Raw genomic sequence first — 56,920 nt, 5'->3', positions numbered from 1 at the left:
GGGCATCGTGCCCGCAGCGCCCTTCAACCTGTCACCGGTGCCGCCGCTGGGTGTGCCCCAGGTTGTGTCATTGGCGTTCTTTGGTGGCCTTTGGGGCATGTTGTTGTGGCTGATCCTCGGGCGCCTGGCAGGGGTGAAGTTCTGGCTGGGGCATGTCATTGTAGGGGCTGTAGGTCCCACCGCAGTCGCCATGCTGGTTGTATTCCCCCTGAAAGGGCTAGATGTCTCGGCCCAGACCTGGGTGGGCGGCTTGCTCCTCAACGGTTTCTGGGGCCTGGGTGTTGCCGTATTCATGCGTCTGATGGGCGAGAAAGCAGTTGCCGGGCTCCGCTGAAATACCATTGATTCGTTATCAATTTCTGTTGTCATCACTGTTTACTAAGGAAGAGCAATGACCAAATCCGCAGAAACAGCCCATGATCTGGTGGTGTTCGGTGCCACCAGTTTCGTCGGCCAGATTCTTACCCGTTACTTGCTCGAAACCTATGGCGTGGGCAAATCGGTAAAATGGGCGATTGCCGGGCGCTCCGAGAGTAAGCTCAACGCGCTCAAGAGCGAACTTGGCGAAAAGGCCAGCGCTGTTCCGGTGATTCTGGCTGATGCGTCCGATGAAGACGCTCTGAAGGCCATGTGCGAGCAGACCCGGGTAATCATTTCCACCGTCGGCCCCTATGCCCTTTATGGTGAGCCGCTGGTCCAGGCCTGCGTGCGCAGCGGCACCGACTACTGCGATCTGACCGGTGAAGTTCAGTGGATTGCCAAGATGGTGCAGCGCTACGAGGAGGAAGCGAAAGCGTCCGGTGCGCGCATTGTTCACTGCTGTGGATTTGACTCGATTCCGTCTGATATGGGCGTCTGGTTCCTGCAGAACCAGGCAGAGCAGACCTTCGGCGAACCATGCCGGGATGTCCGCATGCGGGTAAAAACCGCCAAAGGCGAATTCTCAGGCGGCACCGTTGCCTCCCTGATGAACGCAGTGAAGGAAGCCTCGGCCGATCCAAAACTGCGAAAACAAATGGCCAATCCGTTCTCCATCTGCCCGCCGGAGCATCGCTCCAAGACCCGTCAGCCCAGCCTTAAAGGCGCGGAGTTCGACAAGACCTTCAACGCCTGGCTTGCGCCTTTCGTAATGGCAGCGATCAACACCCGGGTGGTACACCGTTCCAACGCTATGCAGAACGCGCGCTATGGCAAGGAGTTCACCTACGACGAGGCCATGATGACCGGTCGTGGTACCAAGGGACGTCTGGCAGCCTATGCCGTCACCGGTGGCCTGGGGGCATTCTTGATGGCCTCGGCCATCAAACCGACCCGCTGGCTGGTGGAAAAGTTTGTGCCGCAGCCCGGTGAGGGACCGAGCCCGGAAGCCCAGAAAGCCGGATTCTATGATCTTCGTTTCGTTGGTCGAACAGAGGATGGCAAAACCATCATCACCAAGGTGACTGGCGATCGGGATCCGGGCTATGGCTCCACTGGCAAAATGTTGGGCGAGGCAGGCATGTGCCTGGCGTTCGATATTCCGGCGGAGCAGCCGGGCGGGTTCTGGACGCCGGCCTCTTTGCTGGATGGCAAGCTGATGGACCGGCTCACCAGCAAGGCGGGCCTGACCTTCGAGGTGCTCGAAACCCGCTAACCGCTCAGGTAAATCACACGGTCGGTGCCCGGCAGGGCTTCCGACCCGTGTGCCAGGCTGATCACGGTTTTTCCTTCCAGAAGTGTTTCCATCCGTTTTGACACCCGCCCCCGGGTTTCGGCATCCAGGCCGGTAAACGGCTCATCCAGTATGACCAGCGGGGCTGGGTTCAACAGCACCCTCGCGAGGGCCACACGCCGGGCTTCACCGCCGGAGAGTCGGCTGCCGGCACTGCCCAGCCAGGTATCGAGCTGATCCGGTTCTGTGGCGAAGCGCTCAGCCAGTTCCATCTGCTCCAGAATGCCCCACAGTTCGGTATCCGACGCCTCAGGCGAACCCAGTAACAGATTGGCTCTCAGGGTGTCCTCGAACAACACGGTTTTCTGGGTAAGATAGACGCAATCTGTTCGAGCCAGGCTGCCGTGGGCATGGCGTAACAGGCCGGCGAGCACATCCGCCAGAGAGGACTTGCCGCTGCCGGAATGGCCGAGAATCCCAACCCGCTCGCCGCTCTCAATCTCAAGATTGAAGCGGGTGAACAACGGCGCGTAACCACTGTGTTTGACCGAGATATTTTCGGCGAGCAGTGCCGTCTCTGGCGGCAGGCCTGCTGCTTTTGGCGTACCCGGCTGTTTGTCCTCCCGGCAATCCCGGTTCAGCCGCGATGCTGATGCCAGGGTGGCTCCGAGTTTCCCGAAAGCGTCGGGCAGCATGGCGTAGACCTCTGCCAGGCCGAGCAGGGCAATCGGCAGCAAAACCAGCACCGGGCCGGACACGGTGCCAGCCTGGAACAGGGCGAAACCCGCCCAGAGCGCCACAACCGCAGAAAGATTGACCAGCAAATGAGAGCCTGCCAGATGCCAGCCGACCCGGGTATCGGCCTTCGCCTGCTCGGAGGTAACCTGATGCGCCTGACGCATCAGCCAGGCCGCATGTTTACCGGTCCGCCCGGCAGCGGTCAGCTCCGGGAAACCCTCAATGTGCTCAATCACGGCCGTGCGCAAATCCTCCTGCCGGTCGCTTTGCCGGGCAGAAAGGCGCCAGGTTCTCAGGTATACGCCAACGGTGGCGATCAACAGAGCAATTACCAGTAACAGACCAACCAGCAATGCCGTCCCGACATCAAACAGCACGGCGGCAAGTACCACGACCGCAAGGGTGACAAGGCCAGCCAGCGCTGCAGGCGCGATCAGCCGCAGGTACAGCGTATCCAGGGCATCCACATCACTGGTTAGCCTCGACAGCCACTGGGCGCCGCTCAGTTCGCCACGGCGAATACGACTGGCCTGTGACAAACGCCGGAACAGGGCCACGCGGATATCCGTGAGCAGACGCAACACAGTATCGTGATTGTAGACCCGCTCCAGATAGCGGAACACCGTGCGGGAGACGGCAAAGAAACGGATGGCACCGCCGGGAACATACAGATTGATGGTCGCGGCGACACCGGCCGCCAGAAGCAGACCCACTAAGGCAGTTTCGGTGATAAACCAGCCGGAAACCGCCAACAGGGCTATACCGGAGAGCAGGGTGGCCAGAATCAGAAAACCACCGACAACCAGGCGACCGGGGCGTTTGAAAATCAGGTCCAGCCAGGGTTTCAGTTCACGCATCGCGAACCTCCCCGCCGGACACCAGCAGCACTCGGTTGGCCAGAGTCAGGAGAGCCTGGTGGTGGGTTGAGAAAACCAGGGTTTTACCGGCTACCGCCAGTTTATGCAGGGCCTCTAATACAAACACCTCACTGTCGCTATCCAGACCCGCAGTCGGTTCATCCAGCAGGATCAGATCGTAATCCGCCAGAAAGATACGGGCGAGACTGAGACGCCGGGCCTGGCCGCCGGAGAGTCCCTGACCCTCTTCCGACACCGGGCTGTAGATTCCCTGTTGCCGGCTGTCCAGCAGGGAGCCAAGGCCCACGTTACGCAGCGCCGTTTCAATGGCAATATCGGAGGCATCCGGAGTAGTCAGTCTGAGGTTATCGGCCCAGGTACCCTGAACCAGAAAACCTTTCTGCCCCAGCCAGCCAAACCGGAAACTGCCCGGTGCTTCGCCGAACAGATGAACTTCACCGGTGTCCGGCGCCATGAAGCCGGCCAGAAGATGTAGCAGGGTGGATTTGCCACCGCCGGAAGGGCCGGTCAGGGCAATCACTTCACCTTTCTGGATGGTCAGGGACAGATCTTTCAGCACCGTTTGGTCGGTCCGGAAACCTTTACCGACGGCACGCAGCTCAATCCGGTCTTCCGAACCCTCGACCGACGCCATCTCTGATGCGGTTTCAAAGTTCACCGGCAGATCCAGCCGCTCAAGTATCTCTGAGCCGGCGCCCATGGCCGCGGCGCGATCGTGGTAATGCTGGGAGAGCGTGCGCAGCGGCTGGAAAAACTCCGGGGCCAGCAACAGGATCAGCAACCCGGAAAACAGGGTCAGATCCTCGGAAGGGCCGTAGGTGATATAGCCAAGCAGACCAAACCCGATGTAGATGGCGATCACGGCGATGGCCACAGAGGCAAAGAACTCCAGAACCGCTGAGGACAGAAAAGCGACCCTGAGCGTTTTCATGGTAATGCGGCGGTAGTGATCAGAGCGCTTGCGAATGAGCTCCGCAGCGCCGGCCGTCTGGCCGAACAGCTGCAGGGTGGTCAGGCCGCGCACCTTGTCCAGGAACTGGCCGGAAAGCCGGCTGATGGTTTCAAAGTGCTGCTGGTTCAGTTTCTCCGCGCCCATGCCCACCAGGGCCATGAACAGGGGAATCAGCGGCGCGGACAGCAGCAGGAAAATGCCGGCCAGCCAGTCCAGCCAGAACACCAGGGCCAGGATCAGCAGCGGCACAATCATCGACAGGGTCATCTGCGGCAGAAACCGCGCAAAGTAACCGTGCAGGGCTTCCACATGGTCAATCCACTCCCTGGCCAGGGTGCCAGCGGAAGACTGGCCCAATTCAACCGGGCCTGTGGCCTGCCAGTGTTTGTGGAGCTGTCGTCGGGCATCCCGGCGAACCTGTTCGCTGCAACGCGCCGCAAACCGGGTCTGAAAACCCTGGCCCAGCGCACGAACAACCAGCGCCAGGATCAGACCGAGAAAGAGGGGAGTGAGGTCCGCAACCGGGACCTCGTCAATGATGCCCAGGTGGATAATCCGGGCAAGCAAAACCATCTGAATAATGGTGGCAATGCCGGCAACGGTGCCGGCAGCCACGGTACTTCGGATCCACAGGCGACTGCCACGGGCCAGATCCGCAAGCCATCCTTTGACGGCTTTCTGATCGGCGGCGGAGGTATTCTCTCCGCCCCCATTGGCCGATGGCTCCGCCACTTAGTGATATCCCTCGCCGGCGCGTACCTTGCCGCGGAAGACCCAATAGGTCCAGGCGGTGTAGACCAGCACAATCGGAATCACGAACAGCAGACCCAACAGGAGGAACAGCTGGGATTCATAGGCGGAGGCTGCCTCCCAGAGCGTGTATTCCGGCGGGACCACATAGGGCCAGCGGCTGACCACCAGGCCCAGATAGGTGGTGATGAACAGGCCCATGGTAGCCACGAACGGCATGCCGTCTTTGCGATCACGAACCGAACGGTAAATCTGGATAGCACAAAGCAGTGTCAGAACCGGCAGGACCCAGATAATGCTCAGGTTGGAGAACCAGCGCTCACGCACCATTTCATCCACGAAGGGCGTCCAGACGCCGATGATGCCAAAGACCACCAACACCGCGAGGAGCAAGGGCAGGGTGATCTTGTAGGCCCACTGCTGCAGATTCCCCTCGGTTTTCATGATCAGCCAGGTGGAACCCAGCAGGGCATAGCCGGCCAGCATACCCAGACCCGTGAGCACGGTGAACGGCGTCAGCCAGTCCAGCGCGCCGCCAACATAGACGCCATTGGCGGTTTCAAAGCCCTGGATATAGGCCCCGACCACGGCGCCCTGGGCAAAGGATGCAACTGTGGAGCCGCCGGCAAACGCCCAGTTCCAGAGATAACGTGACGTACGGGCCTTGAACCGGAACTCAAAGGCCACGCCCCGGAAAATTAGCCCGGCCAATAGCAGGAATACACCTATATAGAGTGCCGGCAGGAAGATGGAATACACCATGGGGAAGGCGGCCAGAAGACCGGCGCCACCGAGCACCAGCCAGGTTTCATTGCCGTCCCACACCGGGGCCACCGAATTCATCATGGTGTCGCGGGCTTCCTCGTTCGGAGCAAAGGGGAAGAGAATGCCCACGCCCAGGTCGAACCCGTCCATCAACACATACATGATGATGCCGAAGCCGATAATGAATGCCCAGATAAGAGGCAGATCAAACAGTTCCATAATCAGTGACCTCCCTGGTTGACGGGCTTGGCAGTACCAACAGTATCGTCAGAATTGTGGTCAATTTCGAAAGGCACGTGTGCAGCGGAGAACGGACGCTTGGGTCGATCTGCCTCGTGTTCGTCCTCATCACGGTCTTCAAGACCGACATACAACACACGCATGAGGTAGTAGACACCGGCAGAAAACACCAGAGCGTACACAACGATATAGCCGATGAGCGTGAACAGCGCCATGCCGCCGGTCAGCGACGGGGTCAGGGCCTCGGCCTGGGTCATCTGGCCATACACCAGCCAGGGCGCGCGGCCCACTTCGGTTACGAACCAGCCGGTGAGTACCGCAAAGAAGGGCGCAATGCTCATAAAACGCATCCCCTGCAGGAACCAGTTGGTGCGCCAGTACCTGCCGCCGGCACGCAGAACCAGGCCGGTTACCGCGAAGGCGATCATCAGCAGGCCAATACCTACCATGATCCGGAAGGACCAGAACACAATCGCCACCGGAGGCTGCTCTTCAACCGGCACTGCGCTCACACCCGGCACCTCTCCGTCCCATTCATGGGTCAGGATGAAGCTGGCCAGGCTGGGAATACCGATCTCGTACAGGTTCCGCTGGTTTTCCTGATCGGGAATGGCGAACAGCAGCAACGGCACATTGCGGGAGGTTTCCCAGTTACCTTCCATGGCCGCAACCTTGGTGGGCTGGTGCTCCAGGGTGTTCAGACCGTGGAAATCACCCAGCACCGCCTGAGCAGGAGCAATGAACAGCAAAAGCCACAGGCACATGGACAGCGCTTTCTTATTGGCCTCCACCTCGCGACCCCGCAGGAGATACCAGGCGCTCACGCCGGCCACCACGAAGCCGCCGGTCAGGAAGGACGCCAGCGCCATATGGCCAAAGCGGTAAGGGAAGGACGGGTTAAAGATCGCCTCGCTCCAGGAAGTCACATAGAACACGCCATCACGGAGTTCGGTGCCCGCGGGAGTCTGCATCCAGCTGTTGGCCGAGAGAATCCAGAAGGAGGAAATAAAGGTACCCGTCGCAACCATGATGGCGGCAAACAGGTGAACGCCAGCCGGCACCTTATCCCGGCCGAAGAGCAGCACCCCGAGGAACGCCGCCTCCAGGAAGAACGCCGTAACCACCTCATAACTCAGGATAGGGCCAAGGAAGTTGGCCGAGGCCTGCGCGAAATTGCTCCAGTTGGTTCCGAACTGGAACGACATCACGATGCCCGACACCACCCCCATACCAAACACCACGGCAAACACCTTGGTCCAGAAGGCAGAGAGCTTCACCCACACAGGATTCTCGGTTTTGAAGGCAAGGCCTTCGAGTACCGCGATGTAGGAAGCGAGGCCGATGGTAAACACCGGAAAAATGGCGTGAAATGACACCACGAACGCGAACTGGATTCGCGATAGGATGAGAGGATCAAGTTCCATGGGAACCCTCCGGTAACGATCACATCATAACAAACGGGCCCAGCGAACCCGTTCAGCCGCTGCCTTAGCTCTGATTGTTATATTGTTATTACCGGCAGATGGTTACTATGCTACTAAATAAGCTAGCAGTTTCGATAGGGCCGATTGTCGCACCCTTGATTTAAAACAATTATGGTGATGCCGATGAGCTTTTACGAAGACAGAATACTGCCTCACATCATAGACCGGGCTTGCTCAATGGGCCAGGTGATGAAACTTCGTAGCCAGGTGGTTCCCCATGCCAAAGGTGTGGTTCTGGAAGTGGGTATGGGCTCGGCCATCAACATGGAATTCTACAACGCCAATAATGTCGATATGGTGTACGGCCTGGAGCCCTCAGAAGGCATGCGTAGAAAGGCCCAGCCCAACCTTGCCAAAACTCCAATAAAGGTTGAATGGCTGGATCTGCCCGGGGAGAAAATCCCTCTGGACGACAACTCCGTGGACACCGTTCTGCTGACCTTCACCCTGTGTACGATCCCCGACTGGAACGCCGCTCTTCAACAGATGCGCCGAGTGCTCAAACCCGGCGGTGAACTCCTGTTCCTCGAACACGGCGAATCGCCCCACGACGACACGAGAAAATGGCAAAACCGCATCACCCCGGGCTGGAAAAAGCTGGCCGGCGGCTGCCACCTGAACCGACACATCGCAGACCTGATCCGTCACGCCGGCTTTGAAATCCAGGAACTTGAAAACCTCTACATCCCCAAGGCACCGAAAATCGCGGGATACATCTATAAGGGCAGGGCGATCAACCCGCTAGAGACCAGCCCGGCAGCCTGATAGTGCGGGCAGAATCCGAATTGCGTTACCCCACGGAGACTTATACAATTCTGTCCGTCAAAACCTCCCCCGACTGCTCCGGTGGTGAAATTGGTAGACACAAGAGACTTAAAATCTCTCGACCGTTAGGTCGTGCCGGTTCGATTCCGGCCCGGAGCACCACCTTTGTTGTCAATGTCCCCAAGTGTTTTCTTGTGGTCCTCGTCAACCCGCAGGTATCGACGGCAAATGAGCAGTGATCGAAGCTCTCACGCCTGCCGTACGCTTTAACTCAATGTTTTCCGCATGAGGAGACAAACCGCCATGGCCGAAGTCGAAACTATTGGTAAGCAAATCGCATGTTACGTGAACGATCCCATCGAGAAAGCCAAGAGGCTGATCGTGACGCCAGTGGGGCAGGCGAGAATGATTGTCTGTACGCCATCACCCGGCCAGGGTGCCTCGTCGGCGATTGAAGCGGCAAACAGTCTGCTTTCGGAAGATGATCAGATAGCGCTGGTCGAAGATGTCAGTGAGCTGACAGATCCTGCGCAGGTGGTTTCCATCATCAATGATGGTGGTATCGAGACCGAAAAGGGGTTTCATGTGGCTTTCAGTCTTTCTGACGAGACGATTGCAAGGCAAGTGGAGAAAGAGCTCGACCTCAAGTCTTTACGGGGAAATAGCCCCGTCTGATGGATAGGCGGCCATTTGGCCGCTGCCACTATTTTTTCGACATTGCTTCCAGCATTTTGTTAACCGCTTCCAGGTGCTCAGGCTCGTTGTGGCACATGCCCTGGAAGTTGGCGCACACATCCAGAAAATCCTTCAGCTCCATCCTCGGTGCCATTTTCATCAGGCGTTTGGTGAGGCGAGTGGCTTTCGGTGGTTGGCTGGCCATGCGGTTTGCCATGGCATTGGCGGCGTTCATCAGTTCGTCCGCTGGCACCACCTCCAGAACAATGCCCAGCTCCTTTGCCTCGGTAGCATCGATCACCCGCCCGGTAAGCGTTAGCTCGAAGGCGCGCTGGTAGCCGATCAGGCGCTGCATGAACCAAGCGCCGCCGTCACCCGGAATGATTCCCAGGTTAAGAAAGGTTTCGCCGAACTTTGCGTTGTCCGAGGCAATGCGGATATCCGCCATGTTGGCCAAATCGAAGCCGGCGCCGATGGCCGGGCCGTTTACGGCAGCGATAATGGGCACTTCCACATTCTGCAGGGCCAGGGGAATACGCTGGATGCCTTTGCGGTAACGGTCGGCGCATTCGGCCACGTCACCGGCAAAATCGCCGCTGCGGTTGGTCATGTCCCGGATGTTGCCGCCGGCGCTGAACGCAGAGCCCGCTCCGGTGATCACCAGTACCGACACGTCTTCGCACTGGTTAACCCATTCCGCGGTGGTCACGATGTCGTCGATCAGGTTTGAGCCGGTCAGCGCATTGCGCAGGTCGTGACGGTTCAGAGTAAGCGTGGCGACACGGTTCTCGAGGGTCAACAGGGCATCGGTGAGCTTGGGTACGGTGGTCATTGTTGCGGTTCCTTGTTTTTGATCAGCGCGTATCTTCGCGCGCGGGAACCGGGTTAATCAACTGCCACCCGCGCTTTTCGGTACCGGCTTACTTCCGTCCAGCCATGCACCGCCAGGGCGGAGAATACAATAACACCACCTACCAGGCTGAGCTTTGGCGGTACTTCGCCGAGGAATAGCCAAACAAGGAAAGACCCGAACACGGTTTCCAGAAGCAGCATCAGGCTGACTTCCGCCGCCGGAATATAGCGGGGGCCAATCTGGATCAGGATGCACGCAGTGGGCAGGAACACAAGACAGAGCAGGGCGATAAAGAAGAAATCACGGGCCGAGGGCATCTGCGCACCACCAAGCAATGCCGCAACACCTGCCAACACCAGCGCGCCGAACATGAGCATCACGCTCATATCGCTGTCGGGTTTGGAGCGCGCTACGTTGAGGTTGGAGGCCAGGGCAGTGGCGGCAACCACGGCCATCAACAGACCCAGAGGGTCGCCCTTGCCGAATTCTCCCACGGCCATGAAGGTGGCGCCGGTGACGCACACCAAAATGACTACCCAGGTGCGAAGAGGCAGCGTTTCTTTCCAGACCGCCCAGGCAATCACGGCCGCGATGACCGGCGCGGTGTTCAGGATGACCAGCACATTGCCGGCGGCTGTGTTCTTCATGCCAACCACGAACCCAAGGGTACTGATGGCAAAGGCACCGGCACAGAACAGGCCTTTACGGCCGCATTTTCGAATTTCAGGCACCAGTCGGGAACGGTATCGCGCCCAGCTGATCACAAAAAAACTGATCGCCAGTAACAGGCCGCGCCAAAACAGAAAGACCACAGGATCCACGGAGGTGATTTTCACCAGCAACGCATCGGGCACGATAAACAGCACGCCCAGAGCTGCGATGGTCAGTCCTTTGATTCTGGTAGTCTGCAACGTGGCTTCGCCTGTTCCGGTGTGGTGGTTCGGTTAATTTATGGGTTGTCCTGTTCCGGCAGCGGCTGGATGCTGTTGATGTCGCCGGTTGGTGTTGCTGGATCGTCTTTTACGATTATGAAGACTGCTCCGCCGATAACCGCGATGGCGAAGATGGCTTTGAGGATCATTGATTTTGACATGCGTTATTCCTCTCTGCAGTTTTGGCTTCTACCAACAGCCTATGGGCAGCAGAGGTCTATAACAACCGCAACGCATTGAAAACTGAGCATCCTACAAAAGTCGCTTCGACAGTATAGACGCAGTCAGCAATACTCTGGGTAAGATTCCAGAATGCCCGGTGCAGCAACGATTCAAATGGAGTGTCCACATGACTGAACAAACACAAGAGCTGGTGCACAAGTACAGCGAAAATGGCATTACCACGCTTACACTGAACCAGCCGGAGAAGAAAAACAGCCTTTCCATGGCCATGCTCGAGGCCTTGTCTGAAGAGCTGGCGATCATCGCCTCCGATTCGAAAACGCGGGTTGTCGTCCTTGCGGCTCATGGCAACGTGTTTTGTGCCGGCCATGACCTCCGGGAAGTGCGTGAGCAGTTCGATAGCCATGAATTCCAGCTGGCCCTGTTTAACCAGTGTAGCAAGGTGATGCAGCAGATCGTGAACCTGCCCCGGCCAGTCATTGCGCGGGTTGCGGGTGTTGCGACCGCCGCCGGCTGCCAGCTGGTGGCCAGCTGCGACCTGGCCGTGGCGGCCGATACCGCCCGGTTTGCGACGCCTGGCGTGAATATCGGGCTATTCTGTTCCACGCCGATGGTGGCGCTGTCCCGGAATGTGTCACGCAAGCACGCGATGGAAATGCTGCTGACCGGTGAGATGATTGGTGCCGTGAAAGCTGAACGCATCGGACTGGTCAATCAGATTGTTGATGAGCAGCACCTGGACGAAATGGTTTACAAGCTGGCGCGTACCATTGCCGACAAGTCTGGTCATACCCTGAAGATTGGTAAGGAAGCCTTCTACCGGCAACTGGAAATGCCGCTGGAGGACGCTTATGAGTACACCTCAAAGGTGATGGCAGACAACATGATGGCGAACGACGCCCAGGAAGGTATCTGCGCATTTCTGGAGAAGCGCAAGCCAGAGTGGCAGGACAGCTGAACCGGTTGCTGAGACATTGCCCGGCCTAATTTGCGGGGCAATTGTCCTTTCCGATGGCGAGCCGGTCGCCCGTTCCGATTCCATGTTCCAGGAAAAAGCCGGCGTTCATCTCCACGGCCTCGATGAATGGCACACCGGCCGGGTAGGTGGGGCAACCGGATCCGCTGGCCGAGGGGCAGGGCACCATCTTGCGAATGCTGCCAATCTTGCCATCCTCGTTCAGGTAGGCGATGTCGAGGGGAATCAGGGTCTTGTACATCCAGAATCCGTGGCTGGCTGATCTCGGCTCGCGGTATTTAAACAGCATCCCGGCATCGGGAGCCATGGACGTACGGCCCATCAGTCCTTTCTGGCGTTGCTCGGAAGTGCCGGCAATCTCGAGTTGCACTGGCACCACGCCCGACGCAGACACAAAGCAGGCCTCGACAACCGGCAGGCCGTCCTGAGGCGCTGCAATGCCCGAGGAGCAGCCGTAGAGCAATAAGCTGGCTGCAAGGAGGGCCCAGACTTCCGCCCCCCGAACCGGGCTTGATGCGCAGGTCACGAGCGCAACCGGTAGCCGGTCTTGAAAATCCACCAGATGCCGACCATGCAGGCCGTGAGGAATACGAGGGTCATTCCCACACTGATGGCAATATGAACGTCAGACACGCCGTAAAACGCCCAACGGAAACCGCTGATCAGGTAAACCACCGGATTGAACAGGCTCACGGTCTGCCAGACCTCTGGCAGCATGTCGATTGAATAGAAGGTACCGCCAAGGAAAACCAGCGGTGTGACAATCATCATCGGCACGATCTGCAGTTTTTCGAATCCGTCGGCCCAGATGCCGATAATGAAACCGAACAGGCTGAAGGTCACCGAGGTAAGCACCAGGAAGGAGAGCATCCAGAAGGGGTGCAGTACGTCGTAGTCCACGAAGAACTTGGCGGTCGCCAGGATGATAAGCCCAAGAATGATGGACTTGGTGGCAGCAGCACCGACATAGCCCAGCACCACTTCCACATAGGAGACCGGGGCAGAGAGCACTTCATAAATCGTGCCCGAGAACTTGGGCATGTAGATGCCGAAGGAGGCGTTCGAAATACTTTGCATCAGCAGCGACAACATCACCAGGCCGGGGATGATGTAAGCGCCGTAGGCGATGTTGTCGATGTCGCCCATCCGCGAGCCAATCGCTGAGCCAAACACCACGAAATACAGGCAGGTGGATATAACCGGCGAGAGCACACTTTGCATCACAGTGCGCTTCATGCGGGCCATTTCAAAATTGTAGATTGCGCGGATACCGTACAGGTTCATGCATTTCTCCAGAATAGCCGGCAGTTTTACTCGTGCACCAGGCCGACAAAAATCTCTTCAAGGGAGCTTTCCCGGGTTTGAAGGTCTCGGTATTCGATACCGAGATCGCCAAGCGTGCGGAGCAATCGGGTTACCCCTGCCTGCTCTCGCTGGGAGTCGAAGGTGTATATCAGCTCGTAACCATCCTCTGACAGCTCTATCGGCTCCAGAGTCAGTTCACCGGGCACCTTGTCCAGTTTGTGCTGCAGCTGCAGTCGCAACTCTTTCTTGCCCAGCTTGGTCATCAACTGGGCCTTGTCCTCGACCAGAATGATCTCGCCACCGCGAATGACACCGATGCGATCCGCCATTTCCTCGGCTTCTTCGATGTAGTGGGTGGTGAGGATGATGGTCACGCCATGTTCCCGAAGTTTGCGCACCATTTCCCACATGTCCCGCCGCAGTTCAACGTCGACGCCCGCCGTGGGCTCATCCAGGAACAGTATCTGGGGCTCATGGGAGAGCGCCTTGGCAATCATCAGGCGGCGCTTCATGCCACCGGAGAGAGACATGATCCGGTTGTTGCGCTTGTCCCAGAGAGAAAGATCTTTCAGGACTTTCTCGATGTGCGCAGGTTTCGGCGCCTTGCCGAATAGCCCACGACTGAAGGAAACGGCATTCCAGACAGTTTCGAATGAATCGGTGTTGAGTTCCTGTGGCACCAGGCCGATGGTCTCGCGGGCCTTGCGGTAGTCTTTGACAATATCGTAACCGGCGGCCGTTACCTGTCCGGAGGAGGCATTGACGATACCGCAGATGATACTGATGAGCGTGGTCTTGCCAGCGCCATTGGGGCCGAGGAGGGCGAAGATCTCGCCACGGCGGATGTCCAGGTTAATGTCTTTCAAAGCCTGAAAACCGTCGCCATATACCTTGCTCAGGTGCTTAACGGAAATATCCGGCTGCACGGGCGTGTCCTGTGGTCAGAATGGGTCGAATTGAAGGCGCAGTATTTTCTCATGAGTAGCGCCAGTTTAGAAACCTTTGCCTCGGCCGGAGAAAACCCCATAATGCCGGCCGGGTTTGTTCGGGAAGCGGTTATGTTACGCGCGATTGCTGTTACAGGATTGATTCTGGCCGTGGTTGGTGCCGGTGTGTTCGGTTGGCGCCTGCTGGGAGACACTGGCAAAACGTCCGGCGGAGAAAGTCAGACCGTTCAGTGTGATCTGCTGGAAAGCGGTCCGTGCCAATGGTCGAATGGTTCCGGAGATTGGCAGGTTGCCCTCAACACCATGGGCGTGGGCGCTCAGGGCACCGAATACCAGCTAACCGTTGCTACACCGGAACGTCCGGAACGCTTTCTGGCTGTTCTCCGGGGCGAGTCCATGTACATGGGCGAGTACCCGGTGCCCCTCGGCAAACAGTCGGAAAACCAGTACTCCGCCCGTTTCACAGCGCCGTTCTGCACCGTGGATGGCAAAATGACCTGGCGCATTGATCTGCAACAGGGCCAGGAACCCATCGAAAACATCCCGGTTAAGCTGGTTTTCCAGGCCGAATAGCACCGGGACAGCTGAACCGACAACTGGTCGGCTGACAACGGTCCGGGATTGTGTAAAATCATCTCATCGCCATTTGCAGGGACAACGTGATGGATTACGGAGATAGCGTTCAGAAGGTTCTGCTCAGAAAAATCCGCAAAGCCGAACAGGATCTGATTCAGCTAAAGCTGGATTACTGCCGGTTTGTTTTCGGCCTGACTCATCGCGCGAAAGTGCTGGCCGGCGGCGTAACCTATGTGGTTCGTTCCGTGGATGTGGACAGCATGGCAAATACGGATGATGGCGGCTTCAGCCGGCCTGAAATAACCGGAACCCGAGTGGACGAACAGGATCATGCGGAACCCGTTGCCCTGGGTACCGACTGGGTACTTGAAACCGCAAACAAACAGGCTGCTAAATAAACGCGTTGGCAGTAATGGCGTCGTAAAGACTCGACGTGGGCGGTACGAAATGGTTGTATCGCCAGAACTCCGCACCTTCCAGACCCGCCCGGAAACAAGCCAGATAAACCGCACTGTCTGTTAATGTGCTGATCGCCTGCATCGCCTCCGGTTGACGCATCCCCGTTTTTCGATTGATGGTCTGGGCAACAATCCCGGCCAGTGCCTCGGAATGCCGACTGCCTTTGTCGCTCAGGGCGCACCCGGCACCGTACAGCCAAGCCGTGGCATAGGCTTTGACCGCATCGGGTGCGGTCGCTAGCGCCAGACCCTTTACACGGCAATCCCGTTCCTGGAGACCAGCCAGAATGTGCAATCGGGTGATGAGCTCAGCCCGGTCCGGAGCAGCTTCAGGAGTCGGCCTTCTGCTGGCAACCGGCCATTCGGAATTGTTTGAGGGCAGGTCGGTAGCCACCGTGTCCCTCGTTGCTGGCCAGATTTCCTGGCGACCGACTGCGATGGGTTCGGAACGCACCAGCGAGATAACCCGCACAGCCAACAGGACAAGCAGCGCCAGCAGCCCGACCTGAATGAAGAGAATCAACCCGTTAACCATCATCACCAGAACTCTGAATGTTGCAATAGGTGATCTGAGTGTAGCGGAATGTATCCTGGCAATACCGCCAACCGGTCGCCAATTACCAGTTTAGCGTTGGCCGAAATGACGGAACTGTGATGGGGATCGCAGTGCGGGTTAGCAGGTGGGCATGGTCTGCAAAGCCAGCTTGCGGCGAATATAGCGGCCGAGGATGTCTACGCCGATGTTAAGCATGGCCGTTATCAGGATCAGAACCATTGCCTGGTCGAACCGGATACTCTGTATCGCGCTATCAACGTAAAAGCCAAGGGTGTAGATGCCGAGAATACCAAGGATTGCAGTTTCTCTCATGATGATTTCCCAGCGATAAAATAGAAACGCCAGAAATGATCGGTAGATCCGGGGCACGAGTTCCCAGCTATAGCGATTAAAGCCTTTGGGAGCATCGGATCTCAAACGGATCGTGTTGGTTTGCCGGCCAATCAGGTGGCCTATGATGCCGCCATTGTGAAGGGCCAATGCAACCACCGCAGGAAGCATGGAAGGTCCCCAGAGTTGCAGGAGTATGTAGGCCAGGATGTACTCAGGGGTTGATCGGGCAATTACTAGAAAAATATGGCCGGAGGTTCGACGTATAGGGCCGCCAAAATGATTTGAGATCAGGGGGAACGCCAGCAGGGTGAGGATACCCGTGGCCACCAGCGCAATCTGAGTGAGAACCACAGTATTCCAGATGCCAGGCAGTGCCTGCTCGATCATCAGTTCATTCAGCCACGGTAAAAGGCCGGCCAGGCCCTCTCCATCCCTGAGTGGGCTGGGGACAATATCCTCGGTGAAAAACCGTTCAACATTACCCCAGACGATGGGCAAGCCATCGCCAAGGAAAAACGGAGCCCCCACGATATACACGGGTAACAACTTGGGTCTTACCCATAGTGGAATTGTGGCAATGAGCACGTAAAAGAGGATCAACATTGCGCCGGCGTCGGAGTACATCCCCTGGGAAAAAGAGGTTTCCAAATAAAACCCCAGAGTTGGCAGGCCCACAAATCCGAGTATGGCACTCGAACGCAGCCCGCATTCAAGGCGATAGGCGGTGTAGGTTCTCAATTGGACCCAGCAATCAGGAATCCTGGTATACAGAAACGCCGCGATAGTTCCTGTTCCCGGTGGCAAGAGCCTGCCCGGCTCCGGGTCAGCTTCCTCGAGAATCTCGGAGTAAACCTTGGCGAAGATGCCGGAATAAGGTATCGCAATCGCCAACACGCCCGTCAGGGGGTGGAAACCGAAAAACTGCAAAAAAATAAGAGCCCAAAAGAGCTCATGAATCGCCCTGATGAAAGCACAAAACACCCGCACCGGGAGGAATCGGTACGCCAGAGCCAGAAAAAATCCGCAAACCCCGCCAACGGTCACCCCAACAAAGGCGAAGGCCACTGTTCGCAATAAGGCGGTAAGAAGACCTTCGCTGCTGAAAAAGTTCGGAGTGAGTACACCCAGGAAAAAGTTGCCCAGATCCCGCCAGGGATTGTTTGCGGTGATCGCAATATCGGCAAACAGGAGCCCCACAAGCGCAATAGCAAGAAAGATCAGGCTGGTGCGAACAGTTGGGTAGGAGAGCATCGCTCGACAGATCCTAATACAGCGACATGATGTCTGCGGCCGCCAATTGGTCAGTAGGCTCATCAAGGGCGACCTGCCCATTCTGTATGCCAACAATGCGGTTACAGTACTTCATCGCCATTTCCACATCGTGAAGAGCGATAACACTGGTTTTGAAGCGATCTCGCAGCAATTGCATAACGTGATGCGCCATGGGGCCGTCCAGTGCGGAGATGGGTTCATCTGCCAATAAGACCGGGGCGTTGCGATAAAGGGCTCTGGCAATGGCCACCCTTTGACGCTGCCCGCCCGAGAGCGAAGCTGTGGGAATCCAGAGTTTTTCAGACATTTTCAATGCGTCCAGAAGCTCCAGGACCTGTTTTCTGTCCTGTTTGAATGGCCGCACAAGGGTAACGGTGTTGTACCAGGTGGCATGCTTGTCGAGCTGGCCCATGAAAACGTTGTGAAACACCGGAAGGGCGTTTACCAGACCAAGCTCCTGAGGCACAAGGGATGACTGGCCATCCACTTGCTGGTGAATAAGCCGGATAAGAGTGGATTTACCTGCACCACTCTTGCCGACCAGGGCAACCTGATCTCCTTCCTTTACCTTGAGGGCGAGGGGCCCGATTACCCGCTCACCCCCAAAAGAGGCCGTCAGGCCTGAGAGATCAAAGCCTGCCATCAATCAATGATTCCGATTTCTTTCGCTACTTTGCGAATCGGCTCATAATCGTCGTTTGAAGCGGGAATAAAATCAGAACGCGGGAAGCTCTCAAGCAGCTCGGGATCATCAAGCGAGAGCAGGGCTTCGCGAACGCGATCGGTAAAGCCTTCGCCGTAGTTTTCATCCACGTCGCCACGGATGCTCCATTGATAATTCGGGAACCCGGGTGTTTTCCAGATGACCTTCACGGCGTCGGTATCAATGTTTCCGTTTTCCAGTTCTTTTTCCCAGACCGCGAAGTTCATCGCGCCCACTTCGTAGGTGCCGGACTCGACCAGACGGAGGGTGCGAGTGTGGTTGCCGCTGTAGCCGACCCGAGAAAATACATCTTCAGGTGCTTCGCCAAACGTTTCGCGGATGTGGTACTCCGGAATCAATCGTCCCGACGTTGAGCCCTTTGATCCGAAGGTAAAGGTCTTACCACGTACGTCTTCTGGCAGGCTATCCTGACGATCCAGGCCGGTGCTCTCATGAGCAATAAAATAGACGTAGAAGGCCTGGTCTTCAGTCCCCTGTGCGATTGCCTGAGAACCGGGTACAAGTGATCTCGCCTGAACACCCGACAGGCCGCCGAACCACGCCAGCTGCACTTGGTTATTCCGGAAGGCGGAAACGGCAGCCGCATAGGATTTCACGGGGATGTACTTCACATCGGCATCCAGTTCCTCGGAAAGGTAGTCCGCAATGCCGCGAAAACGCTCGACGAGCTTGGTTTCATCTTCGTCCGGGATTGCCGTAAAAATGAACGTCTGCGCGGTCGCGGCGGCTGAAAAAAGAGAACAGAGACCAATAATCAGCAATTTCCGTATAAGATTGTGGGTCATGGTTTTTCCTTTTTGGAATGGATATTTACAGTGCAGAGATGAAGTGAACGACTCCAGCTTCAGAAGGATACCTTGATTTAGGTTAACTCTGAACAGCTATACGGTTTGCGGGTTTAATTGGCTCAGGGCCGAACGCTCCATTTTTCAGTAAGCTGGGTTCAATCAAAGACAATGCATCTGATAATGATCACGCCGGCGCAGCCGGGTTCGAAAGCAGGAAACCGGGCAACGGCGGAACGGTGGGAGACCTTGCTGGAAAGTGCCGGGCACTCGGTCGACGTGGTTACTGAATACCACGGGGAACCCTGCGATGCGTTTATAGCCCTGCATGCCTGGCGTAGTGTCGATGCCATACGACATTTCGGCGAAACCTGGCCTGAAAAGCCGCTCATCGTGGCTCTCACCGGCACGGATATCTATCAGCACCAGCACGAATACCCGGAAGATACCCGGTATTCTATGGGCGCTGCCGATGCGCTTATTGGTCTGCACGACTTGGTAGCGCACGACATACCCGCCGGCCTTGCCAGCAAATTGGTCACGCTATACCAATCGGCTGAGGGGCCGGAGGCCTTTCCGGCGCCGCAAGCGGATCTCACGAAAGAGAGTTTTGGCGCTTGTGTGATTGGTCATCTTCGGGACGAAAAGGATTCTCTGAGGGCGGCTTATGCCGCACGATTGCTTCCGAAGGACTCGAAGGTACAGGTTTTTTGTGCCGGCAGGGCCCACAACGACGCATGGCACAACAAAGCAGAGCGGGAAATGGCTGAAAATCCACGCTTCCACTGGCTCGGCGAGCTGGATAAAACCCGCACCCGGCAGTTGATGGCGAACAGCCAGTTAATGGTGATCAGCTCGGTAATGGAGGGTGGCGCAAACGTGGTCTCCGAAGCCTGCCGGGCTGGCTTGCCGGTGTTGGCATCCGACATTCCGGGCAATGTTGGTTTGCTGGGGCGTGACTATGCCGGATATTTTCCCGTTGGCGACGAACAGGCGCTGGCCGGATTGCTGCAACACGCAGAGACCGAACCTGCGTTTCTCGAAAGCCTCAAAGCGCAGGTTGGTAATCTGGCCGAGCGTTTCCTGCCCGAAAAAGAACAGGCATCCCTGGAGCAGGCGCTACGCCTTGCAATGCAGCGCTGCTCACAGGGACGTTAATCCCGCAGGGAAATAGGCTCGATGGGCCCCGATTCATCTTGGGCGGTAATCCGGCCGATGATCGCGGTATGCGGGTAACCCAACGACTTCAGCTCCCGGACGCATTCTTTGGCTTTGTCTGCCGCAACGCTTGCCAGCAGACCACCCGCCGTTTGAGGGTCAAAAATCAGGGGATATCGGGCATGATTTACCCATTTTTCCTGATCCCGGATACCCCGGCGCAAGCGGATGTTTGCTGGTTGCAGGGAACTAAGAATCCCTGCTGCCGCTGTTTCCTCCGCGCCCGGAAGGATCGGGATGGCAGAAAGATCCAGTTCGGCATCCACACCCGAGGGCTTGGTCATTTCAACCAGATGCCCGAGGAGGCCGAAGCCAGTAACGTCGGTACAGGCTTTTGATCCAAATTTCCTGAGACAGTCTGCTGCCGCCTTATTGGACTGGATCATGGAGGCGAGGGCGGAATCGATCCACCGACCTTTGGCCGCCAGCTTTGCGTGAGCGGCAAACAGGGTGCCTGTACCGATGGGCTTGGTGAGAATCAGGGCATCGCCCGCTTTCAGGCCACCTTTGCTCATGACTTCTTCCGGGTCGATCAGGCCGTTGACTGCAAAGCCCAGGGCCAGTTCTTTGCCCTCGCCGGTGTGCCCACCAACCAGCGCGCATCCTGCCTCGTTCAGCACTTCAACAGCACCAGACATCATCTGATGCACGACATCCTCAACCTTGGATTCAATGCCGTAAGGCACCGTGGCAACGGCCGTGGCACTCTGGGCTTCGGCGCCCATGGCAAAGACGTCACCGAGGCTATGATTGGCCGCCACCTTGCCAAAGATGTAGGGGTCGTCAATGAACGCACGGAAGAAATCCACGGTATGAACTGCGGCTTTGCCGGGTGGTACTGTCAAAACGGCGGCGTCGTCCGGGGCGTGAAGGCCGATCAGGATATCGTCCCGCTCAATGGGTTTCAGCTCTCCCAGGGCACGCGAAAGAACGGTGCTGCCCACCTTGGCGCCACAACCACCACAACGCATGGCAACCGCCGAAATGGCCTGGGAGGCTTCCTTGACATTCTGTGCGGCAGCCGTATCCGGCAGTTTGGATTCTTCCTCCATTGGAGGCAGATCGTTGAACTTCTTCATGAAGCGGCGATCGATCCAGTCTTTCCAGCGCCACACCCAGGCGCCGTCGAACTGCAAATCTCCCCGGGAGGCCACAGCGTACTTGTCCCCGGTGCTGATTAGCGCTAACCACTTCTTCTGAGGATGAAAATCCTTCGGATCCTTGCCGGTTGCAAGCCGCTTGAGGTTGTCGGCGAGGGGAGGTCCCTGTCTTACCGCAAATACCCCCGCTTTTTCTCGGGGGTGATTCAAGACGTTGGCAATATCGCCAGCAGCAAAAATGCTGTCGTCATTCTCCACTTGCAGGGTATCGCGTACTCTCAGGAACAGACCATCGTCCAGCGCCAGGCCTGTGTCCTTGAGCCATTCCGGGCCACCAGCCCGGGTTACCCAGAGCACTTCGTCCGTTTGCAGGGTTTCGCCGGATTCGGTAATCAATAACCCTTCCTGAACCTTGCTGACTGGCGATCCCAGATGGACCTTCACACCACGATTCGACAAGGTTTTTCGGAAAACCTCACGCACCTTGGGGTTGTGGGTCGGTAGAATTTGGTCGGCGGCGTCGAAGAGGTGGAAATGCAGCTGACCGGGATCTTTACCACGCTGTTTCAGTTCATTCTTCAGTCGAAACTGCATGGCGAGGGTCAGCTCAACGCCACCGGCACCAGCGCCAACCACGGCAACCGCCAGCGGCCCGTCGTGATTCTCGATACGGGAAAGCAGTGCAAGCCAGCGGTTGTTGAAGCCGGTGATCGGCTTCACCGGAACGGCGTGGTCGGAAGCGCCTTCCACTTCATTGACCCGCGGAGACGAGCCAATATTGATTGACAGTATGTCGTAGGGCACATCCGGGCGACCGCGGCAGATAACCCGCTTCTGATCCCGGTCGATGCCCATGGCTTCGGCCCGGTAAAAGCGCGCGCCAGCGTATTCCGCCAGGCGGCTCAGATCGATGTGGACATCGTCGTAGCTATAGTGGCCTGCCACGTAGCCCGGCAGCATGCCGGAATAGGGGGTGTGGGTGTCGCGGCAGATCAGGGTCAGGCGCACGCCGGGAACAGGGTTCATCGCGAACCGCTTGAGTACCCCGACGTGGCTGTGCCCGCCGCCAATCAGGACAATGTCCCGTAAAACAGGCTGGTCAGGCGTTCGCATCAGCCGATTTTCTTGGCTTCAGCGCTGAATTGGCTGTATCCCTTGACGTTTGAGAAGGCCTTCAGCTTTTCCTGGTCTTCGGCAGACGGATTGGCGATCTGGTCGATGGAGGTAATGCCAGCGTCCTTCATCTTCTTGGCGGTGGCCGGACCGATACCTTTAACCAGCGTCAGGTCACTCTTGTCGACCGGCTTTGCAGCCTTGGCCGCTGGTGCTTTCTTGGCTGCAGGCTTCTTGGCTGCAGGCTTCTTGGCAGCCGGCTTTTTCGCCGCAGGCTTGCTGGTTGAGCCTTTGGCTTTGGAAGCTGTTTTGGCGGTTTTCTTCGGCGCTGATTTCTTGGCTGCCGTGCTGGCCTCTTTACTCACTTCATCTGTGAGCTTCTTGACCTCTTCACCCGCTTCCTTGGAAGCCACGCCAAGCCGCTCAAGAATGCTGCTCTGCAGTTCATGGAACTCTTCCAGGCGACGCTCAAACTCTTCGTGGAAACGCTTCATCTCGCGGTCGCGAAGCTCGTCGATTTCCTTGAGCAGCTTGCGAACAGGCTCCTGAACCTGGTTCTGCAGGCTGTCGAACTGCTTCAGCGCATCGTTCACCAGGCCTTCGATCTGGGAAGAAGTCTTTTCGAACTCCTTGTTGACCTTTTTCACGATTTTATCAACGTTCTGTTTGGCTTTCTTCGCCATGGAATGTCTCCTTACGGGCAGGTTTCAACGAAAATCAATATCAGGCCATCTGCCGGAAACCGGACATGGAGCCTGGGGAACGACGTGATTTGAGCGACTGTTTCTTGGATAGCACTTCCCGGATTCTGCGGAGCTTTTCCGCCAGCGACGAGCTGCCGTTGGAGTCGAGCTCTACAAAATCGATTGAATAGAAGAAATTACTGCAGTGTTTTCTGCGTTCGGTCACCAGCCCGGCGAGTCCTTCTGCGCGGATCTTGTCGAACGGCATGTCCATCACGAGATCCAGCACCACGGTATCACCGGGGTTGAACACTTTGTCGGTTTTCATAACACAACCGTAGCCGTCCAGCTCATAAAGGGCGGCTTCGACAAGTTCCTTCCGAAAAAGGCCCTGTCTGACTCGGAATCGCGCGACAAGGTCCGGCAATGCTTCGTTCATGAATCGGGTTCTCTGGTGATTTCCGTATCCACAGCAACCTGTCTCATTGGGAGACAGGCTGGATATTGGTTAAACAATAGACACTGAATTCTAGTTTTGCAACGCCATCAGTGCCATACGATCGACCGCTAACGCAGTTATTTAACAATTTCACCTGGCTGATCGGGCCAGTTTACTTGGTCTTCAATTCATACATATCAACGCGACGATCTTTCAGGTTAGTGACAGACCCCTCGTTACGCACCAGTTTCAGCTTTTCCAGGTCCATATCGGAGAACATGATCATCTCCGTATTCGGCGTGGTTTCCGCCATAACTGCATCGTGCGGGAAGGCAAAATCCGAAGGTGAGAATACGGCAGACTGAGCGTACTGGACGTCCAGGTTCTCGACTTTCGGCAGGTTGCCAACGCTACCAGTGACGACCACATAGCATTCGTTTTCGATTGCGCGGGCCTGGGCGCACTGACGAACCCTGAGGTAGCCGTTTTTGGTGTCGGTCCAGAACGGCACCATTATGATATCAACCTCCTGGCTGGCAGCAATACGGCCCAGTTCAGGGAATTCGATGTCATAGCAGATCATGATGGCGACCCGGCCGGCATCGGTCTCGAAGACCTCAAACTGGTTGCCGCCCTCGATCACCCAGTCGCGGCGTTCGTGGGGCGTGATGTGAATCTTGCGTTGCTCATCAACACGACCGTCCCGGTGGCAGAGATAGGACACGTTATACACCCGATCGTTTTCGATCAGCGGCATGGAACCGGTGATAATGTTGATGTTGTAGCTCACCGCCATTTCAGACATCTCTTCCCGGAACTGCTGGGTAAATCCGGCGAGGAAACGGATGGCCCGGGTCTGGTCCATCTGATCGGTCAGTCCCATCAGCGGCGCGTTGAAAAACTCGGGGAAGATGGCGAAGTCACTTTTGTAATCAGACAAGGCGTCCACAAAATACTCAACCTGCTCGAGCACCTCTTCAACCGAGGTGAATTCACGCATCTGCCACTGCACGGCGCCCAGCCTTATCTGAGTTTTCTTGACGCTCAGAACCGGGGAAGGTGGGGTATAGAGAATGTTCCGCCATTCCAGCAACGTCGCGTAGCCCTGGGATTTCTCATCCTCGGGCAGGTATTTGTGCATCAACCGCGTAACCTGGAAATCGTTCGAGAGCTGGAAACTCAGAATCGGATCGTAGATTTCCTTCCGATCGACCCGTTGAATGTACTCTTCGGGTGAATACTGTTCGGCGTATTTGAAGTAGCTCGGTATCCGCCCGCCCGCCAGGATGGCACGCAGGTTCATGGAGCGGCAGAGTTCTTTTCGCGCTTCGTAGAGTCGACGACCCAGGCGGTAGCCCCGGTAGTCGGGGTGGATAAAGACATCCAGCCCATAGAGGGAGTCGCCATTGGCGTTGTGCCAGATCTTCTCGTTACGGAGGATCAGATCGTCGTAGGTATGCGGGTTGCTGAATCGCTCGTACTTAACGCAAACCGTCAGCGCAACCGCAATAAGCTGGCCACTTTCCTCAATGCAGATCTGGCCGTCGGGGAACTGCTCCACCAATGCCTTGATGGTGTCCTTCGGCCAGGAGCCTCCGATGTCGTCGTATACCCGATCCATAAGCTTCTGAAGCTGATCGTAGTCATCAAGCCTCAGGTTCCGGAGGTTGAGGTGCAGTTCTTCATGGGCCATTCAGTTCGGCTCCCGTTCGTTATGGAATGAGGACAATCTCAGCGTCTGCGTCAATAATTAGAAAGTTTAACAGAAGCCGCTAAAGACTTCGCACCATGGGCCGAAACACACATTAACGAATATCAATTTTATTGCTGAGGACTCGACCGTGCAGCTGACATTCGGGCAAAAGCTCCTGACTGCTTTCGGTATTCTGTTGCTGTTGGTTATGGGGGCTTTTACGCTCTCTGGCGATTTACGATTACAAAGCACCACCGAAACCTATGTGAACGCGCTGATCGACGACACCGTACAGCAGAGCACGTCGAGCATCGCAGAGTGGCTCAATACCCGGCTGGTGATGACTGAAGCCACCGCCAAAGCCCTGGAGAATGCCGAGAACGACGAAGAGGCGCGGGTCATTCTTCAGGCCATTACCACCGGCGGCGGCTTCCGGGATGTCTATGTCGGGCGTACCGACGGCTACATGCTGATGAAATCGCCGGAGGCGAATGCCACGCTGCCAGCGGATTACGATCCCCGCCAGCGCCCCTGGTACAAGAAGGCCATGAGTCTCGGAAGCGCCTCGTTCACCGAGCCGTATCAGGATGCCAGCACCAACGACATGATCATCTCCACACTTGCGCCCGTGAAGCGTGGTGAATACGAGGGCGTGGCAGGTGCTGATATCGGCCTGGGCGCGATAGCAAAAACCCTGAGCACAGTCACGCTCGCGGACACCGGTTACGCCGCTTTGATCAATGAGCGTGGCACCATACTGTTCCACCCACGGCAAAGCCTTGTCGGCAAGAACATCAGTGAGCTCATTGGCGGCAAGCCGGATCTTGGCGGGGACGCTCACGAATACAGTAATGATGATGGCAACTGGGAGGCCAGTTTTCATCCGATCAGTGAAGCGCGCGGCGTGCAATGGTATCTGGGGACCTTTGTAAACGCGGACAAAATTAACGCACCGGTCCAGAGCGCCAGAATGACTGGATTGATCATGGCCGTGATCGGCCTGATCGTTTCTCTGGTGATTCTGCATCTGGGCATCAAGGTTCTGATGGCGCCGGTTCGCCGCCTGAACAAGGCCATGGCGGACATTGGCAGTGGTGATGCCGACCTGACCCAGCGCCTGGACGATTGTGCAAAAGATGAATTCGGTGAGTTGGCCCGCAGCTTTAACCAGTTTGTCGAGAATATCCAGACGGTTGTTCGGGATGTCCAGAAGGGTAGCGCCGAACTCGGGGAAAATGTCAGCTCGCTGAGAGATACCGTCAGTACCAGTCGTTCGAGCGTGGAGAGCCAGCAGGCCGAGATCGACATGGTGGCGACGGCGATCAACGAGATGTCGGCCGCTGCGGGCGAGATCGCCCAGAACGCACAGCAAACCGCAGATGCCGCCAACACCGCGGATGCGGATAGCCGGGCTTCGCTGGAGACCGTCGCTGCCTCCCGGGACGCCGTACAGAAGCTCTCGAAGGAGATTAATGCGGCCGCAGAGGTCATCCACACCCTTGGCAAGGACGTTACGTCAATCACAACGGTGCTTGAAGTGATTCAGGGTATTGCAGAGCAAACCAACCTGCTGGCATTGAATGCCGCCATTGAAGCGGCTCGGGCGGGTGAAGCGGGGCGAGGCTTCGCAGTTGTGGCAGACGAGGTACGTAACCTTGCCCAGCGCACCCAGTCCAGCACCGAGGAAATCAACGACATGATTGAGCGTCTGCAGAAAGGCGCCAATGATGCGGTCGATGTCATGAATGCCTCAACTGCAGTATCCAATGTCAGCATGGAAAAAGCGCAGGACGCTATGGATGCCCTCAACCGGATTGCCGAGGCAATCACGTCCATCAGCCAGATGACGTCGCAGATTGCCACAGCATCCGAGGAACAGACGTCGGTTACCGAGGAGTTGAATTCGTCGATTACCCGGATTGCAGATCAGGGCCAGGAAGCGGCCGCCGCGGCCTCCGAAAACGATGTTTACAGCGGGCAAATTGAGCGCATCGGCACCGCACTGAACCAGAACGTGTCGAGGTTCCGGGTGTAAGCGAAGAGCGACTGTTAGCGGCTTAGGACTTCCAGCCGACGGCGCAGGTTCTCGAAGGTTTTGCGCCCAACGTAACGGGATTCTTCGCTCAGGTACGGGTTTTCGAGAGTAATGACCTTACGCTCGTCGAGATCAAGCTCTTTCACAGCGCGGGCGTAGTAGTGCCTGAGGAAATCATTGAAGCTGCCATCGTGGATGGCGCGCTCAATTCCCAGCTGAAGGCGATGGGCGGTTTCCTGGTCTTCGGGACCGACAAAGAGATAGGACGGCATCGGGTAGGCGATCAACAGATCAGGCTCAATTAGGAGATTAGGATCCTGCTCCAATTCCAGGTCGTAAAGCACTTCGCTTACGCCCCTGGCAAAACACTCGAAGCGTTCATTACGCAACATTCCGAACAGTATTTCGTATCGGGAGTGAGTGACCACCGGAATACCGTTGGCTTCAAGCACCGGTGTGTCTGGCCAGTGGGCGCCCTGGCCAATCCGAATCTGACTGTCTCTCAAGTCATCCAGAGTCTTGATTCCCGCAAACCGGGGCAAGGATTCCGGCATGACCACGCAAACCCGAAAACCGAGCAACCCGCCATCGACCGGAAACGGTATGGCGGTCAGGGACTTCTCCCGTTCTGCGGAGGTAGCGACATTGGCGATGTCAACTAATCGTGATTGGCCGTCTGTCAGTTCCCTCAGTACGCGGCCCTGGCTCAGCTCTTCACTTCTGATGATCTGAAATTCCCCGTACTCTGGCGTCTTCTTCAGAGCAAGCTCCACCAGGGCCCGGATGGCAGGGCTGTCGTAATTCCGGTACCAGAGTACGTAACCGCGCACGGCTGCCTGCGACGCAGTGGTCGATGACGTTGTGGCTGAGAGTGGTCCTGCCGCAAGGCAGAAAGCCAATGGCATCAGGCAAAGAACCAGTTTTCGGAACCGGTGGAAGACCAGGGAAGCGGGCAGAGAATATTCCAAATCAGAGATCCTTTCTTACTACTGGAAAAACCGGCTAACAAGCGGTCATGATTCAGGCACGCATCCTCACTTTAGAACAGAAACTCAAAAATAAATCGGACAACATCCAAAAAAATTGTAAAACCTTCTTGCGAGCACTGAAGTCCGTTGTAATCATCAGTTCCCAATCAATTTCGGAGCTTGGCAATGGCAATTATCGATAATCTCATCGGAGCGACCGGTCAATGGGTGGCAAGTACCGACCCCAAGGCTACACTGGCTAGCCCTCTGGCCTGGCTGAAGAAAACGGGCGGGTATGCAGCGGTGAACAAGATCATCGGACTGTCGATTCCTTTTGCACCACGGAACAACTTCAGCGTTGAGGAGGTCAGGCCAGGATATGTAAGAGCGAAAATCCGCTTGAAAGGCAACAAAAACCACTTCGGCAGCCTTTATGCGGGCGCGTACTTTCTGGTAGCCGAAATTCCCGGTGGCGTGCTGACCCTATTTGATCTGGGGCCTTCGTACACGCCGATTCTCAAGGAAATGACGTTGCAGTTTCTCCAGCCAGCCAACAGCGATGTCACTGTAGAATTCACCCTGGATCCCGAAACCGTGGCAGCCATTCTTGCTGACGCTGACGAGACCGGGCGGGCGAAATTCTCCCTGGAAGGAAAACTGGTGGACGAAGAGGGCAACCATGTAGCGACCTCCATCGCCCATTACCGCGTCCGGAAGAAAGGGTTTAAAGCAGAGGCCTGAACAATTCAGGCCTGTTCGAGGCCAGCGATGGTTTGCAGGAAAATCTCGCCGTATTTCTCTAGCTTGGCGGCGCCCACGCCGCTGACTTCCGCCAGCTCATCCAGGGTGCGCGGTTTGCGTTCCAGCATTCCAAACAGGGTAGTGTCATGGAAAATGACGTAGGGCGGCACGCCCTGTTTGTCAGCCAGCTCCTTGCGGCAGGCTCGAAGCGCCTCCCAGCCGGCCTTGTCGGTAATCTGTTCTGAGACCGGCGAACCCGACCGGCCGCCGTTTGCCCGGCCGGTTGTCTTCTTGATTTCCGGGTCCTTGCGCAGCTCAATGGTATGACGTCCTTTCAGCAGTGGTCGACACTGCTCGGTCAACTGGAGCGCACCATAGCCCTCCGGATCTGCACGGAGGTAACCATTGGCCACCAGTTGCCGGTAGACCGATTTCCACTCGTTGGCACTCAGTTCGGTTCCAATGCCGTAGGTTGACACCTGATGGTGCCCGGATTGGAGAATCCGCTCGTTTTCCGAGCCTCGCAGAACATCAATCAGATAGGTAACGCCGAAACGCTGACCCGTTCGGAAAACGCAGGAAAGGGCTTTCTGGACGGCGACAGTTCCATCCCAGGTGTCCGGTGGATTCAGGCAGGTGTCGCAATTACCGCAGGGTTGCTCAAGCTCGTCCCCGAAATAACGCAGCAGCACCTGACGCCGGCAACTGGTGACCTCACAAAGACCCAGCATCGCATCCAGCTTCTGCCGTTCCACGCGCTTGAAATGATCGTTACCCTGTGAGCTTTCCAGCATCTGGCGCAGTTTGATGACATCCTGCAGGCCATAAACCATCCAGGCCGTAGACGGCTTGCCGTCACGCCCGGCCCGACCGGTTTCCTGATAGTAGGCTTCAAGGCTCTTCGGCAGATCCAGATGGGCGACAAAGCGCACGTCCGGCTTATCGATACCCATGCCGAAGGCGATGGTGGCAACAATAATCACCCCGTCTTCACGCAGGAACCGCTCTTGGTGATGGGCACGCTGTTCCGAGGACAGGCCTGCATGATAGGGCAGAGCGGTATAGCCTTTCTGGGCCAGGGTTTTCGCGGTGGCGTCGACTTTGTTCCGGGACAGGCAGTAGACGATGCCGCAATCGCCCTCATGTTCGGCTTTAATAAAATCCAGTAACTGTTTGTTCGCGTTTATTTTTGGCGCTATACGGTACTGAATGTTGGGGCGATCGAAGCCACTGACGAAGTGTCTTGCCTCTGTCAGTGACAGTCGTTCCGCAATTTCCTTTCGGGTTCGCTCATCCGCGGTTGCGGTCAACGCGATGCGGGGTACGCCTGGAAACTGTTCTGCCAGCATGCTGAGCTGAAGGTAATCGGATCGGAAATCGTGACCCCATTGGGACACACAATGGGCCTCGTCGATAGCGAACAGCGAGATGGAGGCGTCATGCAGCAATTCGATGGTGCGCGGCTGTATCAGTCTTTCAGGGGCGCAGTACAGAAGGTCAAGCTCACCGGTCATGAGCGCGTATTCAGTCGCCCGGGCCTGCTCGAAATCCATGGTTGAATTCAGGAACGCAGCCCGGACCCCTAGCTCTTTCAATGCCGCAACCTGGTCCTGCATCAAGGCAATCAGAGGTGAAATTACGATCGCAGTGCCCGAGCGAACCAGCGCTGGCACCTGGTAGCAAAGAGATTTACCGCCGCCCGTCGGCATGAGCACAAGCGCATCGCGGCCTTCCGATACTTCCCGGATGATGTCACCCTGAAGCGGACGGAAGGATTCATAACCAAAGACTTCGTGCAGCACCTGTTCCGGATCACGGCCCGAGGTGGTTGGGCGCTCGGTGGAAAGCTGTTCGAAATCCTGATCAAGATACATAGAATAACCGGTTGCTCGGCCTGGAGCCGCTGTATTGATTCGGGTGGAGTGCCGGGTTCGGCGCAATGGCGAATGATACCAGATTAACCCTGAGGATTGGCCAGCAAACCCACGGGCCGGGTGGAGGCAAACTAATCTAAGAAACGCTACAATACCGCGTTTTTGAACCACCGTTTCACGCCATACTGTGACAGAAACTGATAACAACAGGGCTTCCATGCAGGAATTTGATGCCATCCGTCCCTATTCGGACGAAGAAACCGGCGCTGCTATCAACCGCCTGGTCAACGATCAGGAATTTCTGGATATGGTCGGTCGCTTCAAGTCACCGACTCTCGCCCGCTGGGGGCCGGCCATGTTGCGTGTGTTTACCCGTCGCTGGTTAAACAGCCATTTTGGTCACTACACACGAGTCGATGATCTCCAGGCCGGGCTTTCCAGCTACGTGGGTGAGCTGGTTGATAGCACAACCACGCGAGTAACGACCAGCGGGCTGGAGAACCTCGACAAGCGCGGCGCCTATCTGTTTATTTCGAACCATCGGGACATTGTTTTCGATCCCATGGTGGTGAACTACCAGCTGTTCCAGAATGGTTTCCATACCACCCGAATTGCGATTGGCGACAACCTGCTTGCCAACCGGGTGTTCGCTGAAATGATGCGACTGAACAAGAGCTTTGTAGTGCGACGCAGCATGACAAGCCCCCGCGAGATGCGTGATGCCTACATCACACTCTCCGGCTTTATCAACCACAGCATCGATACCAATCACAGCATATGGATTGCCCAACGCGAGGGCCGGGCGAAGGACGGGCTGGACTTTACCGACCCCGCCATCATCAAGATGTTCTATATGAGCCGCAAAAAAAGCGGGCTCGGTTTTGACGAAGCCATGAATCGGCTGCATGTGGTGCCAGTTTCCATTGCCTACGAGTACGATCCGTGCGATGCCGACAAAGCCCAGGAGCTGGAAACCCGGGCCCGGACTGGCCAATACATCAAGCGGGAGGGTGAAGATACCGAACAGATCATGAAGGGACTGACCGGTTTCAAAGGGCACGTGCATGTGCACTTTGGTGCGCCCATCCATGATTCACCGGATAACCCGAAAGATCTGGCCGCCCGTATAGATCGGGAGATGCATGCGAACTATCACCTGCATGCCTCAAACCTGGTGGCTTATCAGCAGCGTGGTCTTCATCCCCAGGCCCACGATACGCCGGATACCGTCAGCGATTCAGTGGTCACTGCCGAAACCTGGTCACCGGCGGAAATGGAAGCTGCTGAAGCCGAGATGGAGCGGAGACTGGAAGCCTGCGATCCGGCCATCCGGCCTTATCTGCTGGATATGTATGCCAACCCAGTGGTCACCGCGCTTGAGGCCAATGCCGAGAAATCCGGCCATTCCAAATAAACCGGTACATAATTTTCAGACATGAGGTAAACCGTGCAGGATCTTCAGTACATTGAGATTGAAACCGGGGAAAACCCGACCGCAGCCGTCATCTGGCTTCATGGCCTTGGTGCGAGCGGCCACGACTTCGAGCCCGTAGTGCCGGAACTGGGCCTGCCGGAAGATACAGCGGTACGCTTCATCTTTCCCCATGCGCCCAATCTGCCTGTCACCATCAACGGTGGCATGTCCATGCCCGCCTGGTACGACATCAAGGCCATGGATATCGACCGTGTGGTGGATACGGAACAGTTGCGGGCGTCTGCCGATGCGGTCGCCAAACTGGTCGAGCAGCAAAAACACAAAGGCATCCCGCCGGAGCGTATTATCATCGCCGGATTCTCCCAAGGAGGCGCCGTTGCCTATGAACTGGGGCTCAGCTACCCGGAACGTTTTGGCGGTGTTCTGGCGCTTTCAACTTACTTCGCCACCGCGGACACGGTTGAGCGCTCTGAGGCCAATGCTGATGTGCCGATCAGCGTGTATCACGGAACCTTCGATCCGATGGTGCCGGAATCACTGGGTGTGCGCAGTGTCGAAACCCTGAAGGAGATGGGCTACGACCCTTCGTATCAGACATTCCCCATGGAACACAGTGTGTGCCTTGAGGAAATACAGGACATTGGCCGATTCATTCGCCGGCACCTGCTTTGAGGCACCGCCATGCCCTGGGTCAGACCCAGAGCATGGCGCCCATCTCCAACGGATGCGTCAGTGATTCGTGATAGGGGTACATCCTGAGCCTGAGAGTCTGCAAGCCGGGATAGGGGGGTTGCACGCGTGTAGAGAACACGGTTCGCCCCTCCGCTTCGCTTTCCTTATCCAGCAAGAAACTGTCGGGCCCCGGGCTGTTATGGGTGCCGGTGCATTCTGGGCTGACCAGGCACTCCACCCGCACATCCTCCGCTGACAGGCCATTGAGCCTTGCCTCGACTCTGAGTTCTACGCCGCCATCATGGGGGCAGGCAGCTTCGACGCAGCCAACCACGTTTAATTGCACTCCCGGCCAGGCATGCCTGACCCGTGCCTTCCAGTCTGCCAGTTCTTTGGCAACCTCGCCGTTGTCGGCCATCAGCAAAGCACCCTGGGTTGACGCCGGCTGGTAATAGTTATTGACGTAATCCATCACCATACGCCGGGCGTTAAACCTTGGTGTGATCGACTTCATCGAAGCCTTGGATCGCTGGACCCAGCCTTTCGAAAAGCCCTGGGAGGCGCGCTCGTAGTAGAGGGGAACCACTTCGAATTCGAGCAGATCGATCAGGTCCCGGGCCTCTTCCTCATTCCGGAATTCAGGGTCTAGTTCGGTATCCCTGGGAGGGATGCCCCAGCCATTTTTGCCGTCATAGCCTTCGCCCCACCAGCCGTCGAGCACGCTGAGATTAAGAGCGCCATTGAGGGCTGCTTTCTCTCCGGAGGTGCCACTGGCCTCTTTCGGGTATTCCGGTGTGTTCAGCCACACATCGACGCCACTGAGCAGCCTGCGGGCCATGGCCTGGTCATAGTCCTCCAGGAGAATCAGGTGCCCCATCAACGAAGGGTGCATGGAAAGGTCGTGGATTACCTTGATCAGTTGCTGACCGGGTTTGTCCTTGGGATGGGCCTTGCCGGCAAATACCAGCACCACCGGGCGGTCCGGATCGGTCAGGATGCTTTCGAGGCGTTCCAGGTCCGAGAAGATCAGCGTCGCGCGTTTGTAGGTGGCGAACCGCCTTGCAAACCCGATAACCAGCGTGTCTTTTTCCGAGGAAACAAGCTGCCGGGTCATCCTGTCAGTGACGGAATGGCCGGTGCCGTTGCGTTTATGCTGGCGCCTTAGCCGCTGGACAATGTATTCGCCCATTTGCTGTTTCAGGGCCTTGTGAACGCTCCAGTAGTGATAGTCCGGGATCTGGTCGATAAACTTCCAGAATTCCGGGTTCCGGAGTTCACTTTTCCACGTGGGCGCCTGTATATCGAACAGGCTGGACCATTCCGGCGCCAGAAACGTCGGTACGTGCACACCGTTGGTAATGTACCCGATAGGGTTTTCTGCCGACGGCACCTGGGGCCAGATATCGCCCTCCATCAACGAGGCGACACCACCGTGAATCCGGCTCACCCCGTTGTGGAAACGAGAGCCGCGCAGGCCCAGACTGGTCATGTTGAAACTGTCCCCACCGTCCTTCGAGCCCAGGGCAAACACCTGATCAAAATCCAGGGCAGATTCCTCGATATATCGCCCCAGGGCATGATGAACGAGGGAGCGGGGGAAGATGTCGTGGCCGGCCGGTACCGGCGTATGCGTTGTGAACAGCGTAGCGCCGGCAACGGCTTCAAGCGCGGCCGCGAAACTCAACCCGGAAACCATGGTGTGCCTGCAGCGTTCCAGAATCTGGAATGCGGCATGGCCCTCGTTGATATGCCAGACCGTCGGCTTTAGGTTCAGCGCCTCCACAACCCGGGTTCCACCAATGCCAAGCAGCATTTCCTGGCTGATCCGCGTGGACTCGTCGCCACCGTAAAGCTGGAGCGTGAGATCCCGGTCTTCCGGGCCGTTCTCTTCGGTATTGCTGTCCAGCAGGTATAAGCGGATATGGCCAACGCGGGCTTCCCACACCCGCGCCACAACATCACGCCCGGGGAAGGGTACGGAGACCTTGAGCCACTTGCCGTCTATCTCCACCGGTGAAATAGGCAATTCATCGCTGGAATGGGACTGGTAGCGCGCAATCTGCTGACCGTGGGCGTCGATACTCTGGATAAAGTAACCCTGCCGATACAACAGACCCACAGCGACAAAGGGCAGGGCCAGGTCACTGGCGGCCTTGCAATGGTCGCCGGCAAGGATGCCCAGGCCGCCGGAATAGATCGGAAAACTTTCGTGGAAGCCGAATTCGGCACAGAAGTAAGCCACCAGGGCCTGTTCCGGATCGAGCTTCTCCGTCACTTCCGGGCCGGGGCCAGCCTCAAGATAGGCATCGTAGCTACTCAGAACCCGACGATACTCGGCCAGAAACGCCCGGTCTTCAGACGCTTCATCGAGTCGATCCTGGGCAACCCGCCGCAGGAAAAGCTTTGGGTTGTGCTCGACTTTCTGCCATAGCGGTAGGTCAATACGGACAAACAGGCTTCGAACCCCATGGTCCCAGCTGTAGAACAGGTCATTGGCAAGCTCTTCCAATCGCTCCAGGGGTTCGGGAAGCAGGGGATGAGCTTCAAGTCGGAATTCCGTTGCTTTATGCATGTTGGTTGCCTCCAGGCGGGCAAACGCTCGCACTAATCCAGCTGTTGTTGGTCACGTTCTTTGAGAATACGTTGATACAGATCGCCATAGGTGCGAGCCCGCTGCTTCCAGGAATAATCGATCGCCATGCCGTTATCCTGCAATCGCCGCCATTGCTTACGTTTTTCAAAAAACTGTAGCGCGCGGTTTACGGCAGCCAGTAACGAATCGGCATTGGCGCCGGTAAAAACGAATCCGGTGGCCTTGTCGATGCCAACTTCCTGAGGGTCCTGGACGGTATCTGCCAGTCCGCCAACACCGTGCACCACCGGAATCGTGCCGTACCTGAGGCTGTACATCTGGTTGAGCCCACAGGGCTCGAATCTCGATGGCATCAGGAACAGGTCACATCCGGCCGTGATGCGATGGGAAAGCCCCTCGTTGTAGCCCAACGTGAGAGACATTTGCCCCGGCCATTGCCGGGCAAGGCGTTTCAGGGGCTCCTCGTAACTGGCTTCACCGGAGCCAAGAACGACAAACTGGCAACCCTGTTCCAGCAAGTGCGGCATCACCGAAACCAGCCAGTCCACGCCTTTCTGTTCAACCAGTCGCCCGATGAAGCCCAGTAGTGGACCGCCGTTTACCTCCAGCCCGAGCTCTTGCTGCAGGCCGGCCTGGCACTGCGCCTTGTTCTTCAAGTGATCCCGGCCATAGTGAAAGGACAGTTCAGGGTCCTCCTCGGGATTCCAGACCCGGTTATCGATGCCGTTGAGAATGCCGGTGAGCGCGTCCTGGCGGTGTCGGAGCAAACCATCAAGTCCATTACCGAATTCCGGGGTCTGGATCTCGAGCGCATAGGTCGGGCTGACGGTGGTGATTCGGTCACTGAAAACCAGGCCGCCCTTGATGAACGAAAGCTGCCCGTAGAATTCAAGCTGCTCGAGGTTCCAGAGCGAATCAGGCAGACCCAGGGCACGGAAAGTCTCGTGGGAGAAGAGTCCCTGGTAGGCGAGGTTATGGATGGTAAACACAGTGCCGGGCCTGTCGTGGTAGGCCTCTAGAAATACCGGTATCAGCCCGGTTTGCCAGTCGTTGCAGTGAACCAGATCCGGTCTCCAGGACAGGCCTGCCTCTCCCATGGCGATCATGGCGCCGACCTTTCCGAACAGCTCAAAGCGATGGGCATTGTCCCACCAGTCTTTGCCTTCCTCGTTCTTGTAGGGGTTGCCAGGGCGATCAAACAATGGCGGACAGTCCACTAGCCATAGCGTGACAGCGGTGCCGGGCAGTCGGGTCTGCCAGAGGCTCACATTGTATTGCCCCAGCTGAAACCGCGCCTTCCTTCGGGAGCCTGCCTTTCTTGCCGCTCTCAAAGCATCGGGATAGCCCGGTAGAAGTATCTGTACGTCGTATTCCAGGCGGCAGAGCGCTTCCGGCAAACTTGCAGAAACGTCGGCAAGACCGCCGGTTTTCATCAAGGGATAAACCTCACTGGTTGCAAACAGCACGCGGATCATAAAGCCGGCCTCAGAATGATCGCGCCCAGTGGTGGCAGGGTTAGTTCCACGGACCACTCACGGTTCATCCAGGGCTGGGCATCCGCAGGCATGGGGTAGGGATTTCCCAGATTACTGCCACCGTAATACTCTGAATCGGAATTAAAAATTTCCCGCCAGTTGCCACCTTCAGGCAGGCCGATCCGATAGTGGTGTCTGGGCATGGGTGTGAAATTAACGACAATCACCGAGGTTTCGCCCTTGGCGGTGCGCAGGAAACTGATCACTGACTGGGGGGAATCATGGCAGTCGATCCACTCGAAACCATCCGGCTTGAAGCAGGCGCCGTGTAACGACACCTCCCGCCGGTAAATACCGTTCAGGTCCTGAACCAGCTTTTTAATTCCCTGATGCTCCGGGTAGGCCAGTAGAGACCAGTCCAGTTCCCGGGATTCACTCCATTCGCGTCGCTGCCCGAATTCACCGCCCATGAAAAGAAGTTTGGCGCCCGGGTAACTGAACATGTAGGTAAAAAGCACCCTCAAAGTAGCCCTCTGTTGCCATTCGTCGCCGGTCATTTTGTTGATCAGGCTGCCTTTGCCATGAACCACTTCGTCGTGGGAAAGCGGCAGCAGGAAATTCTCCGAGAAGGCATAGAGCAGCCCAAAGGTCAGCTTGTCGTGATGATACTGACGATACACCGGATCCTGTGCCAGATAGTCCAGGGTGTCGTGCATCCAGCCCATGTTCCATTTCAGGTTGAACCCGAGTCCGCCAATTTCCGGTGGCCGGGTTACACGCGGCCAGGAGGTCGATTCTTCCGCGCAGACCAGCGTTCCGGGGAAGCGGCTCTGGCAGACCTGGTTCAATTCCCGCAGGAACTCAATGGCTTCGAGGTTTTCATGGCCTCCATGCACGTTGGGCTCCCATTCGCCTTCCTTGCGGGAGTAGTTGAGGTACAGCATGGAAGCCACCGCATCCACCCTGAGTCCGTCGATATGAAAGGCGTCCAGCCAGAACAAGGCACTGCCGATCAGGAAGTTCCGCACCTCATGCCGGCCATAGTTGTAGATGAGTGTGCCCCAGTCCTGATGGCGCCCTTTGCGGGGATCTTCATGTTCGTAAAGCGCGCTGCCATCAAAGCGGGCAAGGGCGTGTTCATCGGTCGGGAAATGTCCCGGTACCCAGTCCAGAATCACGCCGATGTTGTGCCGGTGGCATTGGTCCACCAGATAACGAAGATCGTCCGGCGTGCCGAACCGACTGGTGGGCGCGTAGTATCCGGTCGTCTGGTATCCCCAGGATTCATCCAGGGGGTGTTCCGTGACCGGCAACAGTTCAATGTGGGTGAAGCCCAGTTCGAGCACATAGGGAATGAGTTGGTCGGCCAGTTCCCGATAGGTCAGCCATCGACCCGAACCGTGGTGGCGCCAGGAGGCGGCATGAACCTCGTAGATGGAGATGGGCGAATCCTGCCAGTTCCAGCGACCCCGCCGGGCCAGCCAGTCGCCATCGCCCCAGCCAAAGTGGCCTCGCTCGGTGACTACAGCAGCGGTGGAGGGCCTGAGCTCGAAAGCCTGTCCATAGGGATCGGTTTTCAGGATCTGCCGGCCTTTGTCCGTTGTGATGGCGAATTTATAGAGAGCGCCGTTACCGATGCCCGGGATAAAGCAGGACCAAACCCCCGTGCCTTCATGCAACGACATGGGATGGATGCCCGCGTTCCATTCGTTAAAGTCACCGGCAACACTGACGGCGCTGGCGTGCGGCGCCCAGACTGCAAACCGGACACCTTCCACACCTCGGTTCCTGCAGACATGGGCACCGAGCACGTTGTAAATGTGCCAGTGGCGACCCTCGGCAAAAAGGTGGAGGTCGAATTCGCTGAGCGTTGGACTGTCCATAGACCGTGCTGTTCCTGACCAGATGAGGCGCTTTGAGCGTCCCTTCATTGGACGCGAAAGGGCCTGTTTAAAAAATGACCCAAAACAAGTTTACGTCATAATTCCGTGCTAGTGTTCTACTATAGTTTAGGGCGTCAAAAACGTGGCAAACCCTTGCGGTTAAACGACCGGTTACAGGGAAGGTTTTCTTCAGGGAAGCAGCTATGCAAACGGCCAAGCGTTTCGTCAGTCGTCTCACTCGTCAGACTCTTGCTCTGGTACTTGCCGGAGGGCGGGGATCCCGCCTCCACGATCTCACCAAATGGCGGGCCAAACCGGCGGTGCCATTTGGCGGCAAGTTCCGGATTATCGATTTTCCACTCTCGAACTGCATCAACTCCGGCATCGGGCAGGTTGGTGTGATCACCCAGTACAAATCCCATTCCCTGATCCGCCATATCCAGCGGGGTTGGGGGTTTCTCCGGGGAGAACTGGATGAGTTCGTAGAGCTCTTACCTGCGCAACAGCGGATCGAGACTTCCTGGTATGAGGGAACGGCAGACGCTGTGCTTCAGAACCTCGACATCATTCGCAGCCACCAGCCAGAGTATGTGCTTATTCTTGCGGGTGATCACGTGTACAAGATGGACTACGGCACCATGCTGGCCCATCACGTGGAGAATGATGCCGATATTACCGTGGGCTGTATTGAAGTACCTATCGATGAAGCCTCGGCATTCGGGGTGATGTCGGTAGATGACGAGTTGAGGGTCACCGAGTTCGTCGAGAAGCCCGAACAGCCCAAGCCAATGCCTGGCCAGCCCGGAAAGGCGCTGGCATCCATGGGCATCTATGTGTTCAGTACCCAGGTGCTCTTCGACGAGCTCATGCGCGACCAGCAGATGGATGGCGAATCGTCTCATGATTTCGGCAAGGACATTATTCCCTCCGTCATCAAGTGTCTGCGGGTGGTCGCCTTCCCGTTCCGTAATCCGGTTGAGAACAAGCCGGCCTATTGGCGCGATGTGGGCACCGTTGACGCACTCTGGCAGGCGAACCTGGAGCTGATCGGAATCAGCCCGGAGCTCAATCTCTATGATTCCCACTGGCCGATATGGACCTATCAGGAACAGCTGCCACCCGCAAAGTTTGTTTTCGATGATGACAATCGACGGGGCATGGCTGTGGACTCCATGGTGGCCGGCGGCTGTATTGTCTCCGGCGCTCTGGTGAAGCATTCCTTGTTGTTTTCGCAAGTTAAGATTCATTCTTATAGTGAAATCTCGGATTCGGTCATCTACCCGGATGTCGAGATTGGCCGTCACTGCCACATCCGCAATGCCTTGATTGATCGTGGCTGCCGCATCCCCGAAGGGACGAGGATAGGTTTCGACGAGGCCGATGACCGGAAGCGTTTTCATGTATCGCCCAAAGGTATTGTGCTGATCACGCCCGAGATGCTCGGGCAGGATTATCCCCATGGCCTCTGACACCAAAACACCGGTTGTACTCTGCTGGCACATGCACCAGCCGTCTTATCAGGATATGCGCACTGATCAGTTCCTGTTTCCCTGGGTGTACCTTCATACCATCAAGGATTACAGCGACATGGCGGCGCATCTGGAAGCAAATCCGGACGCCAGGGCGGTAGTCAATTTTGCCCCGGTTCTGCTTGAGCAGATCGAGACCTACCTTATCCAGATTGAAAAATGGCGCCATGGCGCTGGCGAGATCGGCGATCCTTTGCTCGCAGCTCTGGTTGCAGAACAGTTGCCGGAAACCGGAACGCCTGCGTTTCTGGGATTGATCGAAAAGTCTCTGCGGGCCAACCGGGAACGGATCATCAATCGGTATCCGGCCTACGCGCAGTTGGCGGAGCTTGCAGAGGTTTACCGCAAAAAGCCCGAGCTGCAGAGATACATTTCAAGCCGGTTTCTTTCCGACTTGCTGGTTTGGTACCACCTTGGCTGGATGGGAGAAACCATCCGCAGAAGCAGCCATTGCATCCAGAGCCTTCAGGAGAAGGGCCACAACTTTTCGATGGATGACCGGAAGGCTCTTCTCGACGTGATTTTTGATGTGCTATCCGGCATCGGCCCAAGGTACCGGCATCTTGCGCAAAAAGGGCAGGTGGAGTTGTCTGTCAGCCCCTATACCCATGCCATGCTCCCTCTGTTGATCGACCTGGGTGCTGCCCGCGAGGCCATGCCGGATATTGCTTTGCCAGCACACAGCCATTACCCGGAGGGTGAAGCGCGCGCCGCATGGCAGCTCCAACAGGCTAGGACCGTTTTTCAGCGCTTCTTCGGTGTTGATCCCTCCGGCTGCTGGGCTTCCGAGGGTGGTCTCAGCCAGGCTACACTGGGCCTGCTGGATCAACATCAATTCCGATGGACTGCCAGCGGAGATTCTGTGGTGCACAACAGCCTCAATCTGGCCTGGCAGGACAACCCGGATTTGCCCGATGCCGGAATTCACCAGCCCTATACGTTCGGCGAATCGGATACCGCCGTCTTCTTCCGTGACGACGGTCTGTCGGATCTGATCGGTTTTACTTATGCAGACTGGCACGCCAGGGATGCCGTTGGCGACCTGGTGCATCACATGGAAAACATTGCGGGGCAGGCCAAGGGCAAGACGAAGCCGGTGATTTCGGTGATCATGGATGGCGAAAATGCCTGGGAGTATTACCCCGAGAACGGTTTTCACTTCCTCGACGAACTTTATCGGGTACTGGCAAACCACCCCCGGCTCAGATTGACCACTTATGCCGATCTGGTGGCGAACCCCGTAGCCGCGCCGGTTCATTTGCCGCATCTTGTGGCCGGCAGCTGGATTTACGGCACGTTCTCCACCTGGATCGGTGACCCGGACAAGAACCGGGCCTGGGATCTGCTCTGTGAAGCCAAAACCCACTTCGACCGGGTGATGGACAACGGCAGCCTCAATTCGGAGCAGAAAGCAGCCGCCATGCAGCAACTGGCTATCTGCGAAGGGTCCGACTGGTTCTGGTGGTTTGGTGACTATAACCCGGCCCAGATCGTCAGCGACTTTGAGCATCTGTATCGCCGTCACCTCGTCAACCTCTATGAAATGATCGGCTACCCGGCGCCGCCATCCGTGTTTCAGAAGCTCAGCCAGGGCAGCGGGGAACCAGCTCGCGGCGGCACCATGCGGCCGGGCCATGAGGCGGACCATCCTGCATGACTTCAGCGAACGACAAGGATCTGTTCAGTGCCCGAAGGGCCGGTGTGCTGCTTCACCCGACCTGCCTGCCCGGAAGCCTCGGTGTTCTGGGCGCCGGCGCCCGCCGGTTCGTCGATTTTCTGGCCGACAGTGGCATCACCATCTGGCAGACACTGCCTATTGGACCAACCCACCAGGATCTTTCACCGTACCAGTCCCTGAGTGCCCACGCGGGCAACCAGGATTTTATTGACCTCGCTGAACTGCTGCAGACCGGACTGCTGGCCGATGCTGAACTGGCCCAGCCCATCGCCGAATCCCGCCAGCAGCTGCTGGCCATCGCCGCCCAACGGTTTTACGAGGGCCATGCCACAGGCCGGAAGGGCCTTGATCTGGCCGGATTTGAAGCTTTCCGGGCAAGAAATGATTACTGGCTGGATGATTTCTGTCTGTTCTGCGCAATCCGGGAGGTTCAGGAGTCGCCAGGCTGGCTCCAGTGGCCAGAGCACTTGAGGGATCGGGAGCCGGCTGCCTTGCAGGCCTTTGTCGACCAGAACCAGGCCAGACTGGCTCGCATCAGGTTTGAGCAGTTCCTGTTCAACCACCAGTGGCAGGCACTCAGGGACTATGCACGAAGCCGCAATGTTTTGCTGTTTGGTGATATCCCCATATTTGTCGCTCAAGACAGCGCCGATGTCTGGGCCAACCGACAGTTCTTCAAACTGGACGCCCGGGGCGAACCTACTGTGGTTGCCGGTGTGCCGCCGGACTATTTTTCCGAGGAAGGTCAGCACTGGGGTAATCCACTCTACAACTGGCAGGTCATGGCGGAAGATGGCTACCAGTGGTGGCTTCAACGGCTCGAAAGCCAGCGCCATCTGTTCGATCTGATCCGGATAGACCATTTTCGGGGGCTTCAGGCCTATTGGGAGATCCCGGCTGAAGCTCCTCAACCACGAAACGGCTATTGGGTTCCCGGCCCCTCTGACCATTTTCTACAGGCCTGCTTCGACCGCTTCCCGGATTTACCCCTGGTGGCCGAAAATCTCGGCATCATCAGCGACGATGTGGAAGAACTTCGTCATCGCTTCCGACTGCCAGGGATGACGGTGATGCAGTTTGGCTTCGACGGCAGCCCAAACAATCCGCATCTGCTTCACAACCACCAGCCCCGGGATCTTGTCTACACCGGCACCCACGATAACGACACAACACTGGGGTGGTACCGCAGCCTGGATGACCGTACCCGGCACTATGTGAACGATTATCTGGCCACCAGTGGTGATGGGATGCCATGGCCGGTAATTGAAGCGGCGTTCCGTTCGGTCTGCTCATTGGCCGTGGTGCCTATGCAGGATTTCCTCGGTCTTGGAACCGAGGCAAGGTTCAATACGCCGGGCACCATTACAAATAACTGGACATGGCAACTGGACTGGAATTTTCCCGAGAAAGACTTGTCGAAAATAATCGCTGAATCGGTAAAACGACATGGGCGCCTTCCTCCGGTCTGAGCATTTTTTGATCAGCATCAAAGAGGCGGGCCCCAACCTTCGATATAACACACAAGCAGTATCAACAATTGGCGTTCAAGATGAGTCACGAGGGGGGAACATGGAACACAGACTCAGTAAACGCGTACAGGGAAAGCTTGGTCTGTTGGTATACAAGCGCGGGATGCCGGTTGCGACCGGTCAGATTCGCGATGCCTCCAAACGTGGTCTGTTCATTGCCACGGACTACACTGACGTTCAGTTAAACCAGACGGTGGAACTGGAGTTCCGTTTTCCGGATACCCAGGAAAAGCGGTTCCGTCGGCTGAAGGCCCATGTTGTGCGGAAGTCAGACCGCGGCCTTGGTGTCGATTTTGAAGGCGTCGAGAACGACAGTTTTACAATTTCTTCACTGATCAACTGGCTTAAAAACCACCACATGCCAGTCAACTATTTTCCTGCCCGCAGGAAACAAGCCTGAAGAACACCCAAGGGAGAGGATCTGTTCATGGAACGACTTAAAGGTAAAGTGGCCGTGATCACCGGTGGCTCCGTTGGCATCGGAGCCGCAACAGCGCTCCGAATGGCAGAGGAGGGCGCTGCTGTCGCCATTCTCGACTGCCAGGATTCCGAGGGAGAGGCCCTGGCTAAACAACTTGAAGGCCGCGGTCTGAAGGCGGGTTACTGGCACTGTGACGTAAGCAAGGAACAAGAGGTCAAACAGGTTCTGGACGCCGTTGCCAATACCTTCGGTAGCCCGACTGTACTGGTGAACAACGCCGGCATTGCCGGGGCGAACAAGCCGACCCATGAACTCACGGAAGAAGAGTGGGACCATGTTCAGGATGTGAACGTCAAGGGCGTGTTTTTCTGCACCAAGCACGCCATTCCCCACATGAAAAAAGCGGGCGTTGGCAGCATTATCAACCTGTCATCCATTTATGGGCTGGTGAGTGCGCCGGATATTCCGCCTTATCATGCCTCCAAGGGCGCCGTGCGTTTGATGTCCAAAACCGACGCCCTGTTGTATGCCACTGAAAACATTCGCTGCAATTCCATTCACCCCGGGTTTATATGGACCCCGCTGGTTGAGGCCCACCTCAAAACGACCGGACAGGACCCGGAGGAAGCTAAAAAGGCCACGGCGGCAATGCATCCTGTCGGTCACATGGGCGAGCCGGATGATATTGCCTGGGGCGCTGTCTATCTAGCCTCCGACGAATCGAAGTTTGTGACCGGGAGTGAACTGGTGATTGATGGCGGTTATACCGCTCGATGATGTCCCGACCAACCTGAGCGGAGTTCAAATTTGACCCTGGCAGCCTATACACCGCGGCCCTTGCCGGAATCCCTGAACGGATTGTTCCAGTTGGCGCTGGACCTTCGGTGGACCTGGCATCACGGTACCGATGAGCTCTGGCGCGCTCTTGATTCGGACATCTGGGACACCACGCGGAACGCGTGGCTGGTTTTGAACAGCGTGTCCGGGGAGCGGCTGGAAGAACTGGCCGCAGACCCCGACTTTCAGCAACGCTACCGTGAGCAGATTCATGCTCACCAGGCTTTTACAGAGGCTGACACCTGGTATTCGACCGATTGTCCGGGCGATCTGGGCGAGGGCGTTGCCTATTTCTGCATGGAATATGGTCTGAGCGAATCGCTGCCGCTATACAGCGGTGGTCTGGGCGTCCTGGCCGGCGATTTTCTGAAGGCGTCCAGCGATCTGGGTGCACCAGTCATGGCGGTAGGTCTGCTGTACCAGCAGGGCTACTTTCGCCAGGCCATCAGCACCGATGGCGAACAGCTGGAGTTCTACCCATACAACGACCCCACCATGCTGCCCGTCTCGCCCCTGCGGGACGCTGACGACCAGTGGGTGAGGGTGATTGTGCCTTTCCCGGGACGACACGTGCGCCTTCGGGCCTGGAAAGCCCAGGTGGGCCGATGCGAGCTTTTGCTGCTCGATAGCAATGACCCCCGAAACGAACCGGGCGACCGCGGTATTACCAGCGAACTCTATACCGGTGACCCGGAAAAGCGCCTGCAGCAGGAAATGGTATTGGGCATCGGTGGCTGGCGCCTGCTGGAACAACTTGGGAAATCGCCGTCACTCTGCCATCTGAATGAGGGCCACTGTGCCCTGGCGCTCATAGAGAGGGCCTTCAGCTGGCAGGACGACCATGAAAGTGATTTCCAGACAGCTCGAACCGCAACCAGGGCGACCAATCTGTTTACCACGCACACCTCGGTGGCGTCCGGCTTTGATCATTTCTCCCGATCGCTATTGCGACTGTATCTGACACCCTGGCTCGAAGGCCGCGACCTGAATGTCGATCAATTGCTGGCATTGGGAAGCCAGCCCTCAAACGCAGACAATCAGTCGACTGACCTTAAACTCAATATGGCCTTGCTGGCCCTCAATATGTGTGGTCGGTTCAACGGTGTCAGCCGCATCCACCAGAAGGTCACCCAGACCATTTTCCAACCTTTCTTCCCGCGCTGGCCAGCCGAAGACATTCCGGCGGACTACGTGACCAATGGCATCCACACGCCGAGCTGGGATTCTCCGGAATCCGACGCCATCTGGACCCGGGCCTGTGGCAAGGATCGCTGGCGCAGGCCTCTCCAGAGCACCTGCCCGATGACAAACATCGCCGACGAAGAATTATGGGAAATGAGGCGCCTGGAGCGCGCAAGGCTGATTACCTACCTCCGGCGAAGGCTTGCAAGCCAGCATTGCGAACAAAACCCCGGAAACAACCATGAAGCCGCGTGTGGCCTTTTGTTGGACCATGAAACCCTCACGTTGGGCTTTGCCCGCCGGTTTACGGAATACAAGCGACCAGATCTCCTGCTCAAGGATCAGGAGCGCCTGCTCAAACTGCTTGCCAGCCGCGATCGCCCGATTCAGATTGTGCTTGCAGGCAAGGCCCACCCCTACGATCTCCCGGGGAAAGACATCATCCGGCGATGGAAAGCCTTCTCCCGGCGACCGGATGTCGAGGGCAAGGTGGTGTTTATTGAAGACTACGATCTGGGCGTGGCCAACCAGCTTATCCAGGGCGTGGATGTGTGGCTCAATTGTCCGAGACACCCTTGGGAAGCCTGCGGCACCAGTGGCATGAAGGTACTCGTGAACGGGGGACTGAACCTGTCACAGTACGATGGCTGGTGGGCGGAGGCCTGGAACCCGGATGTGGGCTGGGCTATTCGACCTGGCGCTACGTTTGACGAGCTAAGCGGGTCAAACAATCACGACCACGATCTCTCAGACATGGAACAGCTGTTTGATCTGTTGGAGAACGAGGTAATTCCCGGGTTCTATGACGTCGACAGCGAAGGTATTCCCCGGAACTGGGTTGGACGTATGCGCGCAAGCATGGATCAACTGACGGCGGCCTATTCTGCCAACCGGATGGTGCGGGAATACGTAGAGCAGTTCTATCTCCCCATGGCAGAAATGGGGAGCCGGCGCAGCTCCGAGACTGCAAGGGAGTTAATTGGTGAATACGGAGAAATCTCCAGGCACTGGTCCCGGTTGCGTTTCAACAGCTTCAATACAAGCGAAGATTCGGGTAGCCAGACTTTCACCGTGGAAGTCTATCTGGATGGAATTGACGAGCAGCGGATTGCAGTAGAGCTTGTTGCAGAGGATTCCGAGCATGGCCCAAGAACCATTACGGCCATGCAGATGAAACATCCGCTGGGTGGTTCCCCTCATACCTATCTTTATGAATGCACAGTGCCTCCACGCCCCGAAGGACACTACACGCCGCGCCTGCGAGTGCGGGATGAACGCCTGAACCTTCCCCTGGAAAACCCCGCCATACTCTGGCTCAGGTAGGCCTCAGCTGCGCCAGAATGCCGGCGATAGAACGATCACCACGCTCAGTATCTCCAGACGCCCCATCAGCATACCCACAGACAGTACCCATTTTGCCGCATCGGGAAGCGGCCCGAAATTACCCGCAGGGCCGATTATGTCCCCAAGGCCGGGGCCGACATTGGTCAGCGAGGTGAGGGCGCCGGACAGTGCCGTGACAAAGTCCAGCTGCATGGCGGCCAGGGCAACCGTGATCAGCAAAAGACAGAGCAGGAAGATAAACGTGTAGGCGATCATCGACGAGATAATCTCATCACTCACGGCCCGGCCATTGTAATTACGGGTAAGAACCGCACGAGGGTGCAGCAGGCGCATCAACTGCTCACGCAGGATGATCAGGGAAAGCTGGAACCGGAAGATTTTCATGCCGCCGGCCGTGGAACCAGAGCAGCCGCCCACGAACATCAGGAAAAAGAACAGCACGAACGCCAGAGGGCCCCAGGCCGAATAATCTTCGGAGGCATAGCCGGTGGTGGTTACCACAGAAGTGACGTTAAACAGGGTAGAGGCATAGTTATGGATGGGATCGAAGGGGACCGGTGACACCATCCAGCGGTAAAGAGTTAGAAGCAGCGGTACGAAAAACAGGATAGCGAGAAACAATCGCACCTGCTGATCCCGGAAAAGAACGCCGTGTTGGCCATGCATTTCACGCACGAAAAGGAAGAAGGGCAAGCTGCCGATAATCATGAAAAATGTGGCTTCCATGAGGATCAGATCATTGAACTTGCCCATGGACAGATCCGAGGTGGAAAAGCCACCGGTGGCGATGCTGGTAAGACCATGGTTGAAGGCATCGAAGAGCGTCATGCCAGAAAACCAGTAGGTAACCACCGCAATGATCGAAAACGCCAGATAAACCACCAGCAAGCCACGGCTGAGTGTTTTCATCCTTGGCAGAGCCTTGTCGGTCCATTCCGAAGACTCGGTGGCGAACAGCCGCATGCCGCCGACCCGCAGAAACGGGAGTACCGCAACGAACATACCGATAATTCCGATACCACCAATCCATTGCAGAATGGACCGCCAGATCAAAAGATCCCTGTCCATATCATCGAGGCCGCTGAGCACCGTTGCCCCGGTGGTGGTAATCCCCGAGGTGCCCTCGAAAAAGGCGTCTGCGGCAGAAATGCCCAGGTCACTCAGATAGAAAGGAAGCGATGAAAACAGGGCAATAATGAACCACGAAGATACCGTGAGTACGAACATGTACCTGGGCTTCAGATCTCTCGGTTTGCGGTAGGTGGCGGCCATTCCCAGTATACCGAGCCCCCAGACAATGGCGGCCGATTCTGCAAACGCCATGGCGTTCGGCGCTTCAGAGCCCGCAAGCAGGATGACAGGCAATGTCATGAAAATGCTCAAAAGCACGAACATGACGCTGACAATGAAAATGACGGGGTAGAGATTTCTCAATGGATGCTCGAGCCAGCTGATACCGGGAGACGGCGTCAGAATACCTGTGGGGTCGGCCTTCCGCAAGGTAACACCGCGCGGATGCTGAAATTACCGGCGAATTAAATCGGTGTAAATAACGCGTAAATGCGGATCTTTCTGATGGCAAAACGCGTCAGTCTGGTGCAAGTTCAGCGATGTACACCGAACAATTCGGTTAAGGAGATAAAAAATGAAACACGTACGTTCAATTGCCGTTATCTTTGCCACCGGTATGGCTGCTGCAGGAGCCGCATCCGCCCAGGATATGTACAAGTCTGGCGTTGGCGGGCTCTACACAGGCCTGAACTACACTTTCATGAACCTTGAGAGCGGTAACGCGGATGCCGACGTAGGCACGCTGTCTGCCAAAGTTGGCGTGATGGCGACGCCGTATCTGGGCATCGAAGCGCGGGGCGGTTTTGGCGTGGATGACGACCGCATCGGCGGAGTCGATTATTCACTGGATAACTTCTTCGGCGGCTACGCCACGTTCAATCTGGCCAACGAATCACCCATTACGCCGTACGCTATCCTCGGTTTCACCCGGGTCGAAATCGAAGCTTCTTCGTTTCTGGGCACTGCCACCGAGGATGAAACGGACGTGTCCTACGGCATCGGCATGAATATGGAATTTGCGCCGAACCTGTCCGGCAACCTTGAATACATGCGTTATTATGAAGACAGTAATGCCGAAGTCGATGGTCTGGGCGTCGGTATTCAATTCAACTTCTGAAACCAGGCCACCGGGGAGACTGTTTGAACCATCTGGCTCATGTATTTCTCGCGCCGGACTCACCTGAAGCTCGGGTGGGGAGCATCCTCGGTGACTTTACCCGGGGCGTCGATCTCTCGACGCTGCCGGACCCGGTGAAGCAGGGCGTCCGCCACCATCGGGCGGTCGACAGCTTCACCGACCAGCACCCCGACGTACTTGCCAGCAAACAGGTCTTCTCCCGTCAACGTCGTCGATTTGCCGGCGTTGCGCTCGATATTCTCTATGACCATTTTCTTCTCAAACACTGGGACCGGTTCAGTGAAATTGAGCAAGAGGCGTTTATTCGCGGTATATACAACGAGTTGCAGCAGAAAGAACATCTAATGCCGGAAAAAATGGCCAGAGTTACCCGAATGATGGTGTGGAACGACTGGTTCGGGGCCTACCAGGACCTTGAAAACATCGGGAAGGCACTGGACCGCGTTGCGGGGCGCATACGGTTCAGAAATGATTTCGCTGGCATGATCACGGAAATCCGCGCAAACCACGAAGAACTGGAGCACAATTTTTTATCATTTTTCCCGGATTTACAGGAATTTGCAGGAGGTATTGAATGAGGTTTGTTATTAGGGCGTTGTTGGCTATGGCATTGGTTTTTCCATCAGCGATGGCAGTTTCTGCGGAGGCCGATGCCAACAATAACCAGCAGCGACCGCCGGAAACCCTTGGCTATGTTGAATGGGTAGTCATGAAAGATACCAACCTGAGGCTTAAGGCGCGACTCGATACAGGCGCCAAAACGTCGTCTCTGCACGCGGTCAACATCGAGGGCTTTGAGCGCGACGGAGAGGAGTGGGTCAGTTTCCAGATTCCACTGGGTGACCACGAGGACCAGCCGACCGAGGGCGAACTGGACCATGACGACGTCATTCTGGAGTTCGAGCGGCCGGTCGAGCGAACAGTTCTGATTAAACGAAAAGGCGCGCCATCCCAGAAGCGATATGTGGTCATGATGGACTTCTGCATTGCCGGAACCACCCATACCACGCAGTTTTCACTGACAGACCGCGGCAAGTTCTCCTATCCGGCGCTGCTGGGTCGCCGATTCATGCGCGATGACAACATCCTGATTGATTCGGCAGACTCGTTTATGGCTGAAAAAGAGTGTGAGTACATAACGCTGGAAGAGCTGGCAAAGAGGCATGCCGAGAATGTGGTAGAGGAAACCGACACGGACTCTTAACCACAGGAACTGGGATCTTCATCCCAGTTCACCAGTTTTTCTTCCAGTATTGCGGCCGCCGCAGAGGAACTGTGGGCATTCAGGGCATTTTCAATAATCTCCTGATAGCGGCCGCTTTCACGCAGATTGGCCAATCCCCGATCAAATGTCCGCTTGAGGCGGCCCGCCTCCGGGTCGTCACGAGAAAACGGGAGATGGTAGAGAGCACTTCTAAGCGGCCTTGGATGGAACTCCAGCCGGGCTCCCGCTTCTGGCCCCAGGTGATGGGCAATCATCGCTTCACCAACCACCGGATCCATGGGAAAAAGATCGATCCGCTCAAGCAACAGCTTCCGGAAATTGGCAATGTCGGACGTGGTGACATCGGAACTTACCAGACCACTGTCGATAGCATCGCTGAGTGTCTGTCCGTAGCTGTAATCCTGCGTAAGTCCGACAGTCTTCCCACTGAGATCTGGCAATGCATCCCAATCGAATGGCATTTCCTGCCGATGATAAAACACATATTGATAGGGCAAAATTGGCGCGGAATAGAGAAACTCGCGTTTTCTTTCCGCCGTGCATGACCAGACCGCCGACGCCTGGTATTTCTTGGACTTCACCAGGGCCAGGGCTCGGGACCAGGGAAAGAAAGAAAACTCCACGCGTATGTCTTCGCTGTCAAAAGCCTCGCGAATAATCTGCGCCAGAAAACCACCGTGCGGACTTTCCTTATCCAGGTAGGGAGGCCACTGGCCGGTGGTGACTCGGATGATTTCCTGATTAGCTGCCGCAGGACTTATCGGCATCAGGGAGAATAACATGGAAAACAGAAACAGCCGGTACCACTTCATTAATGAACACCTGAAAGCCGGATAGGTGAGTTGGGTGCGCACAGAGTGTAACGACTGTATTGATGTGAGCTTGAGTGTTGCTATACTAGATTTAACATAATATACATTATACGCACTTTGATGCTGGGGATTGAATACTGTTTTGTGCGTTTGGTGGACGACCACAGTAAGTACTAAAACTTTTAACAGTAAGTGCTAAATTTCCACGGTGAGTACTACTAAGTCTAACTTTCTGATTTGCAGCGTTTTTGTCCATGCTGGCTCTGACCTCGTCAGCGCTGGAGGCGCCAAGCGCGAATCCCCAAAAACACATGAAACTGTAGTCGCCAAAACCAAGACGCTGTTTTTGAGAATACGCATGCTCAACCCCCTGTTGATCGCCAGTGTTCTGTTAAGAACGGTGCCCCGGTCTAAAAGGTTCAAATGGATATGGCTAAGCGCGAGATTCCACCCTATATTTGTAGCAATGACAGACCCATCCGACAGAGAAAAACGCTGTTTCCACAACGGTGAGCGCATTCTTCTGGCCTTTGCCAGCCAGACTGACACCGCAAAAGGCCTTGCAACACGGATCTATGAACACAACTCATCCATGTGCGATATGGTAAATCTGGCGGAGATTGAACCCGAGACGCTGGAGCAATACGGGCGCCACATTTTTATTGTCTCGACATTTGGTGAGGGAGAGGCGCCGACCGAGGCGCGTCCCTTTGCCCAGGCGCTCGACCAGTCGAGCATCAATCTGGACCAGGTAAAATTTGCGGTGCTGGCTCTGGGTAACCGGCAGTACGCAGACTTTTGCGGTTTTGGTAAACATCTGACCCAACAACTGCTTCGTCGGGGCGCGGACCCGCGAATTCCGACCACCGAATTGCATCGTAATGACGCCGCCGTGTTCAGCCATTGGTGGCAGAAGCTGTCGGAAACCTTTGGCATCGCGCTGGAACCCGATATGAGCAACTGGGAAGTGGCGACCGTGATGGATACGGAGTGGCGAAGCGAGTCAGCGCTCGACCTCATCTTTTACATTCAGTGTCTGGAGCATGAACAGGCGACGGCTCTTCGCTTTAAGCCCAAACGAAAAAATCCAAACCTCGAGCCATTTGTCGCCGAGATCAACCCGGACCCCTCGAATCCCTTTACCCGCATCCGAGTCACCGCGGACCATACAAAGCTCGATAAGAGCGGAACCGCCAAACTACTGTTGTCTGCACAGCCAGGCGATAAGTGGCACGTTCAGGTGACCGGCTCAGAAAATGACAACTGAGCGGCTTCTTTGGGCAAACCGAGAAGGCGTTGGCTGAGGCTCAATGAAGGCTTACCGCGCTCGCTGCAAAATCTGGCGCTGTGGTCGCAAAGCGAATAGTAGGATTCCAGTTTCAACTGTCAGATCTACTCTCGGATTTCAATGGTATGAGGTAAGGTAGCAAAGCATCGGACCTATCCAAATCACGAAAGAGATGCAGAGTCCGAATTTTCCGGGTTTCAACAGCGTGCTTTTCTTCGGATTGTTTGGGTTATAAAAAATCTTTACCAAGTCCCCCTGCCGATCCACGCTTTTGAACTGATGATCGAGAATACCTTTGGCGTTTCGATTGGTGACGAAGATCCAGGGTGAGACACGTTTGCCCTGATACCTTCTACCGCTGATCTCATATTCGTAGAGGGCGCTGACCACATAACGAGTATCAGCGTCATATCGATCGCTCCCGCCGATGGTGCGGGGGCCGCCTTCCAGCAATTTGCCTGTGACTGAAGGCCACTGCCGCATTCGCAACTGGCCTATGAGCGAAATACTCATGATCAAAAAGCAGTAAACGGCAATGAAAAACAGAACACCTTGCTTTTCGCCGGCTCTAGCCAGATCCCACATCGTGATGAGGTATTCCACGCAGTTTGCTCTGTTGGTTGAGGAGTGATCTGCCTATTTTCCGTATTTTCTAAGGGGATAAAACAAATTTCTTGCCCTTGCGCAGCGTGATCATTCAACTCTGACTAACCCAAGTGAAGGTCGCAAAGCGAATATTCGCGTAACGCAATGGAATGGCCTCTGCTTGGGGTTATGGGAAGTCAGTAGTTGCGGGGTAAGTCCACCACCGTTTTAGAAATTCCATGGAAACGGGGTGGCCCCGTGTGCGTCCAATTTCATGAGCTTTTCGAATCGAGCGCTGGCATTCACCAATAGTCACTCGTCGATGTTTTAGTGAGAAATGACTCCTCAAGATAATCAAGAAACAATGAGATTCGTGTTGCGAGCCGCGCTTTCTGTAGGTAGACAGCGTAAATGTCGGCAGCAGGCGTTTCATACTCTGGAAGCACCAATTCCAGCTCACCGCTTCTCAAATGCTTAGCAAGGTCCCACTGGGCTCGCATCAACAAGCCATGTCCCTCAATTGCCCATTGAAGAGCGACATGCCCGTCATTTGTGCTTAACTTCACCGGCACTCGAATCGCTTGAGTTTGATCATCTTTCGTTAAACGCCAGAGGCTGGCCGTTTCATCATTTTGACGTAGCGCAATCGCCTGATGGTTACTCAGATCCTGAGGCACGACTGGACGCCCAACTCTATCGAGATATTTTGGACTTGCACTAATAAAACGTCTGTTCGGAGCTATCTTCCGAGCAATTAACCGTGAGTCTGGAACGTCGCCAAAGCGAATTGCTATATCAGTTGCGTCGTCAGGTGGTGATACATGCTTGTCGCTTAAAGTTAGCCGAACTGCCAAATTCGGATATGTGGTGACAAACTCAGATACAAGCGGGGCGATGTATTTTCTACCAAAACCAAGCGGTGCATGGATATTCAACTGGCCGGCCGGTGCTCCTGACTGGTTTCGTATGACATCCTGCATTTCCTCTATCTTGGAAAGGATGCTTTGGGCATATTCAAGATAAATCTCACCTTCTGGTGTCAATGAAATGCGCCTGGTTGTCCGATTAACCAGCTTCACTCCTATCTGATCTTCTATCTGAGCCAAGCGTTTGGTAGCCGCTGGAGGAGATAGATCCAGCTCCTGAGCCGCCCCGGATATGGAGCGTTTCTGTGCAAGGCTTACAAAAAACCGCATCGAATCGTCAGCCGTCATTATTAACCTTTACGAACAAGTGTTTTTACTTTTTGTGAACCTTAAGCCAGTTTCCACATTCTATGATCACCTTACAACCCATCCGGTTACTCCATAAGGCGAAATCGGAACACTGTAAGAAGAGGATAGAAGCGTGGAGAAAGAAGCTGAAGTTCAGTCTTTAACCGACATTCTTGCGAAATTCACGGCCTACATCGGAAAACGTCTGCCAACCGACGTGAAAGATAAACAGGCCGAGTTGCGCGCCAAAGAAACCAATCCCATGGCAATTGAGATTTTCGACGTGATGGCCGAAAACCAAGATGCCGCAGACAAGCTTGATCGGCCAAGCTGCCAGGACACTGGTGTAATTCAGTATTTTATCCAGGCCGGATCGTCTTTCCCTTTGCTTGGTGAGCTCGAATCCATTCTGGAAGGAGCAACCATAGGTGCAACTGAAATTGGTCCTCTTCGCCACAACGCGGTCGAGGCATTTGTTGAGAAAAACACGGGTACAAATACAGGTTCGAAAATTCCATGGCTCGATTGGGAAATTCTTCCGGGAAAAGACCATGTGATTATTGATGTTTACATGGCCGGCGGTGGATGCACGCTACCCGGAGCATCGACGGTATTGATGCCAGGTCAAGGCTACGAAGGTGTGGCCGAGTTCGTTCTTGATGTAATGACCTCCCGAGGCTTGAACGCTTGCCCCCCTCTCCTAGTTGGCGTTGGTGTGTCGACATCCGCTGAGACGGCTGCTCGATTGTCCAAAAAGGCGATTCTCAAACCAGTTACCGCTCGCAATACAAACGAACAGGCAGCGCTCCTTGAGGAGCTTCTGGCAGAGGGCATCAATGATTTGGGTATTGGTCCGCAAGGTCTAACCGGCGACAACACCGTGATGGGAGTAAATATTGAGTGGTCTGCTCGTCACCCCTCAACAATTGGCGTTGCCGTTTCAACTGGTTGCTGGGCTCACCGCCGCGGCCAAATCAAGATCAACGCAGACCTTTCCTACGAAATCATCTCTCATCAGGACGTCAAGCTATGAAAAAGGTATTAAAAACCCCTATTTCCATCGAAGACCTAGAAGCGCTGAAGGTAGGTGACATTGTTTACCTCGATGGAACCCTTGTCACCTGCAGGGATGTGGCTCACCGGCGTCTAATTGAATATGGACAGGAACTCCCGGTTGATCTTGCCGGTGGCGCAATTTTTCACGCAGGCCCAATCGTTCGAGAAAAAGATGACGGTAGCTACGAAATGGTCTCAATTGGACCAACTACCAGTATGCGAATGGAGAAGTTTGAGCGCGAGTTCATAAAAAAGACTGGCGTCAGGCTGATTATCGGTAAAGGAGGAATGGGTCCGGAAACAGCCGCTGGATGCTTAGAAAACAAGGCTGTTCATGCGGTCTTTCCAGGCGGCTGTGCAGTTGTCGCCGCAACGAAGGTTGAAGCGATAGAAGGTGCTGAATGGAAGGACTTAGGTATGCCAGAGACACTCTGGATAAACCGAGTAAAAGGCTTTGGCCCTCTGATTATTTCGATTGATACCCACGGCAACAACCTATTCGAAACAAACAAAAAAACATACAACGAGCGAAAGTCCTCAGTACTAGAACGAATCAGCGAGCAGGTTAAGTTCATAAAATAAGCTACCTCGTTAATCGATCTAGATATCAAGGTTAATTCCTAACGAAGCAATATCTAAAAACAAATAAGTATTGGAGATTGTCATGAAAACAATTAAAACCTTTGTTCTTTCTGTGGCTCTAGTAGCCGCATCATCTTCCCTGTTTGCGGAAGACAAATCCGCGTGGCCGGAGAGCTTTACAGTAGGCACTGGGTCACAAGGTGGCGCATATTTTGGGTACGGCACCGCTTGGGCAAACATTGTATCTGAACAAACAGGCGTAACGGGTGGTGCTGAAGTAACCGGAGGCCCCATGCAAAACATGGCCTTAGTTCATACAGGCGATAACCATTTCGGCATGACAACCATGGGCCCTGCAAGAGAATCGCTTGAGGGGAATAATGCCATAGCACCAGGAATACAATTGGACAATGCCTGTGCAATGTTTCCCATGTACCAGACGCCGTTCTCTATCACTGCATTGACGTCATCTGGCATTACTTCCATCTCAGACATTCCCGATGGCGCCGTCATTGGGTTTGGTCCAGCAGGATCTACCTCTGATACCTATTTCCCACGTATGTTGGCAGCACTAGCCCGAATTTCTCATGAGGGGATAAAAGAAAGCGGCTGAAAGTGTTAAAATTTCAGGACCTTACACCATCAATCAACACCAACAACCGCTATCCAAAATGGTACCTCAAAAACTGACCTTCTCGCCACTTTCCCG

The 56,920-nt window shown here is 56.0% G+C and carries 52 protein-coding genes and 1 tRNA gene (1 of these 53 cut by a window edge); 26 read left to right on the top strand and 27 right to left on the bottom strand.

Annotated features, from left to right (window positions below):
• Window positions 1–334: the 3' portion of a hypothetical protein gene (locus AC13DD_RS04770; RefSeq protein ID WP_014577128.1), read on the top strand. Its footprint begins 83 nt before the window's first position; only the last 334 of its 417 coding nucleotides appear in the window; its start codon lies beyond the left edge, outside the window; its stop codon occupies window positions 332–334.
• Window positions 335–391: 57 nt separating this feature from the next.
• A complete protein-coding gene (locus tag AC13DD_RS04765; RefSeq protein WP_482930902.1) occupies window positions 392–1,633 on the top strand; it encodes a saccharopine dehydrogenase family protein in 1,242 nt (413 codons plus the stop codon).
• Here AC13DD_RS04765 and cydC read toward each other — a convergent pair.
• From cydC to AC13DD_RS04745, 4 genes are read right to left on the bottom strand one after another with little or no spacing between them, the layout of a single operon-like run.
• Window positions 1,630–3,246: a thiol reductant ABC exporter subunit CydC gene (cydC, locus tag AC13DD_RS04760; RefSeq protein ID WP_008171613.1), complete on the bottom strand. Its 1,617-nt coding sequence runs from the start codon at window positions 3,244–3,246 to the stop codon at window positions 1,630–1,632. The genes AC13DD_RS04765 and cydC overlap by 4 nt on opposite strands.
• Window positions 3,239–4,951 (bottom strand): thiol reductant ABC exporter subunit CydD, encoded by a 1,713-nt coding sequence (cydD, locus tag AC13DD_RS04755; protein WP_008171611.1) that lies wholly within the window; start codon window positions 4,949–4,951, stop codon window positions 3,239–3,241. Before cydD ends, cydC begins: the two co-directional genes overlap by 8 nt.
• Window positions 4,952–5,953: a cytochrome d ubiquinol oxidase subunit II gene (gene cydB, locus AC13DD_RS04750; protein WP_069183608.1), complete on the bottom strand. Its 1,002-nt coding sequence runs from the start codon at window positions 5,951–5,953 to the stop codon at window positions 4,952–4,954.
• A 2-nt stretch (window positions 5,954–5,955) separates the two neighbouring features.
• Window positions 5,956–7,398: a cytochrome ubiquinol oxidase subunit I gene (locus AC13DD_RS04745; protein WP_153633468.1), complete on the bottom strand. Its 1,443-nt coding sequence runs from the start codon at window positions 7,396–7,398 to the stop codon at window positions 5,956–5,958.
• Between the two features lie 183 nt (window positions 7,399–7,581).
• Here AC13DD_RS04745 and AC13DD_RS04740 point away from each other — a divergent pair, with 183 nt between their 5' ends.
• The 3 genes from AC13DD_RS04740 to AC13DD_RS04730 all read left to right on the top strand — a co-directional run bounded on the left by AC13DD_RS04740 (window position 7,582) and on the right by AC13DD_RS04730 (window position 8,898).
• Complete coding sequence (locus tag AC13DD_RS04740) at window positions 7,582–8,223, top strand: class I SAM-dependent methyltransferase (RefSeq protein ID WP_062784547.1); 642 nt, start codon at window positions 7,582–7,584, stop codon at window positions 8,221–8,223.
• Between the two features lie 75 nt (window positions 8,224–8,298).
• A tRNA-Leu gene (locus tag AC13DD_RS04735) sits at window positions 8,299–8,385 on the top strand.
• A 141-nt stretch (window positions 8,386–8,526) separates the two neighbouring features.
• A complete protein-coding gene (locus tag AC13DD_RS04730) occupies window positions 8,527–8,898 on the top strand; it encodes a hypothetical protein (RefSeq protein ID WP_273071132.1) in 372 nt (123 codons plus the stop codon).
• A 28-nt stretch (window positions 8,899–8,926) separates the two neighbouring features.
• Here the strand turns inward: AC13DD_RS04730 and AC13DD_RS04725 are convergent, their stop codons facing one another.
• The 3 genes from AC13DD_RS04725 to AC13DD_RS04715 are packed head-to-tail and all read right to left on the bottom strand — an operon-like array spanning window position 8,927 to window position 10,844.
• A complete protein-coding gene (locus tag AC13DD_RS04725) occupies window positions 8,927–9,730 on the bottom strand; it encodes an enoyl-CoA hydratase-related protein (RefSeq protein WP_273071131.1) in 804 nt (267 codons plus the stop codon).
• A 53-nt stretch (window positions 9,731–9,783) separates the two neighbouring features.
• Window positions 9,784–10,662, bottom strand: a complete 879-nt coding sequence (locus AC13DD_RS04720; protein WP_053115334.1) for a DMT family transporter — start codon at window positions 10,660–10,662, stop codon at window positions 9,784–9,786.
• Between the two features lie 38 nt (window positions 10,663–10,700).
• Window positions 10,701–10,844 (bottom strand): hypothetical protein, encoded by a 144-nt coding sequence (locus tag AC13DD_RS04715; protein WP_008171599.1) that lies wholly within the window; start codon window positions 10,842–10,844, stop codon window positions 10,701–10,703.
• Between the two features lie 188 nt (window positions 10,845–11,032).
• On the opposite strand from AC13DD_RS04715, the gene AC13DD_RS04710 reads away from it, so the two are divergent.
• Entirely contained in the window at window positions 11,033–11,824 is a 792-nt protein-coding gene (locus AC13DD_RS04710) for an enoyl-CoA hydratase (RefSeq protein WP_008171597.1), read from the top strand.
• Window positions 11,825–11,849: 25 nt separating this feature from the next.
• Here the strand turns inward: AC13DD_RS04710 and AC13DD_RS04705 are convergent, their stop codons facing one another.
• Genes AC13DD_RS04705 through AC13DD_RS04695 form a run of 3 tightly spaced genes read right to left on the bottom strand, consistent with a single transcriptional unit; the run spans window position 11,850 to window position 14,073 of the window.
• Entirely contained in the window at window positions 11,850–12,401 is a 552-nt protein-coding gene (locus AC13DD_RS04705; RefSeq protein ID WP_227497774.1) for a DUF192 domain-containing protein, read from the bottom strand.
• Window positions 12,365–13,126 carry an ABC transporter permease gene (locus AC13DD_RS04700; RefSeq protein WP_008171593.1) on the bottom strand — a complete coding sequence of 254 codons (762 nt, stop codon included), beginning with the start codon at window positions 13,124–13,126 and terminating at the stop codon, window positions 12,365–12,367. The genes AC13DD_RS04705 and AC13DD_RS04700 overlap by 37 nt, the downstream gene beginning before the upstream one ends.
• A gap of 26 nt (window positions 13,127–13,152) precedes the next feature.
• Complete coding sequence (locus AC13DD_RS04695; RefSeq protein ID WP_008171591.1) at window positions 13,153–14,073, bottom strand: ABC transporter ATP-binding protein; 921 nt, start codon at window positions 14,071–14,073, stop codon at window positions 13,153–13,155.
• 132 nt (window positions 14,074–14,205) lie between these two features.
• Between AC13DD_RS04695 and AC13DD_RS04690 the strand changes: the two genes are divergently transcribed.
• The gene (locus tag AC13DD_RS04690) at window positions 14,206–14,667 is read left to right on the top strand and encodes a hypothetical protein (protein ID WP_039881896.1); all 462 of its coding nucleotides are present in this window, start codon (window positions 14,206–14,208) and stop codon (window positions 14,665–14,667) included.
• Window positions 14,668–14,756: 89 nt separating this feature from the next.
• Window positions 14,757–15,068 (top strand): hypothetical protein, encoded by a 312-nt coding sequence (locus AC13DD_RS04685; RefSeq protein WP_008171587.1) that lies wholly within the window; start codon window positions 14,757–14,759, stop codon window positions 15,066–15,068.
• Here the strand turns inward: AC13DD_RS04685 and AC13DD_RS04680 are convergent.
• From AC13DD_RS04680 to AC13DD_RS04665, 4 genes are all read right to left on the bottom strand, one after another.
• Window positions 15,061–15,666 (bottom strand): hypothetical protein, encoded by a 606-nt coding sequence (locus tag AC13DD_RS04680; protein WP_273083859.1) that lies wholly within the window; start codon window positions 15,664–15,666, stop codon window positions 15,061–15,063. The genes AC13DD_RS04685 and AC13DD_RS04680 overlap by 8 nt on opposite strands.
• Window positions 15,667–15,801: 135 nt before the next feature.
• A complete protein-coding gene (locus AC13DD_RS04675) occupies window positions 15,802–17,268 on the bottom strand; it encodes a PhnE/PtxC family ABC transporter permease (protein WP_482930901.1) in 1,467 nt (488 codons plus the stop codon).
• Between the two features lie 13 nt (window positions 17,269–17,281).
• Window positions 17,282–17,932: an ATP-binding cassette domain-containing protein gene (locus AC13DD_RS04670; protein ID WP_092033678.1), complete on the bottom strand. Its 651-nt coding sequence runs from the start codon at window positions 17,930–17,932 to the stop codon at window positions 17,282–17,284.
• The gene (locus AC13DD_RS04665) at window positions 17,932–18,798 is read right to left on the bottom strand and encodes a putative selenate ABC transporter substrate-binding protein (protein ID WP_273156830.1); all 867 of its coding nucleotides are present in this window, start codon (window positions 18,796–18,798) and stop codon (window positions 17,932–17,934) included. The genes AC13DD_RS04670 and AC13DD_RS04665 overlap by 1 nt, the downstream gene beginning before the upstream one ends.
• Before the next feature lie 183 nt (window positions 18,799–18,981).
• Between AC13DD_RS04665 and senB the strand changes: the two genes are divergently transcribed.
• Window positions 18,982–19,956, top strand: a complete 975-nt coding sequence (senB, locus tag AC13DD_RS04660; protein WP_482930900.1) for a selenoneine biosynthesis selenosugar synthase SenB — start codon at window positions 18,982–18,984, stop codon at window positions 19,954–19,956.
• Here the strand turns inward: senB and selD are convergent.
• The 4 genes from selD to AC13DD_RS04640 form a co-directional block, all read right to left on the bottom strand.
• Window positions 19,953–22,229, bottom strand: coding sequence for a selenide, water dikinase SelD (selD, locus tag AC13DD_RS04655; protein ID WP_482930899.1), 2,277 nt, complete (start codon window positions 22,227–22,229; stop codon window positions 19,953–19,955). The two genes, senB and selD, sit on opposite strands and share 4 nt — an antisense overlap.
• Window positions 22,229–22,912 (bottom strand): helix-hairpin-helix domain-containing protein, encoded by a 684-nt coding sequence (locus AC13DD_RS04650; RefSeq protein ID WP_482930898.1) that lies wholly within the window; start codon window positions 22,910–22,912, stop codon window positions 22,229–22,231. The genes selD and AC13DD_RS04650 overlap by 1 nt, the downstream gene beginning before the upstream one ends.
• Window positions 22,913–22,952: 40 nt before the next feature.
• Window positions 22,953–23,351, bottom strand: a complete 399-nt coding sequence (locus AC13DD_RS04645; protein WP_008171578.1) for a hypothetical protein — start codon at window positions 23,349–23,351, stop codon at window positions 22,953–22,955.
• A gap of 172 nt (window positions 23,352–23,523) precedes the next feature.
• Window positions 23,524–25,044 (bottom strand): carbon-nitrogen hydrolase family protein, encoded by a 1,521-nt coding sequence (locus tag AC13DD_RS04640; protein WP_008171577.1) that lies wholly within the window; start codon window positions 25,042–25,044, stop codon window positions 23,524–23,526.
• Window positions 25,045–25,192: 148 nt separating this feature from the next.
• Here AC13DD_RS04640 and AC13DD_RS04635 point away from each other — a divergent pair, with 148 nt between their 5' ends.
• On the top strand, window positions 25,193–27,079 hold the full coding sequence (locus AC13DD_RS04635; protein ID WP_482930897.1) for a methyl-accepting chemotaxis protein: 1,887 nt from the start codon (window positions 25,193–25,195) through the stop codon (window positions 27,077–27,079).
• 14 nt (window positions 27,080–27,093) lie between these two features.
• On the opposite strand, the gene AC13DD_RS04630 is transcribed toward AC13DD_RS04635, so the two are convergent.
• The gene (locus AC13DD_RS04630; RefSeq protein WP_405419775.1) at window positions 27,094–28,047 is read right to left on the bottom strand and encodes a hypothetical protein; all 954 of its coding nucleotides are present in this window, start codon (window positions 28,045–28,047) and stop codon (window positions 27,094–27,096) included.
• Between the two features lie 186 nt (window positions 28,048–28,233).
• On the opposite strand from AC13DD_RS04630, the gene AC13DD_RS04625 reads away from it, so the two are divergent.
• Complete coding sequence (locus tag AC13DD_RS04625; RefSeq protein ID WP_041645218.1) at window positions 28,234–28,788, top strand: YiiD C-terminal domain-containing protein; 555 nt, start codon at window positions 28,234–28,236, stop codon at window positions 28,786–28,788.
• Window positions 28,789–28,793: 5 nt separating this feature from the next.
• Here AC13DD_RS04625 and recQ read toward each other — a convergent pair whose 3' ends face one another.
• Complete coding sequence (gene recQ, locus AC13DD_RS04620) at window positions 28,794–30,662, bottom strand: DNA helicase RecQ (RefSeq protein WP_273093414.1); 1,869 nt, start codon at window positions 30,660–30,662, stop codon at window positions 28,794–28,796.
• Between the two features lie 217 nt (window positions 30,663–30,879).
• Between recQ and AC13DD_RS04615 the strand changes: the two genes are divergently transcribed.
• Together AC13DD_RS04615 and AC13DD_RS04610 are read left to right on the top strand one after the other, a co-directional pair.
• Window positions 30,880–32,076, top strand: a complete 1,197-nt coding sequence (locus tag AC13DD_RS04615) for a lysophospholipid acyltransferase family protein (RefSeq protein WP_482930896.1) — start codon at window positions 30,880–30,882, stop codon at window positions 32,074–32,076.
• A 33-nt stretch (window positions 32,077–32,109) separates the two neighbouring features.
• Window positions 32,110–32,769 (top strand): alpha/beta hydrolase, encoded by a 660-nt coding sequence (locus AC13DD_RS04610; protein WP_008169693.1) that lies wholly within the window; start codon window positions 32,110–32,112, stop codon window positions 32,767–32,769.
• 19 nt (window positions 32,770–32,788) lie between these two features.
• On the opposite strand, the gene glgP (AC13DD_RS04605) is transcribed toward AC13DD_RS04610, so the two are convergent.
• From glgP (AC13DD_RS04605) to glgB, 3 genes are read right to left on the bottom strand one after another with little or no spacing between them, the layout of a single operon-like run.
• Window positions 32,789–35,341, bottom strand: a complete 2,553-nt coding sequence (glgP, locus tag AC13DD_RS04605; protein WP_288365674.1) for an alpha-glucan family phosphorylase — start codon at window positions 35,339–35,341, stop codon at window positions 32,789–32,791.
• 32 nt (window positions 35,342–35,373) lie between these two features.
• Window positions 35,374–36,837 carry a glycogen synthase GlgA gene (gene glgA / locus AC13DD_RS04600; protein WP_288365675.1) on the bottom strand — a complete coding sequence of 488 codons (1,464 nt, stop codon included), beginning with the start codon at window positions 36,835–36,837 and terminating at the stop codon, window positions 35,374–35,376.
• The gene (gene glgB, locus AC13DD_RS04595; protein ID WP_041645216.1) at window positions 36,834–38,720 is read right to left on the bottom strand and encodes a 1,4-alpha-glucan branching protein GlgB; all 1,887 of its coding nucleotides are present in this window, start codon (window positions 38,718–38,720) and stop codon (window positions 36,834–36,836) included. Before glgB ends, glgA begins: the two co-directional genes overlap by 4 nt.
• Before the next feature lie 203 nt (window positions 38,721–38,923).
• Between glgB and glgC the strand changes: the two genes are divergently transcribed.
• From glgC to glgP (AC13DD_RS04565), 6 genes are all read left to right on the top strand, one after another.
• Window positions 38,924–40,189: a glucose-1-phosphate adenylyltransferase gene (glgC, locus tag AC13DD_RS04590; RefSeq protein WP_273156855.1), complete on the top strand. Its 1,266-nt coding sequence runs from the start codon at window positions 38,924–38,926 to the stop codon at window positions 40,187–40,189.
• On the top strand, window positions 40,179–41,906 hold the full coding sequence (locus tag AC13DD_RS04585) for a glycoside hydrolase family 57 protein (RefSeq protein ID WP_482930895.1): 1,728 nt from the start codon (window positions 40,179–40,181) through the stop codon (window positions 41,904–41,906). Before glgC ends, AC13DD_RS04585 begins: the two co-directional genes overlap by 11 nt.
• A complete protein-coding gene (malQ, locus tag AC13DD_RS04580; RefSeq protein WP_108018595.1) occupies window positions 41,903–43,396 on the top strand; it encodes a 4-alpha-glucanotransferase in 1,494 nt (497 codons plus the stop codon). Before AC13DD_RS04585 ends, malQ begins: the two co-directional genes overlap by 4 nt.
• Window positions 43,397–43,496: 100 nt before the next feature.
• The gene (locus AC13DD_RS04575; RefSeq protein ID WP_049784470.1) at window positions 43,497–43,856 is read left to right on the top strand and encodes a PilZ domain-containing protein; all 360 of its coding nucleotides are present in this window, start codon (window positions 43,497–43,499) and stop codon (window positions 43,854–43,856) included.
• Between the two features lie 27 nt (window positions 43,857–43,883).
• Entirely contained in the window at window positions 43,884–44,654 is a 771-nt protein-coding gene (locus AC13DD_RS04570) for an SDR family NAD(P)-dependent oxidoreductase (protein ID WP_053115312.1), read from the top strand.
• Between the two features lie 30 nt (window positions 44,655–44,684).
• Window positions 44,685–47,219, top strand: coding sequence for an alpha-glucan family phosphorylase (glgP, locus tag AC13DD_RS04565; protein ID WP_273083814.1), 2,535 nt, complete (start codon window positions 44,685–44,687; stop codon window positions 47,217–47,219).
• 3 nt (window positions 47,220–47,222) lie between these two features.
• Here glgP (AC13DD_RS04565) and AC13DD_RS04560 read toward each other — a convergent pair whose 3' ends face one another.
• Window positions 47,223–48,635 (bottom strand): TrkH family potassium uptake protein, encoded by a 1,413-nt coding sequence (locus AC13DD_RS04560; protein ID WP_169702211.1) that lies wholly within the window; start codon window positions 48,633–48,635, stop codon window positions 47,223–47,225.
• A 250-nt stretch (window positions 48,636–48,885) separates the two neighbouring features.
• Between AC13DD_RS04560 and AC13DD_RS04555 the strand changes: the two genes are divergently transcribed.
• The 3 genes from AC13DD_RS04555 to AC13DD_RS04545 are packed head-to-tail and all read left to right on the top strand — an operon-like array spanning window position 48,886 to window position 50,653.
• Window positions 48,886–49,428 (top strand): porin family protein, encoded by a 543-nt coding sequence (locus AC13DD_RS04555; protein WP_008169714.1) that lies wholly within the window; start codon window positions 48,886–48,888, stop codon window positions 49,426–49,428.
• Window positions 49,429–49,451: 23 nt separating this feature from the next.
• Complete coding sequence (locus AC13DD_RS04550; RefSeq protein WP_008169716.1) at window positions 49,452–50,027, top strand: acyl carrier protein phosphodiesterase; 576 nt, start codon at window positions 49,452–49,454, stop codon at window positions 50,025–50,027.
• Entirely contained in the window at window positions 50,024–50,653 is a 630-nt protein-coding gene (locus AC13DD_RS04545; RefSeq protein WP_008169718.1) for an ATP-dependent zinc protease family protein, read from the top strand. The genes AC13DD_RS04550 and AC13DD_RS04545 overlap by 4 nt, the downstream gene beginning before the upstream one ends.
• On the opposite strand, the gene AC13DD_RS04540 is transcribed toward AC13DD_RS04545, so the two are convergent.
• The gene (locus AC13DD_RS04540; RefSeq protein ID WP_008169721.1) at window positions 50,650–51,486 is read right to left on the bottom strand and encodes a substrate-binding periplasmic protein; all 837 of its coding nucleotides are present in this window, start codon (window positions 51,484–51,486) and stop codon (window positions 50,650–50,652) included. The genes AC13DD_RS04545 and AC13DD_RS04540 overlap by 4 nt on opposite strands.
• Before the next feature lie 466 nt (window positions 51,487–51,952).
• Between AC13DD_RS04540 and AC13DD_RS04535 the strand changes: the two genes are divergently transcribed.
• Window positions 51,953–52,753 carry a flavodoxin domain-containing protein gene (locus tag AC13DD_RS04535; RefSeq protein ID WP_482930894.1) on the top strand — a complete coding sequence of 267 codons (801 nt, stop codon included), beginning with the start codon at window positions 51,953–51,955 and terminating at the stop codon, window positions 52,751–52,753.
• Between the two features lie 138 nt (window positions 52,754–52,891).
• Here the strand turns inward: AC13DD_RS04535 and AC13DD_RS04530 are convergent, their stop codons facing one another.
• Together AC13DD_RS04530 and AC13DD_RS04525 are read right to left on the bottom strand one after the other, a co-directional pair.
• Window positions 52,892–53,377: a DUF3592 domain-containing protein gene (locus AC13DD_RS04530; protein WP_273069294.1), complete on the bottom strand. Its 486-nt coding sequence runs from the start codon at window positions 53,375–53,377 to the stop codon at window positions 52,892–52,894.
• A 284-nt stretch (window positions 53,378–53,661) separates the two neighbouring features.
• The gene (locus AC13DD_RS04525) at window positions 53,662–54,573 is read right to left on the bottom strand and encodes a LysR family transcriptional regulator (RefSeq protein WP_008172798.1); all 912 of its coding nucleotides are present in this window, start codon (window positions 54,571–54,573) and stop codon (window positions 53,662–53,664) included.
• A gap of 133 nt (window positions 54,574–54,706) precedes the next feature.
• On the opposite strand from AC13DD_RS04525, the gene ttdA reads away from it, so the two are divergent.
• The 3 genes from ttdA (at window position 54,707) to AC13DD_RS04510 (ending at window position 56,824) form a co-directional block, all read left to right on the top strand.
• Entirely contained in the window at window positions 54,707–55,606 is a 900-nt protein-coding gene (gene ttdA / locus AC13DD_RS04520) for a L(+)-tartrate dehydratase subunit alpha (RefSeq protein WP_036211507.1), read from the top strand.
• A complete protein-coding gene (gene ttdB / locus AC13DD_RS04515) occupies window positions 55,603–56,211 on the top strand; it encodes a L(+)-tartrate dehydratase subunit beta (RefSeq protein ID WP_008172310.1) in 609 nt (202 codons plus the stop codon). The genes ttdA and ttdB overlap by 4 nt, the downstream gene beginning before the upstream one ends.
• An 82-nt stretch (window positions 56,212–56,293) precedes the next feature.
• Window positions 56,294–56,824, top strand: coding sequence for a TAXI family TRAP transporter solute-binding subunit (locus tag AC13DD_RS04510; RefSeq protein ID WP_482930893.1), 531 nt, complete (start codon window positions 56,294–56,296; stop codon window positions 56,822–56,824).
• The last annotated feature ends 96 nt before the right edge of the window (window positions 56,825–56,920 follow it).

This window comes from Marinobacter sp. L-13 (assembly GCF_056857715.1).
Note: the sequence above shows the minus strand (reverse complement) of the source record. Positions and strands in the feature narration are given on the sequence as shown.

What these genes read in the sequence shown, in the direction of transcription:
- AC13DD_RS04765 (WP_482930902.1), top strand. Translation starts at nt 392, where the DNA reads ATGACCAAATCCGCAGAAACAGCCCATGATCTGGTGGTGTTCGGTGCC.
- cydC (WP_008171613.1), bottom strand. Translation starts at nt 3,246, where the DNA reads ATGCGTGAACTGAAACCCTGGCTGGACCTGATTTTCAAACGCCCCGGT.
- cydB (WP_069183608.1), bottom strand. Translation starts at nt 5,953, where the DNA reads ATGGAACTGTTTGATCTGCCTCTTATCTGGGCATTCATTATCGGCTTC.
- AC13DD_RS04745 (WP_153633468.1), bottom strand. Translation starts at nt 7,398, where the DNA reads ATGGAACTTGATCCTCTCATCCTATCGCGAATCCAGTTCGCGTTCGTG.
- AC13DD_RS04740 (WP_062784547.1), top strand. Translation starts at nt 7,582, where the DNA reads ATGAGCTTTTACGAAGACAGAATACTGCCTCACATCATAGACCGGGCT.
- AC13DD_RS04730 (WP_273071132.1), top strand. Translation starts at nt 8,527, where the DNA reads ATGGCCGAAGTCGAAACTATTGGTAAGCAAATCGCATGTTACGTGAAC.
- AC13DD_RS04725 (WP_273071131.1), bottom strand. Translation starts at nt 9,730, where the DNA reads ATGACCACCGTACCCAAGCTCACCGATGCCCTGTTGACCCTCGAGAAC.
- AC13DD_RS04715 (WP_008171599.1), bottom strand. Translation starts at nt 10,844, where the DNA reads ATGTCAAAATCAATGATCCTCAAAGCCATCTTCGCCATCGCGGTTATC.
- AC13DD_RS04710 (WP_008171597.1), top strand. Translation starts at nt 11,033, where the DNA reads ATGACTGAACAAACACAAGAGCTGGTGCACAAGTACAGCGAAAATGGC.
- AC13DD_RS04700 (WP_008171593.1), bottom strand. Translation starts at nt 13,126, where the DNA reads ATGAACCTGTACGGTATCCGCGCAATCTACAATTTTGAAATGGCCCGC.
- AC13DD_RS04690 (WP_039881896.1), top strand. Translation starts at nt 14,206, where the DNA reads ATGTTACGCGCGATTGCTGTTACAGGATTGATTCTGGCCGTGGTTGGT.
- AC13DD_RS04685 (WP_008171587.1), top strand. Translation starts at nt 14,757, where the DNA reads ATGGATTACGGAGATAGCGTTCAGAAGGTTCTGCTCAGAAAAATCCGC.
- AC13DD_RS04680 (WP_273083859.1), bottom strand. Translation starts at nt 15,666, where the DNA reads ATGATGGTTAACGGGTTGATTCTCTTCATTCAGGTCGGGCTGCTGGCG.
- AC13DD_RS04675 (WP_482930901.1), bottom strand. Translation starts at nt 17,268, where the DNA reads ATGCTCTCCTACCCAACTGTTCGCACCAGCCTGATCTTTCTTGCTATT.
- AC13DD_RS04670 (WP_092033678.1), bottom strand. Translation starts at nt 17,932, where the DNA reads ATGGCAGGCTTTGATCTCTCAGGCCTGACGGCCTCTTTTGGGGGTGAG.
- AC13DD_RS04665 (WP_273156830.1), bottom strand. Translation starts at nt 18,798, where the DNA reads ATGACCCACAATCTTATACGGAAATTGCTGATTATTGGTCTCTGTTCT.
- senB (WP_482930900.1), top strand. Translation starts at nt 18,982, where the DNA reads ATGATCACGCCGGCGCAGCCGGGTTCGAAAGCAGGAAACCGGGCAACG.
- selD (WP_482930899.1), bottom strand. Translation starts at nt 22,229, where the DNA reads ATGCGAACGCCTGACCAGCCTGTTTTACGGGACATTGTCCTGATTGGC.
- AC13DD_RS04650 (WP_482930898.1), bottom strand. Translation starts at nt 22,912, where the DNA reads ATGGCGAAGAAAGCCAAACAGAACGTTGATAAAATCGTGAAAAAGGTC.
- AC13DD_RS04645 (WP_008171578.1), bottom strand. Translation starts at nt 23,351, where the DNA reads ATGAACGAAGCATTGCCGGACCTTGTCGCGCGATTCCGAGTCAGACAG.
- AC13DD_RS04640 (WP_008171577.1), bottom strand. Translation starts at nt 25,044, where the DNA reads ATGGCCCATGAAGAACTGCACCTCAACCTCCGGAACCTGAGGCTTGAT.
- AC13DD_RS04625 (WP_041645218.1), top strand. Translation starts at nt 28,234, where the DNA reads ATGGCAATTATCGATAATCTCATCGGAGCGACCGGTCAATGGGTGGCA.
- recQ (WP_273093414.1), bottom strand. Translation starts at nt 30,662, where the DNA reads ATGTATCTTGATCAGGATTTCGAACAGCTTTCCACCGAGCGCCCAACC.
- AC13DD_RS04615 (WP_482930896.1), top strand. Translation starts at nt 30,880, where the DNA reads ATGCAGGAATTTGATGCCATCCGTCCCTATTCGGACGAAGAAACCGGC.
- glgP (WP_288365674.1), bottom strand. Translation starts at nt 35,341, where the DNA reads ATGCATAAAGCAACGGAATTCCGACTTGAAGCTCATCCCCTGCTTCCC.
- glgA (WP_288365675.1), bottom strand. Translation starts at nt 36,837, where the DNA reads ATGATCCGCGTGCTGTTTGCAACCAGTGAGGTTTATCCCTTGATGAAA.
- glgB (WP_041645216.1), bottom strand. Translation starts at nt 38,720, where the DNA reads ATGGACAGTCCAACGCTCAGCGAATTCGACCTCCACCTTTTTGCCGAG.
- glgC (WP_273156855.1), top strand. Translation starts at nt 38,924, where the DNA reads ATGCAAACGGCCAAGCGTTTCGTCAGTCGTCTCACTCGTCAGACTCTT.
- AC13DD_RS04585 (WP_482930895.1), top strand. Translation starts at nt 40,179, where the DNA reads ATGGCCTCTGACACCAAAACACCGGTTGTACTCTGCTGGCACATGCAC.
- malQ (WP_108018595.1), top strand. Translation starts at nt 41,903, where the DNA reads ATGACTTCAGCGAACGACAAGGATCTGTTCAGTGCCCGAAGGGCCGGT.
- AC13DD_RS04575 (WP_049784470.1), top strand. Translation starts at nt 43,497, where the DNA reads ATGGAACACAGACTCAGTAAACGCGTACAGGGAAAGCTTGGTCTGTTG.
- AC13DD_RS04570 (WP_053115312.1), top strand. Translation starts at nt 43,884, where the DNA reads ATGGAACGACTTAAAGGTAAAGTGGCCGTGATCACCGGTGGCTCCGTT.
- AC13DD_RS04560 (WP_169702211.1), bottom strand. Translation starts at nt 48,635, where the DNA reads ATGTTCGTGCTTTTGAGCATTTTCATGACATTGCCTGTCATCCTGCTT.
- AC13DD_RS04555 (WP_008169714.1), top strand. Translation starts at nt 48,886, where the DNA reads ATGAAACACGTACGTTCAATTGCCGTTATCTTTGCCACCGGTATGGCT.
- AC13DD_RS04545 (WP_008169718.1), top strand. Translation starts at nt 50,024, where the DNA reads ATGAGGTTTGTTATTAGGGCGTTGTTGGCTATGGCATTGGTTTTTCCA.
- AC13DD_RS04540 (WP_008169721.1), bottom strand. Translation starts at nt 51,486, where the DNA reads ATGAAGTGGTACCGGCTGTTTCTGTTTTCCATGTTATTCTCCCTGATG.
- AC13DD_RS04535 (WP_482930894.1), top strand. Translation starts at nt 51,953, where the DNA reads ATGACAGACCCATCCGACAGAGAAAAACGCTGTTTCCACAACGGTGAG.
- AC13DD_RS04525 (WP_008172798.1), bottom strand. Translation starts at nt 54,573, where the DNA reads ATGACGGCTGACGATTCGATGCGGTTTTTTGTAAGCCTTGCACAGAAA.
- ttdB (WP_008172310.1), top strand. Translation starts at nt 55,603, where the DNA reads ATGAAAAAGGTATTAAAAACCCCTATTTCCATCGAAGACCTAGAAGCG.
- AC13DD_RS04510 (WP_482930893.1), top strand. Translation starts at nt 56,294, where the DNA reads ATGAAAACAATTAAAACCTTTGTTCTTTCTGTGGCTCTAGTAGCCGCA.